Here is a 43,258-nt window from a genome sequence, read left to right as displayed (position 1 = left end):
GTCGAAAAAATAGAACAAAATGGACAAAAATAGGTCGGATCATAGAAATCCGACCTATTTTGTCAACGGTCTGAAAGCCCCCTCTTTGAAAAGGGGGCTTTTTTGCGTTCGCTCGCTTCTTTAAAAATACTGTTGCGAAAAAGTCCGGAATCCAGCGGTCCGTTTTGCTTATGCTTTCACTCCGGCAATCAATGCCGCTTTCAGACAAAAAGACACCGGATGCCCGTTTTCATCGTGGACGATGTTAAACATGTCGCGGCACGACTGGGACGGCTCTGACAAATGGGCATGGATGGCTGCCTTTCTTTGTTCAGGCACGGCGCCTCTTCGAAGCCAGCTCTCGTAATCGATCGGAAGATTCCATCTCTCCCGGACGGCAAAATCAAGTCCGTTCTCTTCAAACAGCTTCTGCCATTCGCTCTCTGAATACTCCCTTACGTGTGACGGGTCTCTCAATTGATTGAGCCGATTTATAAAGCGGTCTAAAGCTTCGTCTGCAGGAGCACAATGATCGATGAGGAGAAAGGAGCCGCCTTTTTTCAAGACGCGCGCGATTTCCTGCATGGACCGGCTGATCTCCGGGAAATGGTGGGCTGCATACCGGCATGTGACAATATCAAAAGACCCGTCTGCAAAATCCAATTGTGCTGCATCGCCTTGAAGAAAAACCACATTTTCAGCATTTTTCTGTTCGGCAAATTGAGCCGCAGTTTGAACCATTTTTTCTGTAATATCGATTCCTGTGCAATGTTTGACAAAAGGCGAAAAGGCAATGGCCGTATGTCCCGCTCCGGTTCCGATATCAAGCAGGGTTTCACCGCCGTTCAGATTCCGGCAGCTGACCATGGCATCAAGATCTTTTCCCGATGAGAACAGCGGTTCATCGCGATATTGCTCCGGATTTTTTGAAAATTGCCGTTGCGCGCTAGATTTCATTTGTATCATCCTCCTATCGGCTATGTATTTATATTAGGGGAGTCGACAGCCATCAGTCTAAGATATAAAATGTATGAAAATGATAGACGGAAACTATGGGGGTGCGGGTATTGGATATGAGGCTTTTTGAATACGCGGCAGAGATTTTCAAAAAAGGCAGTTTTTACAAAGGCGGCTGCCAGCCTGCATATCGCTCAGCCTTCACTGAGCCAGCAAATTAAAAAGCTGGAAAGCGAGCTCGGCTTTCCGCTGTTTTACAGAAATAGAGAGGGGGTCTCGCCGACTCCTCAAGGGATGCGCTTCATCCGAAAAGCGCAGGATATTTTGCGGTCAAGAGATGAACTGCTGTATGAAATGCGCGATCAGCTCGAGGAAATGGGGACGGAGTTATCGATCGGCGTTCCCGCTGTCACGGGAGGGTATCTTCTTCCGCCGCTCCTGAAAGCCTTTCTGAAAAAGCATCCGAACGTACAGGTTCAGCTGATAGAAGACTCGCCGGCGGCATTGGAAAAAATGACGGAAAACGGAACGGTGGACCTGTCGATTCTCCCTTTGCCGATTGAAAATGACAGGCTCGCGATCCGGCCGATACTGACCGAGCCGCTTTTTTTGGCGATTCCAAATGAAAGGGAGAGCTGGATGACCGGCCAATTGCGGAAGCTCATCGATTCGGTCCGGTCGAATGCCGAAAATCTCCCTCTTGCTTTGAAAACGGCCGAGGGTGTGCCGTTTATTTTACTAAAAGAAGGCTACGGTTTCCGTAGAATGGTACTCGATTTATGTGCGGAGGAAGGGTTTCAACCAAAAGTGACCTTCAAAACAAGCAGCATTGAAACCGCCCAATCTCTCGTTGAACACGGAATGGGGGTCACGGTCGTGCCCCGGATGGTCATGCGGAAAGGGTCTGACAGGATCGTCTATGTACCTTTGCAATCCGATCCGTCCCGGACGCTTGTGTTTGCTTATCCGGAAACATGCTATTTGAGCCGGGCGGCAAGGGCTTTTATGGAGATGACCAAAAAAAAATCAGACCTCTATGTTTGAAGAGGTCTGATTTTGTAGTTACTTTTTCGTTTCCAGTTTGAGCGGTGCGGGTATCGTTTTTTCAACTTTTTTGCCGTTCAAAATATCCCGGGCCGCTTGTACGGCGAGCTTGCCGATCAATTCAGGCTGCTGGGCGATCGTGGCCGACATGTCTCCGGCCTGAACCGCTTTAACCGCATCTTCATTGCCGTCGAAGCCGACGACAAGTATCTCTTTCCCTGAGCTTCTGATCGCTTCAATCGCGCCGAGCGCCATCTCGTCATTATGGGCGAAAACCGCTTGAATATCAGGATTTCCTTGAAGAAGGTTCTCCATAACGTTCAACCCTTTTGTCCGGTCAAAGTCGGCTGTTTGCTTAGCGATCACATTCAGCTTGTCATCAGCGGTCTTATGAAACCCTGAGCCCCGTTCCCTTGTTGCCGATGCGCCGGGGACGCCTTCAAGTTCAGCCACTTTTGCGCCTTTGCCGAGCTGCTGTACGATAAAGTCCGCTGCCATTTGCCCGCCTTTTACGTTATCTGAAGCTACGAGCGTTTTTACTTTTCCGTTTTCGGCGGAGCGGTCAAGGGTGACGACCGGAATGCCAAGCGAATTGGCCGATTGGACTGCCGTTGAGATGGCGGAGGAGTCGGCCGGATTGATCAATAAAGCGTCAACGCCTTGCTGCAGAAGATCTTCGACATCATTCGTCTGCTTTGCCGAGTCATCCTGTGCATCGACGACAATCACTTCAATGCCTTGTTTTTTGGCTTCTTTGACAACTCCGTTCTTTAATGAAACGAAAAATGGATTTTTCAAAGTCGAGACAGATAAACCGATTTTGATATCCGTTCCTTTTTCTTTATTTGGCTTTGCCCATTCCGGCGGCTCCAGCGAGCAGGCGGACAGAAACAGAAGCGCCAATGCGGTGAAAACCGTTAATGTTTTTTTCATCAGTATAGCCCTCCTTAAGCGGATTTCTTGCGGTCCAGCAGGACTGCGATTAAAATGACGACACCTTTGACGACCATTTGGAAAAAGGAAGAGACGCCAAGCAGGTTCAAGCCGTTATTCAACGTTCCGATGATGAGGACGCCGATGAGTGTGCCGGCAATTCGTCCTCTTCCTCCGGCAAGGCTTGTACCGCCTAATACGACCGCAGCAATGGCATCGAGTTCGTAGGAAGTGCCTGCTGTCGGCTGGGCTGAGTTTAGCCGTGACGTCAAGATGGCTCCAGCCAACGCGGATAATAGGCCGGCAAGAGAATAAATCATCATTTTGACGCGCGGAACTTTAATGCCTGAGATCAGGGCCGCTTTTTCATTTCCGCCGATTGCATACGTTCGGCGGCCGAAAGGCGTTTTGTGAAGGATCACCCAGAGGATGATAAAGGCGGCCGCCATTGTAATCGCAGGGACGGGGATGCCTAAAAAGTAGCCGCGTCCGAAAAGCTGGAAGCCGTAGTGATTACCGAGCCCTGTAATCGGATTGCCGTCTGTGTAAACCATCGTCAATCCGCGGAAAATCGTCATTGTCGCAAGTGTTGCGATGAACGGGGCCATTTTACCTTTCGTGATTAACAGCCCGTTGACCAAGCCGAGCAGGGCTCCGATCAGGCAGCCGATGATGACGGCAAAAACAGGATCGATGCCGCCGGCGATCATGCCGGCGATCAATGCGCTCGACAGCGCCAAAATCGCTCCGACGGAAAGGTCGATGCCGCCGGTCAAAATGACAAAGGTCATGCCGAACGCGATCAGCGCATTAATGGCGACTTGTCTTAACAAGTTTAAAATATTTAACGGTTCTAAAAAGCTCGGGTTTAATACTGAGACGATGACGACGAGAATTATCAGGCCGAGAAACGGACCGAGCTTTTGCATTACAGAATCGACATTAAGGCTTTTTTTCACAGCCGGTTGAGTTTTCATGTTACCGCCCTCCTGTAGCGAGTGTCATAATTCGTTCTTGCGTGGCATCATTTCTTGATAGCTCACCGCTTAGCGTTCCTTCATGGATCACAAGGACGCGGTCGCTCATCCCGAGAATCTCGGGCAGCTCTGAAGAGACCATGACGATCGCGACACCGCGGTCTGTCAGTTCGTTCATCAGCTGATAAATCTCCCTTTTCGCGCCGACATCGACGCCTCGCGTCGGCTCATCCAAAATCAGCACTTTAGGGCCGATCCCGATCCATTTGGCGATGACCACTTTTTGCTGGTTCCCTCCTGAAAGGTTTCGCGCGCGGGTTTCCGGCGATTCTGTTTTGATCGTCAGCCGCTTGATCAGAAGGTCGACAAATTCCTGCTCGCTTTTTTTGTCAATCCATCCTTTCGGTGAAAAGCTGGCGAGATTCGGAAGGGCGATATTTTCCCTGATGGACGTGTCGAGCACAAGTCCTTCATCCTTGCGGTTCTCGGTAATAAAGCCGATTCCTTTTTGAACGGCATCGCTCGGTTTTTTGAGCGTCGCTTTTTTGCCTTCGATGAAAATGTCTCCCGAATCAAGCGGATCGAGCCCGAAAACCGCCCTCATCAGCTCGGTGCGCCCGGCACCCATCAGTCCTGAAATCCCGACGATTTCACCGGAGCGGACGGTAAAGCTGATATTTTGGAAGACGTCTTTTTTGGATGCCTGCTTGACTTCGAGAACGACGCGTCCCGGATTTGGCTGTCTTTCAGGATAGCGTTCGGTCAGCTCCCGTCCGACCATCTTTTTCACCACTTCATGAAAGTCCGTGTCGGGAATCCGTTTCGTGTCGACCGTTTTTCCGTCGCGCATCACCGTGATCCGGTCGCAAATCGTGAAGATCTCTTCCATGCGATGGGATATATAGACGATGGAGACGCCGTTTTTCTTTAATGCTCTGATGACGCCGAACAGTTTTTCAATTTCTCTTTCTGTCAACGCTGCCGTCGGTTCATCCATGATGATCACTTTCGCGTCTGTCATAAGGGCTTTTGTGATTTCGATCATTTGCTGCTGGCCGACGGAACAGTCTCCGGCTTCTTTTTCAAGAGAAATCGAGACTCCGAGTCTTTCAAGCTGCTCTTTTGCTAGCGCTTTCATTTTCTTGTGATTTAAAAATCCAAGTTTGGAAGAAAGCTCTCTGCCGATAAACAGATTTTCCAAAACGGTCATTTCAGGCCAAATGTTCAGCTCCTGATGGATAAAGGCAATGCTGTTCTGTTCGGCTTTCTTTGGATCTGAAAAATACGTTTCTTTTCCATCGATCTCGATCGTTCCGCTGTCCAGCCTGTGAAGTCCAGTCAACAGATTCATGAGGGTCGACTTTCCGGCGCCGTTTTCTCCCATTAAAGCGTGGACTTCACCTTCCTGAAGTTCGAAAGAAACGCCGGACAGCACCTGGTTTTGGCCAAAAGCTTTATAAATGTCCTTCATTTTAATATGCATGGACTATCCCTTCTTTCCAGATGGAGAATGTAAACATCTAAAAGATCACTCCCGCGTGCAAGATGCAATTTGCATAAGGTGTGGCTTCCCCTGTGCGAATGACCGCTTTTGCGTGACTCGTCGCTTTTTTGAATGCTTCGTGCGGGATATAGTCAATTTTTCGGTTTGAAAATTCCGCTTTTAAAAATGCGGCTTGACCGGGATTGACGCTTTCTATTTCTTCGGCTGCCGTCACTTTTTCGACGGCCATTTCAGCGGCGATGAGCTTTGTGACCTCTTGAAATCCGGGCGTGCCCAATGTCAGTGCAAGATCGATTTTGGGGACGCCGGGAGGAACGGGCAGCCCGGCGTCCGCGATGACGACGGTGTCGGTATGCCCGAGATCGGCCAGTAATTTTGCGATATGGCTGTTTAATATTCCGTGTTTTTTCATGACAATTCACGCTCCACTTCATCCCGTTTCGGCATCCCGCCTTGCGCGCCGAATTTCAAAACTGAGAGGGAAGCCGCCCGGTTCGCAAAGCGCAAGGCAGATTCGATGCTTTGTCCTTCGGAAAGCGCGACGGCCAATCCCGCATTGAAGGTGTCTCCGGCTCCCGTCGTATCAATCGCATTGACAGGAAATGAAGGAACGATCCTTTCTTCCAGACCATTGTGATAGCGGACCCCGTTTTTTCCTTCTGTGATGAACAGCTTCTCCGGATAGCGCTTTAACGCTTCCTCCCGGGACATGCCCTGAAACAGTACCGAAGCTTCATGCTCGTTTGGCGTAATGTAGGCCGCATGTTCGACCGTTTCCGGGCGAAGCGGACGGGCTGGTGCCGGATTCAGCAGGAGAGGAATGCCGAGTGAGCTGCACAGTCCGCTGACATAATCGACGGTTTCTTCCGGAATCTCCTGCTGAATCAGAACGATGTCTGCCTGTTTAATCGCAGGCAGCGCTTTTTGAACGTATTCAGGTGTGACATGGTCATTTGCCCCTTTGACGACGATGATACTGTTGTCGCCGTCTGCGAGAACGATATGTGCGGTGCCGCTTTCCTGACCTGTAACCGGTTCCACATAATCTGTCAAAACACCATTCGCTTGAAAATTGTCAAGGATGGCATTTCCGTAATGATCATCGCCGACGCAGCCGATCATATAGACCTCTGCACCAAGCCGGGCCGCAGCCACTGCCTGGTTGGCGCCTTTTCCGCCCGGAACCGTTTTAAAAGATTCGCCAAGCACCGTTTCTCCGGCAGCCGGCCGCTTGGGCGATGTCACGACTAAATCCATCGAAGAGCTGCCAATCACACATATTTTACTCATTGTCATTCCGCCTTTCTTGTCGTTTGTCTTTCAATAAAGGCAACCGGCATCTGCACTGCCAATTGTTCAATAAATTCATTTTTCATTAATCTCAGCAGCAGTTTTGCCGCTTCTTTTCCCATTTCATAGGCGGGCTGCCTGATCGTTGATAAAGAGGGGAAAAGCAATTCGCTTTGCGGAATGTCATCAAAGCCGATAATCTGCAGTTCGTCGGGAACTTTGATCTTCCGTTTCAAGGCTTCATGCAAAACGGCTGTCGCCACAATGTCATTGCTTGCGATTACGCCGTCTGTTTCCGGATAGGTGGCAAACAGCTCTGCCGCCCGTTTTTGGGCTTCCGGAAATGAAAATGTCTCGGTTTTCATAACATGAAAATCGATATCGGCCCCGCTTAGCATCTCCAGCGCTCCGTTGAAACGGTCTCTTGCAGTCTGAAGGTGGGCCGGTCCTTTGATCAGCGTAATTCGTTTCGCGTTTCTCCTGACCATTTCAGCCGCTGCGATTCTGCCGCCTTCGCGGCTGTCCGCGAATACAGCCGGCGCATTCTCGCCCGTCCGGTCAAGGAAGACGATCGGCATGGACAAGTCTTGATAATTTGGCGCATCCGGATAATTGGTCGCTGAAATGACCCCGACCACATGATTTTGTTTAAACGTCTGCAAATAATCAAGCTCTTTCTCCAAATTTTCATCGCTGTTTCCGAAGATGAGCCGGAAGCCGAGGCGGTTGATCTCATCTTCAACGCCGCGCGCAAGCTGAGGAAAGAACGGGTTTGTGATATCCGGCAGCAGCAGTCCGATCAGTCTGGACTCCCTTTTATAGAGAGACCTGGCTACTTCATTCGGGTGGTAATTCAGTTCTTCCATCGCTTTTAACACGCGTGTCCTCGTGTCTTCATGGACGTATCCCGTCTCATTTAATACCCGGGAAACCGTAGCGACAGATACTTTTGCAGCAAGTGCGACGTCTTTAATCGTAGCCAAAAAAGACTTCTCCTCTCCATTTGTGTAACCGTTTACATAAAGATTATCATGATCCTTTAAAAATCTCAATAAAAAAAGGGCGGGCGCAGAAATTTTTAGCCGGGTTGGGATATAGAGACATATACAGGTGTGTTGAATAGAAAATAACCTTCATTCGGCATAAATTGGCGAATACAGTAACAATGAGAATAATAAGAAAAATTAAAAATGTTAAAGTTTGATGAATTATCGTTGAAAAAAATTAATGGCTTTTTAAATCTTAGGATTTTAACCTAAAATCTGAAGAAATAAGGTGAATCGAACGGCTCACAAAAAATTTGGATTTGTTAATGAATCCCGCTTTATGCTAAAAGAAATTTTCATTTTTTAATAGGTGATCTGATTGTCATAGGACGTATTTGTTTTGAAGAGGGAACATTGGTGACTTTTTAACCTGTTGGAAAAGAGCGAAAATACAAAAAGAAAGGAGATATCCCGGTTGACAGCCCATTTCTAGGGGATTTCAGCCGGGGGATAAAGAGATCCTGAATTCATCCTTCAATCTTTCATCAGAAATAGGGAGAAAAGTACAAAAATCATAATGTCGAATTTTGAAAGCGCATACTTAAAGTGCTGACAAAAAACTGATAGGAATTAAGGACTTCTGATTTCCAAAAATATCAATAAAAAGATAGGCATTAATGACTCGGGTGAGGTGATCTTTGTCACGGAAAATTTCGTCGTCTTCTGTTACATAATGCCGATTGTGATTTCATAGTGAACCTATATACTGATGAATGAATTTACATATCAGATTCCAAGAAGGAGATGTAGACAAACAATGTGGGTAATGCTATTAGCCTGTGTGATCGTTGTTGGGATCGGCATTTATGAAAAAAGGCGCCACCAGCAAAACATCGATGCGCTGCCTGTCCGAGTGAACATCAACGGGATACGCGGAAAGTCCACGGTGACAAGATTAACAACAGGGATATTAATCGAGGCAGGCTACAAAACAGTAGGGAAAACAACCGGGACAGACGCAAGGATGATTTATTGGGACACACCGGAAGAGAAACCGATCAAAAGAAAACCTCAAGGCCCGAATATCGGAGAACAAAAAGAGGTTATGAAAGAAACGGTGGAAAGAGGGGCCAATGCGATTGTCAGTGAGTGCATGGCCGTTAACCCTGATTACCAAATCATCTTTCAGGAAGAATTGCTTCAGGCTAATATCGGCGTGATCGTGAACGTGCTGGAAGATCACATGGATGTGATGGGACCGACTTTGGATGAAATTGCAGAAGCTTTTACAGCAACCATTCCTTATAATGGACATTTAGTTATCACTGATAGTGAGTATACCGATTTCTTTAAGCAGATTGCAAAAGAGAGGAACACAAAAGTTATCGTCGCAGACAATTCTAAAATAACAGATGAATACCTCAGACAGTTTGAGTACATGGTATTCCCTGATAATGCGTCTCTTGCGCTCGGTGTGGCTCAAGCGTTGGGCATTGACGAAGAAACCGCTTTTAAAGGCATGCTGAATGCGCCGCCTGATCCGGGAGCCATGAGAATTCTGCCGCTGATGAACGCCAAAAACCCCGGACATTTCGTCAACGGTTTTGCGGCCAATGACGCAGCTTCGACTTTAAACATATGGAAGCGTGTAAAAGAAATAGGCTATCCTACGGATCAGCCGATCGTCATTATGAACTGCCGCGCCGACAGGGTAGACAGAACACAGCAGTTTGCGGAAGATGTCCTTCCTTATATTGAAGCAAGTGAACTTGTGCTGATTGGAGAAACAACAGAGCCGATCGTCAAAGCATATGAAGCAGGCAAAATTCCTGCGGACAAGCTGTTTGATTTTGAGCACAAATCAACGGAAGAAATCATGTTCATGCTGAAAAACAAGCTTGAGGGCCGCGTCATTTACGGAGTCGGAAATATCCATGGAGCAGCGGAGCCTCTCATTGAAAAAATACAAGATTACAAGATTAAGCAGCTCGTTAGCTAGGAGGAAGAAAACACAATGTTTGGATCAGATTTATATATCGCCCTCATTTTAGGAGTCTTACTCAGTTTGATTTTTGCAGAGAAAACGGGAATTGTACCAGCCGGCCTCGTCGTACCGGGTTATTTGGGACTTGTGTTCAATCAGCCAATTTTCATGTTGCTCGTTCTTTTTGTCAGTTTGCTGACGTATGTCATCGTGAAATTCGGACTTTCCAAAATTATGATTCTATACGGACGCAGAAAATTCGCAGCGATGCTGATTACGGGAATTCTTTTGAAAATCGGTTTTGATTTTATATATCCGGTGATGCCGTTTGAAATTGCCGAATTCAGGGGAATCGGAATTATCGTGCCGGGGCTGATCGCGAATACCATTCAAAGACAGGGATTAACGATTACGCTTGGAAGTACGCTTTTATTGAGCGGAGCAACATTCGTCATTATGTATGCTTACTATCTAATCTAAAGTTAGGTGTGTCAAATCGATGAAAAAACAACTGAACGTTCAGGAAAAACTGCTGAAGCTGACGAAGCAGGAGAAAAAGAAAACAAACAAGCACGTCTTTATCGTATTGCCCGCTATTTTCTGTTTAATGTTTGTCTTCACTTGGGTCGGAAGCGCCAAAACTCCTTCGCAAATGGACAAAAAAGAAGATGCCAAGCTCACAGCTACCTTTATGGGCGATATCATGATGGGAAGAAACGTAGAAAAAGTGACAAACTTACACGGTTCGGAAAGTGTCTTCAAAAATGTGAAGCCGTACTTTAATGTGTCAGATTTTATCACAGGAAACTTTGAAAACCCTGTAACCAATACAAAGGACTATCAAGAGGCAGAAAAGAACATCCATCTGCAAACGAATCAAGAATCAGTCGAAACATTGAAAAAGCTGAACTTCAGCGTACTGAACTTTGCCAACAACCATGCGATGGACTACGGGGAAGACGGTTTGAAGGATACGCTGAATAAATTCTCAAATGAGGACTTGGAGCTTGTCGGAGCAGGCAATAATCTCGAAGACGCGAAACAGCACGTATCCTATCAGGATGTGAACGGTGTAAAAATCGCAACGCTCGGTTTTACAGACGTCTACACGAAGAACTTTACAGCCAAAAAGAACAGAGGCGGAGTGCTGCCGCTCAGCCCGAAAATCTTTATTCCAATGATCGCGGAAGCATCCAAAAAAGCGGATCTTGTCCTTGTCCACGTGCACTGGGGACAAGAATATGACAATGAACCGAACGACAGACAGAAGGATCTGGCCAAGGCGATTGCGGATGCCGGAGCAGATGTCATCATCGGCGCTCACCCCCATGTTCTCGAACCGATCGAAGTGTATAACGGCACTGTGATCTTCTACAGCCTCGGAAACTTTGTGTTTGATCAGGGCTGGTCAAGAACACGGGACAGCGCGCTTGTACAATACCATTTAATGAATGACGGCAAAGGGCGCTTTGAGGTAACACCTCTCAACATTCGTGAAGCAACGCCGACGCCTTTAGGCAAGAGCGATTTCTTGAAACGAAAAGCGATCTTCCGTCAATTGACAAAAGGAACAAACCTCGACTGGAAAGAAGAGAACGGAAAATTGACGTTTGAAGTCGATCATGCGGACAAACTGAAAAATAACAAAAACGGAGTGGTGAACAAATGAAATTTGTCAGAGCCATTTGGCCGTTCGTAGGTTTAGTGTTGATCATTGCATTCATGTCTGCTTTCAAGTATTCTGATGAATTGTCAAACGATGAAAAAGCTAAAATCTCAACGGAAATCCAAAAAGTGAATCAGCAGGATCAAACAACGGAAAACCAACGATAACAGTGCAGAAAAGAGAGTGCCGCCGGCACTCTCTTTTTGCGTGTGCTGATTCCGGTTATAAAAGACCTGTGAAAAGCGGCTGATTTGAAAAGGAAACACGACAATTTTCTTAACCGGTCAGTGTATAAAGTTTTATAGAAAATCAGGAGAAAATATACATGGTTTTGGGGTTCATGTTTATTGTATTCTTTTGAAGGGAATAAAAACTGACAAATTTCGACTAAGCTTCAAAAAGACATCACCTTACCAATTCGGGATGGGAACTGCACCTCATGTTCATGACCTCTTTAGAATATTTCCCTTCATCCATTTAATCCGCGCTTAGGTGAAAAAGCTGATCATGCTGTGCTGCGCGTTTCTTCTCGCTATGACGCTGCTGTACACGCAAAAAAAGTCCTTTAAATATCCCAATTGAATGACGATGAAAGAGGAAAGAAGAGGAGGAACAGAACAATTGATAAAAAAAGCGGCAAACAAAAAGTTGGTTTTGTTTTGTGGAATTGCGGTGTTTTGGATGTCTTTATTTTTAACGAATCACAATGACGTACACGCCGATACGATCGGCGAGAAAATAGCAGAAACCGCCAGACAGCTTGAGGGTGCGAAATACAGCTACGGCGGAGAGAAGCCGAAAACGGGGTTTGACTCGTCCGGCTTTGTACAATATGTGTTTCAATCGCTCGATATTACGCTTCCAAGAACGGTAAAGGAGCAATCGACCCTCGGAAACATTGTCAGCCGTCAGAAGCTCGAAAAGGGGGATCTTGTCTTTTTCAAAAATGCCGAACTGGAAACGGACGGACCGACCCATGTCGCCATCTACATGGGAAATGATCAAATCATCCACAGCACAAAATCAAATGGAGTTGTCGTGACAAAGCTTGAAGGCAGCTCTTACTGGAGCTCGGGGTATCTTAAAGCGAAAAGGATCACAAAAGAGCCTGAGATTTCTATGGACCCTGTCGTTCAAAAAGCAAAGAGTTATGTCGGTGTTCCATATGTATTTGGAGGAAACTCTCCCGATCTCGGGTTTGACTGTTCAGGGTTGACACAATACGTTTTCAGAGAGGTGCTCGGTGTTTATTTGCCTAGATCGGCGGAACAGCAATGGGCGGTCGGTCAAAAGGTGAAGCTTGAAGATATCCGGCCGGGTGATGTTTTGTTTTTCAGCAATACGTACAAACCGGGAATATCCCATAACGCCATCTATGCCGGGGGCGGCCGGTTTATCCATGCGAGCCGTTCAAATAAAGTGACGATCTCTTACTTGTCGGCTTCCTACTGGCAGAAGAAGTTCACAGGAGTCAGACGTTTTGACAACATGTCCCTCCCGAAAAATCCGATTGTATCCGAAGCGATCAGGCATATCGGCGAAGTCGGTTATCAAAAAGGCGGCACATCGCCTAAAGAAGGCTTTGATACGGCGGGGTTTATCCAATATGTCTATAAAACGGCGGCAGGAGTGGAACTTCCGCGGTACGCTGATAAACAATACAGTACAGGCAAGAAAATCACAAAACAGGAGCTGGAGCCTGGAGATATCGTGTTCTTTAAAGGAACCACTGTTCTCAATCCCGCCATCTATATCGGAAACGGCCAAGTCGTTCTTGTCACCTTGTCTGCCGGTGTGACGACAGCAGATATGGAGACGAGCGCCTATTGGAAAGATAAATACGCCGGAAGCGTCAGAATTGAGTAGCAGAAAACCGCTCGAGTCCATCTTCGAGCGGTTTTCTTAATTATTGATATTCATTTTCCAGCAGTTTGTTAATGAAATAAGCGACGCCGTTTTCATCATTGCTTTTCGTGATAAACGTGCTGATATGCTTCAGTTCATTGATTGCATTGCCCATCGCGATCCGATGGCCGGCTTCCTCAAACATTGACAGGTCGTTCGGGCTATCGCCGATCGCGTAGATGTCTTTTTTCTCGATTCCATAGTGGCGGGCCAGCTCTTTTAAAGCGCGGCCTTTGCCGGATTCATCAGGCAGAATCTCGATGATATGTCTTCCGGAAGATGTGAGTCCTAATTTTGGAAAGGCTGAAAGGTCTTCTTTTGCTTTTTTCAGCTTTTCCATATCAAATGAGAAGCACAACAGCTTATAAATATGTTCGTCTCCGTTAAAAACCTCGCGAATGTCGGGCACTGGTTTGATGCCGAATTGTTTAAACTGAGTCAGTGCGCCCTGCCAAAGCGTATCCCTGTCTTCATTAGGGTTGGCGCTTGTGACGATATCAAGCTCTGCTTCAAGCTTCTGCTCTCCGTCATAAGGAGAAAGCAGCGCGTCGTCCGTATAAACCTCAAAATAGATTTGATGATCTGTTAAGTATTGGGCCGCCTTTTTTCCGGCTTCCTTGTCCATTAACGTTCTGCTTAGGAGCTTATAGTTGAAATCGTGAACCGTTCCCCCGTAATCGGAATATCCAAATCGTTCAGCAGCGCTTTGACGTCAAATGTGGCCCGTCCCGTGCAAATGGTTACGATGCAGTCTGAGATGAGCGCCTTTTTGATAGCGGCCCGGTTTTCTGCGGATATTTGACTTTCGGTATTTAAAAGAGTCCCGTCTAAATCGATCGCAATTAACCTCATTATGTAAAGATAACCTCCTGTAAGAGAGTTTGCCGTTTTTCGGGAGGCGAAAAACAGCTCTCTTCGGCAGTATTCCCTAAAAGGACATGTTATGTAAAAGGCTAAACCTAAATTTAGATTTTTTCAATAGTAAATCTTGAGTTTCATGAAATAGAAAAAGGATGAATCATCTTCATCCTTTTTCTCATTATACATCTAGCTGCTGTTTTAATTCCTGCTTGATTTCATTGAGATTTTCCTGGTCAAGCTGGAAATAATAGACTTTGCCCGGTTGATAATCGCTCCCTTTCAATTGAAGGGTATCGATCGTTTGAATGGACGTCATAAACGGGATCAGCCCGATTGCATCATTCAGCGACAAGTTCATTGATACGTTCTTTCCGACTGTATCAAGGATATCGTCATAAGCAGGGATGGCAGTAAGCGATTTGGATTTGTTGATAATCGATTTGATGACTTCCATCTGGCGCTCGCCGCGCTTCAAGTCCGTATCGGCTTTTCTCGTTCTTACATAAGCAAGGGCTTCTTCTCCGGTGAGCGTCTGCTCGCCTGTTTGAAGGTTGACTTTGCCTTTCGTATCCTTTTTAATCTGCCGGACAATATAGTCTTCTTTGATTGTGATCGGTACACCGCCGAGCTCGTCAACTACTTCTTTGAAAGCTGAAAAATTGGCTTCCATGACGTAATCAACCGGAATGTCGAGCAGGTTTTCGACGGTTTCTGTACTGAGGTCGCGCCCGCCTAATGAGTGGGCATGCGTGATTTTATCAAAGCCGCGTCCAGGGATGTTAACATAGGAATCCCGCGGGATGCTCAATAGTTTCACTGATTTGTCTTTTCTGTTGAACGTGGCGAGAACCATCGCATCGCTTCGTTCTTTGTCCATGCTTTGTCCGGGACGGGCATCAATCCCCATCAACAGGATGGAGAAGTTATCTTTTTTAGGATTGAACTCTTTAATCCGCTTGACGGACTGTTCTCCTCTGGAAAGGGTGACTTGCGCATCTTTGGAGGCGTTCGCCACTTTGTAGTACGCATAGCCGCCTGCGGCTGCTGTCGCCGTCAGGATTAAAACAATGAAAAACAATGAGTATTTCACCCATTTTCTTAGTCTCTTTTTCTTCGTTCGTTGCGATCGTAGCATGTATAAGCTCCTCTTTTATTTATATTGAAACGTACAATTGTTGAATAAGTCTAAATTTTGATAAAAAAATGTTTCCCAATCTTGGATTTTACAAGATATTTGCTGTTTTGCATATGGGGATTCTCTGGAAATTCCGCGGGATCTGATCATTTTGCCGCCTTAAATAAGACGATGAAACAGATAAAATGTTTCATATTTTTAAATTCCTTTTAATGGTACTCCGAGTTTCTAGAGGTTTGAAGAAAGCGAGACAAGGTTAAAGATTATAAAAGACGAGCCTTGTTAGGAGGATATACTGATGAAGGGAAAAACATCGAATGCCTGGCTTTATTTTTTTGGAGCCTTGGGCGGTGTGCTCTACGGTTATGATACGGGCGTCATTTCCGGGGCGATTTTGTTTATGAAAGATGAGCTTGGGCTCAATGCCTTTACAGAAGGGCTGGTTGTCAGCGCAATTTTAATCGGGGCGATTTTCGGATCGGGCTTGTCCGGCAGGCTGACAGACCGCTTCGGGAGAAGAAGGGCGATTATGTCAGCGGCTGTGCTGTATTGCATTGGGGGGCTCGGAACGGCCCTTTCTCCAAGCACGGAATATATGGTGGTTTTCAGGATCGTGCTCGGCCTTGCGGTTGGCTGTTCAACGACCATTGTTCCGTTGTACCTTTCAGAGCTTGCGCCGAAGGAATCGAGGGGCGCGCTTTCTTCATTAAATCAGCTGATGATTACGATCGGGATTCTGGTCTCTTATTTGATCAATTATGCATTTAGTGATGCAGGCGCATGGCGCTGGATGCTGGGCTTGACTCTTATTCCGTCAATCGGCCTTTTAATCGGTATCTTTTTCATGCCGGAAAGCCCGCGCTGGCTCTTAACAAAAGGAAAAGAAAAGAAAGCGCGACGGGTTTTGTCCAAGATGAGGGGAGGAAAGCAGGTCGATCAGGAAGTCAAAGAAATTAAAGAAGCGGAAAAGCAGGATCAGGGGGGCTTGAAAGAGTTGCTGGAACCATGGGTGCGCCCGGCGTTAATCGCAGGAGTCGGACTGGCGTTTCTCCAGCAATTTATCGGAACCAACACGATTATTTACTATGCCCCAAAAACGTTTACGAATGTCGGATTTGAAGATTCGGCGGCCATTTTGGGGACAGTCGGCATCGGAACGGTCAATGTCCTGATGACGCTTGTGGCGATCCGCTTTATTGACAGGATTGGGCGGAAGCCGCTTTTATTATTTGGAAATGCCGGCATGGTCATCAGTTTGATCGTGCTTTCTTTCACCAATCTCTTTTTTGGCAATACCGCTGGTGCGGCATGGACGACGGTCATCTGTTTAGGTGTGTTTATCGTCGTATTTGCCGTCAGCTGGGGTCCGATCGTCTGGGTGATGCTGCCTGAGCTGTTCCCTCTTCATGTCAGAGGGGTGGGAACCGGAGTATCGACTTTAATGCTTCATGCAGGGAACTTAATTGTGACATTGAGTTTTCCGGTCCTCATGGAAGCGATGGGCATTAGTTACCTGTTCCTGTGCTATGCGGCCATCGGCATCGCGGCCTTCCTGTTCGTTTACTTTAAAGTAACAGAAACAAAAGGCAAAAGCCTTGAAGAGATCGAGCAGGATTTACGGGACAGGAACGGCGGAATCACGGGAACTGACACGCAGCCGATAGAACGATAGGCAAAAAAGGATGGGTATGGCCCCATCCTTTTTTTGTGTGAGGAGGCCAGCCGATCATGGCTGATCTCTGTTTTCTCCGTCTTCTGGCTGCGAATCGTCATGGCGCGGCAGATTACCCGTTCTGATCGCCCGAAACACGAGAAAGAAAATAACGAAAACAACCAGCCCTCCGACTAGTATTTGCAGCAGCATCCCAACACCTCCGTTTTCTTCTATGTATGAATCATGGCCGCTCTGCATGACGGTTAATGAAACGTTTGTTTAAAAAACTGAATAAGAACCCGGGTTTATCTCACACTAAGTTCAACTGAACGATAATGGGAGTGTGACGATTTGAAAGCTGTAACGTTTCAAGGGCCTCAGCATGTTGAAGTCAGCCAGGTGGAGGACGCCAAAATTGAAAAAAGCGATGATATCGTTGTCAGAATTACTTCTACGGCGATTTGCGGATCAGATCTCCATCTTTATCAAGGAAATTTTCCTCTTCCGAAAGGCTTTCAGCTCGGCCACGAACCGATGGGAATTGTAGAAGAAACAGGACCTGATGTAACAAAAGTGAAAAAAGGAGACCGGGTCGTCATCCCGTTTACCGTTGCATGCGGACATTGCTTTTATTGCGAAAACAAGCTGGAAAGCCAGTGCGATAATGCCAATCCCCATTATGATTCAGGCGGATATTTCGGCTACTCGGAAAAGTTCGGAAACCACCCTGGCGGACAGGCCGAATATTTAAAAGTGCCGTTTGGCAACTTCACGCCGTTTGTCATCCCTGAATCATGTGAGATGGAGGACGAGTCGCTCCTGTTTTTATCAGATGTCCTGCCAACCGCGTATTGGAGCGTGCTTCACGCAGGAGTCAAAAAGGGAGACACCGTCATTGTCCTCGGCTGCGGACCGGTCGGATTAATGGCGCAGAAGTTTGCCTGGATGGAAGGGGCGAAGCGGGTCATTGCAGTAGACTACTTGGACTACCGCCTAAGGCAGGCTGAAGCGTTAAACCGCGTTGAAGTATTTGACTTTACAAAATATCCTGACATGGGCGAGCATTTAAAGGAGATTACAAAAGGCGGGGCGGATGTCGTGATCGACTGCGTGGGGATGGACGGCAAAAAATCTCCGCTTGAGTATCTGGAGCAAAAACTGAAGCTTCAGGGCGGCACGCTCGGACCGATTCAAATTTCTACAAAGGCGGTCAGAAAGTGCGGGACCGTACAGATTACGGGGGTATATGGAAGCAATTATAATATGTTTCCGCTCGGCGCGTTCTTTTCCAGAAATGTTACGCTGAAAATGGGGCAGGCCCCGGTCATCCATTTGATGCCTGAGATTTACAAGAAGATCGAAGAGAATCAATTCGATCCAAAGGAAATCATTACGCATCAGCTTCCGCTTGAAAAAGCCGGCCGCGCTTACCAATTGTTCAACGGCCATGAAGATGATTGCATTAAAGTGATTTTGAAGCCATAGCGATAATAAAGGCTGCCGAGTTATCGGCAGCCTTTTTGGCGCATTATCTTGCCAGCCATCCGCCATCGACGGCCAGCACATGTCCATTCACATAATCGGATGCCGGCGACGAAAGGAATACGGCGGCGCCGGCAATGTCATCCGGATGACCCCAGCGCTCGGCCGGAATCCGTTTTAAGATTTCGGCATTGCGGTTTTGGTCTTCGCGGATCTGCTTCGTATTGTTCGTTGCGATATAGCCCGGCGCAATCGCATTGACCTGGACATTGTGCGCCGCCCATTCATTGGCAAAAGACTTCGTCAATCCGGCTACTGCATGCTTGCTTGCCGTATATGCAGGGACGAGAATGCCTCCTTGAAATGAAAGAAGCGAGGCAATATTGATGATTTTCCCCTGCTTTCGCCCAATCATCTGCCGGCCGACAGCCTGCGTCAGCAAAAATAAGCTGTTCAAATTGACATTGATCACCGCTTCCCAGTTCTCCCGGGAAAAATCAGCCGCTTTTTCTCTGCGGATCGTCCCGGCATTATTGACGAGAATATCAATCTGATGGCGGTCAAGCATCTCTTTTGCAAAAGCCTCTACCTCGTCAAGGTTCCCCATATCAAGCTGATAAGACGTAAACGTTCTGCCGGCTTCTTCGATCAGCCGCTTTGTTTCATCAAGTCCGCTCGTATGTGAAGTGCCGACGATATCCGCTCCCGCTTTTGCAAGCGCTTCGGCAATCCCTTTGCCGATTCCCGTTCCCGGGCCTGTCACAAGCGCCGTTTTGCCTTCAAGTGAAAAATGCAATTCAAGATATCCCATCTCACGTTCACGCCCTTACCGTATGACATTCATCGGGACAGCATCCATGTCCTTAAATGTGTAGTTTTCTCCGGCCATCGCCCATATAAAGCAGTAGTTGGATGTGCCGGAGCCCGAATGGACAGACCACGCGGGTGAAATGACTGCCTGTTCGTTGCCGACGACAAGATGCCGTGTTTCCGTCGGTTCGCCCATGAAATGAAACACCTTTGCATCTTCGGCAAGGTCAAGATACAGATAAGCCTCCATCCGCCGGTCATGAACATGCGCCGGCATCGTGTTCCATGTGTTATTGGGTTCAAGAAACGTAATGCCCATCATCAGCTGGCAGCTTTGAATGCCGTCTGCATGAATCACTTTGTATAGATTGCGGACATTTGAAGAGGCTTCTTCTCCTAAATGATCATATGGCAGCTCTGAAAGCGAAGCTTTTTGCACCGGATACTTTTGATGTGCCGTCGCCGAAATGAAATAAAACTTGGCTCCGTCTTCATTCAAGCTTGAGAAGGAAACGTCTTTATTTCCCAGGCCGATATACAGAAAATCTTTGTGCTCCAGTACGTATTCTTCATCACCGACTTTGACCGCACCGGGCTTGCCGACATTCACAATCCCGATTTCGCGCCGTTCCAGAAAATAGTCCGTTTTTAAAAAATCGCCAGCATCGAGCGCGATGGACTCCTTTACTGGAACAGCCCCGCCGATCACGACTCTGTCTTCATGCGAATACACCATGTTCAGTTTGTTTTCAACAAACAATGACTCTATTAAAAAATGCTCGCGAAGCTCTGCGGTTGTGAATCGTTTCGCTTGTTCCGGATGAACAGAATAACGATTTTCCATACCTTCTCCTCCTTGAATTGGACGTTTTTAGACTGACTTGAATGAAGGGGCCAAAGTTTTTGGTAACGGTTTCAAACATGAATTCTAAAGTAAATAATGGAAACCGTCAACAGTCTTTTCGTTTTTTTCTGAATATTGTCAAGGTCAATCTTGAAAAATTTAAATATACTCTTCCAAAATTTAAATGATGTGATATGCTGATGGTATAAAGTTTTTGAAATCGGTTTCAAATTAAAAGGTCATAGGAGTACTTGAATGAAGGATAAGCAAACAGCGAAAGTAACCATCAATGAAGTAGCCGCACATGCAGGTGTATCAAAATCAACGGTTTCCCGTTATATCAACGGGAAGATTGATGCCATCTCACCGAAAAAGGTGAAAAGCATCAAAAAAGCGATCGAGGAACTTCATTACCGCCCCAGTCAGATGGCGCAGGGGCTGAAGGTGAAAAAAAGCAAGGTTATCGGATTTTTGGTCGCCGATATTACAAACCCGTTTTCAGTTGCCACCTTGAGAGGGGTGGAAGAGGTTTGCGATCAGTACGGGTACAGCATCATGGTCTGCAACACGGACAACAGTCCTGAAAAAGAACGGGAAATGCTGCACAAGCTGAACGCGCATTACATTGAAGGGCTGATTATGAATACAACGGGAAGAAACAACGATGTGCTCATGGATTTAATCAGCCAGGATGTGTCGATTGTGCTCGTTGACCGGAAAGTGCCCGGGCTCAAGATCGATGCAGTTACAACGAACAACCGCGAAGTGACGAGTCAAATCGTCAATCTCATGTATGACAAAGGCTATGCCCAGGTCGGTCTGTTTACCGAGCCGATTAAAGGGATCAGTCCAAGGGAGGAAAGGGTTTCCGCCTATACAGAAATCGCGCTTAAACGTAATGCCGGCGGCAATCCCCTTGTATATGAGGCAGATGTCAAAGACAAAGAATCTCTTTTACAGTCCGTCAAAAGCTTTTTGGAAATGAAAGAAGGGAAAAAAGCCATTCTTGGAAACAACGGGCTTCTGATGCTGAAAATCATCAGCTGCCTTTATGAACTTGGCATTTCGATTCCGGAAGACGTCGGAATTGCCGGATTTGATGATACGGAATGGTATAAATTGATCGGTCCGGGCATTACGACCATCGCCCAGCCGTCGCATGAAATGGGCAGAGCCGCCATGGAGCGGATCATCAAACGGATTGAAGGAGATGAAAGTGCTCCGCAGACGATTCAGCTAGAGGCGGAGCTTGTTCTCAGACAGTCGCTGTAGAACTCGTCAAATGGAAACACTCATACACCCGAAAACTTAGGGGAGAGTGTTTTTCTGCAACTTTTTTTGAAACCGGTACCATTTCGAAAGGAGTGTGAAATCATGTCGCTTGATGTGATGACATTCGGAGAATCGATGGCTATGTTTTACGCAAATGAAACAGGCGGACTGGATGAGGCTTCTTCGTTTTCCAAGGCTCTTGCCGGAGCGGAAACAAACGTTGCCGTCGGACTGTCGCGCCTGGGCTTTCGAGTCGGCTGGATGAGCAAGGTCGGCGCCGATTCGCTTGGAACTTTTATTTTAAATGAATTGAAAAAAGAAGGCGTCGACATATCTGAAGTCAAACGCAGTGCAGACCGGCAGACAGGCATCCTGCTCAAGTCAAAGGTTGAAAGCGGGGACCCTGATGTCACGTATTACCGCAGCGGATCAGCCGCAAGCACAATGAGCATTGATGACTATCCGGCAGAGTATTTCAAAGGAGCCAAACATATGCATGTGACAGGCATACCTCCTGCCCTTTCAAGGGAAATGCGGGGCTTCGCCCGCCACGCCGTTCACCAGATGAAAAAAGACGGAAAGACGATTTCGCTTGACCCGAATCTCCGCTTCCAGCTTTGGCCGGACCAGCAGACAATGGTTCACACGATTAATGAGATCGCCGCGCAAGCAGACTGGTTTCTGCCTGGGATCGATGAAGGAAAACTCCTGACAGGCTGCAATTCTCCCGAGGATATCGCTAAATGCTATGTGATGCAGGGGGTCAAGGTAATTGTCATCAAGCTTGGAAAAGAGGGGGCTTATTACCGGACACATGATAAAGAGGGTTATGTACCGGGTTATCAGGTGGAGAAGGTTGTTGATACCGTTGGCGCTGGTGACGGTTTTGCCGTCGGCATGATCAGCGGTCTATTAGACGGATTGCCGCTGGAAGAAGCAGTTCAGAGGGCAAATGCGATCGGAGCGCTGGCCGTCATGGCTCCGGGTGATATGGACGGTCTGCCGTCAAGGGATCAATTGAAAGCTGGCAAACAACCAAAAAACAGGAGGTTGACCGTAATGGAAATGTCTAAGATCGGAAAAGTGCAAGAGCAGCTGGCCGAGGCCGGGCTGATCGCAGTTGTCCGCGCAGGCGATAAGGAAGCTGCTGAGGAAAGCATTCACAGATTGGTCGACAAAGGAATTACTGCGATTGAAATCACATATACGACGCCGGGAGCGTCTGAGCTGATTGAAAAATTTGCAGGAAAAGACGGCCTTCTTGTCGGAGCCGGAACGGTGCTTGAAAGCGAACAGGCGAGGGAAGCCGCGGCAGCGGGGGCAAAATTCATCGTCAGTCCGGGCTTTTCGGAAAAATTGGCTGAGGAAGCCGCCTCATTGCATACATTTTTTATTCCCGGCGTATTAACACCGAGCGAAATTATGGAAGCGGTCTCAAAGGGTTTTCGGGTTCTTAAGCTGTTTCCAGGGGGGACTTCCGGGATTCCTTACATGAAAAGCCTCGCCGGCCCCTTTCCGAAGGTTCGATTCATACCAACAGGCGGGATCCATCCGGGCGATGTGGAGAAATGGCTTGATGCCGGAGCATTGGCAGTTGGAGTGGGAAGCCAGCTGAACAAAGTGTCAGAAGCGGATCTCCAGCGTATCTTTCAGCGGCGGATTCGGCAGAATTAAAGCGTGCGCAGCGTGAAAAGACTTCAGATTTTGCAAGATCGACTTCTTTGCTTTTTCATTAATTTCTAGAATGGGAGAAAAAATGATGAAAATTAAAGCAACGATTGAACGTGTGCCGGGCGGCATGATGATCATTCCGCTCTTTCTGGGCGCAACGCTGAATACGTTTGCTCCGGGAACTGCGGAGTTTTTCGGCGGATTTACAGGCGCCCTGATTACCGGAACGCTGCCGATTTTAGGAGTATTTATCTTTTGTGTTGGCGCAACAATAGATTTTCGTTCTTCAGGATATATTGCGAGGAAGGGACTGACGCTTCTGATCGGCAAAGTCGGCATTGCCGCATTATTGGGTTTGATCGCAGCGCAGTTCATTCCAGACGAAGGCATTCAAAGCGGGTTTTTTGCCGGACTGTCAGTGCTTGCTATTGTAGCCGTTATGAATGAAACGAACGGCGGTCTGTATTTGGCGTTAATGAACCATATGGGAAGAAAGGAAGACGCCGGTGCTTTCGCCTTTATCAGCACGGAATCGGGCCCGTTTATGACGATGGTCACTTTCGGTGTGACAGGGCTCGCGGCATTTCCCTGGGAGACGCTGGCTGCAACCGTCATCCCATTTTTACTCGGCTGCATTCTCGGAAACCTTGACCCTGAATTGCGCGATTTGTTCGGAAAAGTCGTACCGGCGATCATTCCGTTCTTCGCATTTTCATTGGGAAACACGCTCGATTTTAAAATGTTGATCCAATCCGGCCTTTTAGGCATTGTTGTCGGCGTATCAGTCGTCGTTCTCTCGGGTGCTTCTCTATACCTGCTGGACCGCTTTGTCGCAAGAGGAGACGGCGTCGCGGGCGTCGCGGCATCATCAACGGCCGGGGCTGCGGTAGCCGTGCCGTATGCGCTTGCCGATGCAAACCCCGTGTTTGCGCCGGTGGCTGATTCAGCGACCGCGATCATCGCGACAAGTGTCATTGTCACCTCGCTTCTGACGCCGCTTGCAACCGTCTGGATCGAAAAACGGACAAGACAAAGAAAACCTCCGAAACAAATGACGGTCGATTACAAGTCATTTCGCCGCTGACGCACCGGGACATTTTGTCCGGGGCGTTTTTTTTATGACCGTTTTTAAATAACGTCACCAAATTGCTAAATTTAACGGGTATCATTTGTGCTAATATCAATATATAGTGTTTGATTAAAATATGAACACTATATATGCTACTTTTTAGGAGAGGTTAGGATGACAACAGGCTTTAAAGAACAGGGATTATTACAATTGACAGAAACATTTCATGATATCGTCGGGTATGGAGATCACGATATTATGCAGGAAAATGCCAACGTAGACGGCCGCTCCCCGATGGGGCAAATGAGCCGGTTTGCATCCGAAAGTTCCAGACATTATGCGCTCCATTACTTAATGTCGCCGGAAATCAAGAAAGCAGTCGATGACAACTTGATATACCCGCACGATTTAGATTATATGCCGAGCGGCACAACGACTTGCTGCCAGATACCTTTGAGCCGGCTGTTAAAAGACGGATTCCATACAGGCCACGGCTCCCTCAGGGAACCGAAGGACATTATGAGCGCATTGTCACTCGCATCCATCATTTTTCAATCGAATCAAAATATGCAGCACGGCGGCCAGTCATTTCCGATGTTCGATTACGACCTGGCGCCTTACGTCCGCAAAACGTACGAAAAGCATCTCGCGAAAATCAAACAATACCCGACAACTTTGACAGAAGAAGAGATAAGGGAAAGAGCGTGGGAAGAAACGGACAACACAACTTACCAAGCGTGCGAAGCCTTTATACATAATGCCAACAGCATGCATTCGCGGGGCGGCGGACAGGTTCCGTTTGTTTCAATTAATTACGGCACGGATACGTCAAGGGAAGGCCGCCTTTTGATCAAAAATATCCTGAAGGCGACAAAAGCAGGTCTCGGCAAAGGTGAGACGCCGATTTTTCCGATTCAGATCTTCAAAATGAAAGAAGGCGTCAACGTCGATCAAACAGACCCTAACTATGACTTGTACCGGCTTGCATTGGAAACAAGCGCTGAAAGGCTGTTTCCGAACTTCAGCTTTATCGATTCGCCCGTGAATAAACCTTTTTATGACGGAACACCGGAAAGCGAAATCGCTTATATGGGATGCAGAACGCGCGTTATGTCCAATATTCATGGGAAAGAAAACAGCATCGGCAGAGGGAATTTGTCATTCACCTCGATCAACATTGTCAAAATAGCGCTGCTCAGCGAAAACGTTGAACAGTTTTTTGCTTTGTTAAACCGCTATATGGAATTAACGATTCAACAGCTGCTTGAACGGTACGCCTTTCAATGCAAAAAAAGAGCAAAAGACTTTAAGTTCCTGTATTCGCAAGGCATCTGGCATGAAAGCGAGAAGCTTGATCCTGAGGACACGCTCGAGGATGTGCTAAAGCACGGAACATTGAGCATCGGATTTATCGGACTAGCTGAAGCTTTGACTGCATTGACCGGAAAACATCACGGAGAAAGCGAGGAGTCGTTTGAACTCGGCAAAAAAATCGTCCAGTCGATGAGAGATAAGGCTGATGAAGCCACAGAAAAACACAAGCTGAACTTTTCCTTGATCGCCACACCGGCAGAAGGACTTTCTGGGAAATTTGTAAAAAAAGATAAATTGGAGTTCGGTTCGATCCGCAATGTCACAGACCGGATCTACTATACGAACTCGTTTCACATCCCTGTTCACTATAAGCTGACTGCGGTTGAAAAGATCAGAAAAGAAGCGCCGTTCCATTTGATGTGCAATGGCGGGCATATCAGCTACATTGAGCTGGACGGAGACCCGAAAAAAAACATTAAAGCGATGGACATGCTTGTGACCGCCATGCGCCGGTCTGGCATGGGCTACGCTTCGATTAACCATCCTGTCGATCACTGCAAGGCGTGCGGATTTACCGGAATCATCGATAACGAGTGCCCGCAGTGCAAAAACCGGGATGAGACTTTGATTGAACGGATCAGACGGATTACAGGATATTTAGTCGGAGATATGTCAAAGTGGAATTCGGCGAAAAGACAAGAAGAAAAGGACAGAGTGAAGCATCTATGAAAGTGATGAATATTATCCATGACAGCATCGTAGACGGAGAAGGACTGAGAACAGTCGTGTTTTTGGCGGGCTGCCCGCATATGTGTGAAGGCTGCCATAATAAACAAAGCTGGAATATCAATAACGGATTTGATATGAGTGTAGACGAAGTATTTGAGGAAATTATGAAAAACCCGCTTACAAACGTCACCTATTCAGGAGGGGAGCCGCTTTTGCATGCAGGCGAACTGATCGAACTGTCTGAGAAAATTAAGCAGCATTCCGAAAAGGACATCTGGCTTTACAGCGGCTATACGTACGAACAGATCTTGAAGAATGAAAAACACAGCGCTTTGCTGGCCTATTGCGATGTCCTGGTAGACGGCCCGTTCGAAATCAAAAAAAGGGATTTGACGCTCCTTTACAGAGGAAGCTCAAACCAGCGCATTATTGAGCTTGCATAAACAGAAACAGAAGCCACCGGGGCTTCTGTTTTTCCTTTCCGGCATTGACTTCTATTGAGATAACGTCATAATGAATATGAAAAGGTTTATATTTCATCATACATGTCTATCAATAAAAGAAAGCGTTTTATTTATATAAGACAATCGTGAATTAAGGGAGGAGATGGCTTCATGCCGCAATCACCGATATTTCTGCAGCCTGAGTTTAAAGAGAGGATCTGGGGGGGAACGGCTTTGCGCGAGACATTCGGCTATGACATTCCCTCTGATTTAACAGGTGAATGCTGGGCCATTTCCGCCCATCCAAACGGGCCAAACATCGTTGCTTCGGGTCCTTACAAAGGAAAAACGCTTGCCGAGCTTTGGGACGAGCATCGCGAATTGTTCGGCGGTGCAGAGGGAGACCGTTTCCCGCTGTTAACGAAAATACTTGATGCCAATCAAGACCTTTCCGTTCAAGTCCACCCTGATGACTATTATGCGGGCGAACACGAAAACGGAGAACTCGGTAAGACGGAATGCTGGTATATCATCGATTGCAAAGAAGGAGCCGAGATCGTTTACGGCCATACGGCGAGAACGCGGACAGAGCTGGTCACCATGATCAACAGCGGTGATTGGGACAACCTGTTAAGGCGGATCAAAATCAAGCCGGGCGATTTTTATTATGTGCCAAGCGGCACGATTCACGCTCTTTGCGAAGGGACAGTCGTTTTGGAGACACAGCAGAGCTCTGATACGACGTACAGGGTATATGATTATGACCGGACCGATCAAAATGGAGAAAAGCGCGAGCTTCACCTGACACAGGCGATCAATGTCACAACAGTACCGCACGTTGACAGCTATGTTGACGAATCGACAGAAACCCAAAAAGAGATTACCATTAAGACTTTTGTAGAAGCCGAATACTTCTCCGTATACAAATGGGAGATCGACGGTGCCGCTGAGCTGACCCAGGATGCCCCTTTCCTGTTATGCAGTGTGATTGAAGGAGAAGGAAAGCTCACTCAGGGCGGAGAATTATTTCCGATCAGCAAAGGAACAAATTTTATCCTGCCGGCGGAAACGAATGACTTTACGATAGAAGGAACATGCGAACTAATCGTGTCTCACATATAAAAAGCTTGACGGTCTTCAAAAGAAGGCCGTTAAGCTTTTTTATTGTGAAAAAATAGTCCGGCTCGCCGATAAAAAGAGAAAGCAAGTTTATGAAATTAGGAGGCTTATAGGCGAGGGGAGTAAAGAATGTGAAAAACATTAGAAAACCGTTATTTTTGCTGCAATCGTTTTGCTCATACATACGGCAGTCCCGGCAATCCCTGCTTTAGCAGCATATACCGATACTTCCGTCTACAAAATTGAAACAACAAAAGAGTTTAATAGCGAAAGCGAAGCGCTCAAAGCAGCCGAACAACTGAAAAAGGACACGGGATGGAAAGCCGAGGTCAAACCTTCAGGGAAAAACGGCACAACTTACGTTTTGACAACAGAAGGTGTCGAAGGGGAGAGCAGGGCTAAAAACCTGCTTTTGCAGTTTGAAAAAGAAACCGGTTTGAAGGCGTCCTATGGTCCGATTGGACAGAAAGAACCGTTTTCCAAAGCGGTATCAAAGGAATTTGCCGGTGAAGCAAAGGCCAAGGAATGGGCGCTCCAATTTGAAAAAGAAACGGGGCTGAAAGCAACCTATACACTTGCAGGAAACAGGGAAGCATACGTGAAGGTTGCCACCGGAGGAATCGAAGGCGAAGACAACACGAAAGCCATCCTCGATCGTTTTCAAAAAGCGACCGGCCTCAAAGCGTCGTACGCACCATACGGAGCGGGACAAGCCCTCGTCAAGCTTTATTCAGGAGAAATCGCAGATGAGAGCAAAGCGAAAAGCCTGCTTGTCCAATTTGAAAAAGAAACCGCTCTTAAAGGAACGATAGAAACAGTAAAGAAACAACAGCCCAGATATAAAATTGTGACAGGTGCGATACAAGGCGAAACAAACGCAAAAAATCTGCTGAAGCAGTTTGAAAAAGAGCTCAAGATCAAAGGGGCATATGAAGCCGCCGGTCAGCCGGCACAGCTTTACAATGTGAAATCGGGATATTTTAATGACGAAAAGACCGCGAAAAATGCCGCCGGCCAAATTAAAAAGAATACCGGTCTCACCTCAAGCACGGAAAAGGTAAAAGGCACGCGCTTCTGGATCGTCAGCATGAAAAGTGTAGACAGTCAAAACCTTAAAAAAGTCGACACCTTTTTTAAAAAGAAAACGTGGCGTTACACTGCTGCAAAGGCAGGGAGAAAGCAGACATCTTTCAGAATCGTTTCCGTCCCGGTTTCAGATCAAAAGAAAGCAAACGACGGCATCCGGTTTTTTAAAAACAAAAACATTCAGGCTTCCGCCCAAAGCGCCGGCGGTACGACCGTCAGCCGCTTCCGGATCGCGTCCGGCGAAACAGCCGTCCAAGCGCGAATCAATAAAGGGCTGGAATTCTTTAAGAAAAACGGTGCGGCGGGAACGGCCGGACCGACAGGAAAAAAAGTGTACAGCCATTATCAGCTGACAACGGAGTCCGTATACGAACAGGACAAAGTGGCGAAGGCGCTCAATTTCTTCAAAGAAACAGGCATTCACGCAGAGGCCGTCAAGACCGGCCAGTATGACAGCCGCTACAAACTGAGTTCGGAAGCTCTGATCGGCTCGGAGAAATTACAGCAAGCGCTCGAATTTTTCAGCAATCGGAATATACCGGGCAAGATTGAACAAACGGGTGAGTACGGCTACAGGCAGTACCAGGTGACGACAGGTCAGATCACAAGCAAAGCAGATCTCGACAAGGGACTGAATGTCTTTAAAAAGAACAATTTCAGCGCAACTTACCAAACAAAGACGGTCAGCCTGTTTCACATCTCGATCAATGAACAATTTACAGGGAAAGACCGTGCGAATGCCGCCGCCAATCGGATTAAAACGAATTACGGCTGGCCGGTGAATGTCGTCAAAGTGAAAAACGGTCCGCAAATCACAACGACTGACTACGGAATCACGCTCAGCCAGATGGTCGACAAACAGATGAAAGTCAGCCCGCAAACGGATGCGCCGGCTTATGTTTCATTAAGCTACATCAATACGGCAAACCAAACCGTCACGGCTGATCTGCTGAATATCAGGTCAAGCCCCCTTGTGACAAGCGGCAACATCATCGGACAGCTGCAAAAAGGGGATAAAGTCAACATCATCTCCCAGGAAAACGGCTGGGCAAAAATCAGAATGAATTGGCGAAATGCCAGCAGAGAAGAAGTCGAGAAATATGTCAACCCGCAAAACTTTACACAAGACAGCTCAGCATACTTCCAATTTTTAAAGCTGTCGCAAACGGCCGGCTTGAATGCCGCCGAAGTCAATGCGAAAATCCTTTATAATAAAGGGATTTTGACAGGCAAAGGCCAAGCGTTCATCGACGCGGCAAGAGCATACAGCATCAATGAACTGTACCTCATTTCGCACTCGCTCCTTGAAACGGGCAACGGAACTTCCGAGTTGGCCAAAGGAACGATGTTCAACGGCAAAAAGGTTTACAACATGTACGGCGTCGGGGCTTACGACAGCAACCCGCTTTACTACGGTGCCAAATACGCCTATGAACAAGGGTGGTTCACACCTGAGGCCGCCATTATGGGCGGAGCCAAATTCATCGGTGAAAAATACATTCACCACCCGACTTACAAACAGGATACCCTCTATAAAATGAGATGGTCTCCGAACGCCCTTCACCAATATGCGACAGATGTCGGCTGGGCTTATAAGCAGGTGGGGAGAATGTACAGTCTTTATACATTGCTCGATGATTACACAGTGTATTATGATATACCAGTTTATCATTAGGAAGCAGGGACCTGCTTCCTATTTGTTTGGGGGGCATTATGCAACGAAATACCTAATAAAGGAAGGAGAATTGTGTCGAAATTCACGAACTGCTGTTGCAATTGGTGTTTTGTAAATATTATAATCGTAAATAGACTGACAGAATTATATGAATCTGTTTCATTTGGTGATTTGTTTTCATTTTTTACACTTTAAGGAAACTGATTCATACGTAGTGATTCTTTTTAAATATTTGTGGAAGTGCGGGGAGTTTATTTGAAAATTTTAATGATCACACAAAATTTTTATCCTGAAATCGGCAGTGCAGGTAACCGGATGAAAACCATTTTCCTCATGTTGAAGCAAAAAGGTTATCATGTAGACGTTTTGACCACGGAGCCGACGTATCCTTCCAGAGACATTTATTCTCAAGAAGATTTTTGGAACGAACAAGATATCGATGTAGACCGAAACCAAGTTACTCGATTGTCAATTCAGAATAAAAAATATTCCTCCAACTTTTTTAGCCGACTTTTCTATTATCTTGAGATAATGTTGAAAATGTTTTTTTACGTTCAGAAGGATAAAAATCAATATGATATTGTGTTTGTAACTTCTCCGCCTATTTTTGTAGCCTTTGTCGGCTTAGTCGCTAAATATCGTTACAATGCGAAGTTGCTGTTGGATGTCAGGGATTTATGGCCGGAATCACTAAAAGGCGTTGGTGTATTTAATCGTTCTTATATTATTTGGATGTTTGAAAAAATGGAATCTACATTATACAAAAAAGCCGACCATATCATCATCAACAGCGAGGGATTTATAGACCATTTTAAAAATAAATGTGATGGTTTAACAAAAAAGTTGATATTCCTGCCGAATGCTGCAAGAAAAAAAGAAACGATGCTGGAAAAACGAGAGGGGGGCTCAATGTTTAATGTTGTTTATGCAGGTAATATTGGACTGGCTCAAGATGTCACAATTTTAATGCAGCTCGCAAAAAAGCTGAATGAACATCATATTTCATTAAACGTGATTGGCTATGGAGTGCAGAAACAGACTTTTACAGATTTTGTCCGGCGTCATAACCTTAAAAATGTAAAGCTTATAAAGCCGATGGGAAGACAAGATTGTTTAAACCGGATGTCACGCTGTGATGTGGGAATAGCAACACTGAATAATTCTAGGGTTTTTGAAACAGTACTTCCCGGTAAAATTATTGACTATTTAACATGCAGACTTCCCGTTGTCGCTTCATTGTCTGGATATTCCAAACAGCTGATTGAAAGTGAAAAAATCGGCTTTGTGACAAGCCGGCAATCAGTTGATGAAATGGTAAGTTATATTTTAAAGCTTTACAATGATCCAGAACTATTAGAGGAGATGCAGTCAAATTGCAGAGAATTTATCGAAAAAAAATTCTTGTGGGAAAACAATATTAACAAATTAACGAATTTGTTAGATCAAATGGCTAAAGGTTGATTATGATGAGAACAAAAGTTTGTATGTTTGTTTGGAACCATTTTACAAATGACGCAAGGGTTATGAGGGAATGTACAGCACTGTCTGAAGATACCTATGATGTTGATTTAATTTGTATCCACGATCCAAAAGATCCTAATCTTAAAACTTTTGAAGAATACAATGAACATTTTAGGGTGCATCGTGTAAAGAGATATCCGGTAAGTCTTCAGTTTTTCCAAATGATCATGAAGAAGTTAAGGCAGAATAAATTTTTGTTGCTGCTGGCTGCTCTCTTATGGCTGTTTTTCGTATATATGATGCCAATTCCTGTCATCATCTGTACTCTTTTTGCTTTAATTGTTCTCAAAACGAAACTGAAGACAGCGATTGTTAGAGGAAGCATCATTTTAAGAATGATTTTAAAAGGGGCGAAGCGGAAGTATGACATCTATCATTCAAATGATTTAAACACCCTTCCGCAAGGTTATATATGTTCAAAGTTCCGCTTGAAGAAAAAAAAGCTAATCTATGATTCTCATGAAGTACAAACAAGCAGAACGGGCTACGACAGCAGCTTTTACGGAAAAATGGAAGCTTTTTTGATTGGAAAAATTGATGCAATGATTGTCGAAAACCATACGAGAGCGAAGTATAATGAGGATCTTTACGGTTTTTATCCGCATGTAGTACACAACTATCCATTTAAGCAAATAGAAGAAAACAGTGAAAAAATCGATCTCCACAGCCTGTTGAACCTTCCGGAAAAGGAAAAAATCCTTTTGTATCAAGGGGGTATACAAACGGGAAGGGGACTTGAAAATCTCGTTAAAGCGGCTCCGAAATTTATCGAAGGAACAATAGTGTTTATTGGAGATGGCCGTATAAAACCCGATTTGGAAAAAATGGTTGATGAAATGGGAATCGAAGACAAGGTTAGATTTTTGCCGAAGGTTCCGTTAGCTGAACTCCCTAAATATACAAGAAATGCATATTTAGGTTTTCAAGTATTAAATAATGTGTGCTTCAATCACTATTCAGCTTCTTCAAACAAATTGTTCGAATATATGATGGCCGGGGTTCCGGTGGTTGCTTGTGATTTTCCCGAGATCAAAAAGGTAGTGCAAAAAGAAAAAACGGGAATTATAGTAGACTCTCATGATCCTAGTTCCATAGCCGAGGGTGTGAATCATCTCCTTGCAAATCCAATGCTTAGAAGTGAATTGAGTAGGAACTGTGAAAAAGCAAGTGAAATATATAATTGGATGAAGGAAAAAGAGAGGTTTATAGTGATTTATGAAACAATGAGAGGGAGAAAAGCATGAAAAAAACATCCCAAGGTACGGAAGAAACCTCAAATGAATTTGTAATAGAAGATCTTAGAGCTAAATTGGATTTTGTGTTAAATGAATTGGAAAAGCAATTTAAACTAAGAGAAAATGAATTGCTTGAATTAAAAAAACTAGAAGAAAAGTACTCAAAACTAGAAAAAAGATATTATTCCTTGAGGAATTCTTTTTTAGGGAGATTAACAATAAAGTACTGGACGTTCAGAAGAAAGTTAACTAAAAAAAAGTAAGATGTTAGTGAGGAGTATTTTATGATTAATAAAACCCAGGAGAAACTCAATTCCTTATATCAAGAGAGAGCATTTATTGAGAGTTTCATTTCTGCTTCTTCAGCTGAAGAGAGTGTAGGAAGCTGGTATATACCAAGCAATCGAAATGTACTAGTTGATGAAAGTTATAAGATACAAAAAAGTGATTTAGGGGTAAGTTACATTTCTTTTGATGAAAAAAATAGAGATTTCTCGCTAGGACCGGAGATAAATTCTTTAAATTTGGCTGATAGTACATCTTATAATATTTCTTTTGAAGGGAATAAAAGTGAAGGAATCAAGGCAGCTTTTTATGTTTTAGTCTATAATAACCAAAAAGAAAAAGTTAGAACAGAGTCTTTGTTACTAAATGAGTCGAAAACTATTAAGTTTAATAATGAAGAAAAATTTATGAGGTTTGCTATCCGACTCAAAGGAAGAGGATTTTTAGATATAACAAAATTGGCTATCAATGATATTCTCCTTTGGAACAATGTAAAGCAAACAAAGCTTAAATATATTGATAATACTCAGTGGTGTATACCTAATTTACCGAATATCAAATATGACAAGCTTAGTAAAGAACTAAATTTCCAATTGAAAAATAACCACCATATTTATCTTTCCTATAAAGAGCTCAACGAAAATTTTGATATTAAGCCCAAATTTCCAGTTGCATTTGATAAGGAATCTTTTTTCGTTTCATTTAGAGGTGAAAAAGATAGAACATTAGATGTTCAACTTTCTATTATTTTCTATGACAATCAATCGAAAATAAATGTGAAGAAAGTTGCTTTTAACCAAAATAAAAAAATAAATGTTCCAAAGGGATCTGTCTGGGCCAGGCTGGCCATTAGAGTCGCTGGTTCTGGAAAATTGAGTTTTGAAAAAATCGCAATAGACGGTAAAGAATTCTGGAATCCCTATTTGTTTGAACAAAAACCAGTTAACAATGAATTTTTTGATTATAATGCAAAAATCAATATGAATATGTTTAGAAGCAAAGTAGATAATTTGGTCACGTATAATCAAGAAAAAGATGTAATCACCTCTTTCCTAATTGGAGAACAGTATAAGCATTTTTATCTTAAAGAAATACCGTTTGTAGAAAATGGAAACAGTTTTCAGGTAAAGCAGAATCATGTTTACGAATTCTTTTTAGGTGCTTCAATGAAAGGCGAATTAAGGTTGGACCTTTTTGTTGAAGGATATGATGATTATGACAGAATTGAAATCCACCAAATAAAAGTAAACCAAGCAACTAAGATTGAGTTTAATGATAATACTAAAATAATCAGGTTGTTTTTCCGGCTGAGGGGCAAAGGATACTTAAACAATCTCACCCTCGGTATAAATGAGAGAGAAGTAGAGTATACCAAACGCCTCAAAGTAGATCTTGATCCGAAAGATTGGTTTTATAGTAAAAAAAGTTTAAATCTAATAAAAGAAGATAACAAACTAATTGGGGAGATCACGAAACAAACTAATCAAAAACAATATTTATCTTATAGAGAAAAGAATAATAAGTTTAGTATTCCTCCTAAAAATAATTTAATTGAAATAAAAAGTGAATATAAATATGAATTCGATTTCCGTGCTTCAATGGGTGAAGGAATCGAACTGATTCCAATGATTGTAGGATATGCAAATGACGAAAAAATGCAGGTTTATCAGCTCAAAGTTAACGATGTTACAATCTATAAACCGCAAAAAAATGTAAATAAAATAAGAATTACAATGCGAGTTGGAGGGTCTGGAGAATTTTGTATTGAAGAGTTCGAGATTAGGGAATGTTCGTCTGTAAGTGATCATACAACTCCAGAATGGAATACTAAAAGAGAAGTTGAACAAATGGGTTTATTGCCTTCGAAAAAGATAAACGAGTTGAAAATGGCTGTTATTTTTGATGAATTTACAAGAGCCTCTTTTTCGGAAGAATGTGAATTAATTCAATTTACACCTGACAATTGGCTTGAAGTTTTAACAAGAGATATTCCCGATATGCTTATGGTTGAATCAGCATGGAATGGCAATAATGGATCTTGGTTTAAACGTGTCGGTGATTATGGTGAAGAACAAAATAAGGCTCTTTTTGATCTTATTAAGTGGTGTAATGCAAAAAATATACCGACTGTCTTTTGGAATAAAGAAGATCCTGTTCACTATAATCGGTTTATTAATACCGCCAAAAAATTCGATTATATATTTACCACAGATGAAGATATGGTGCCTTTTTATAAAAAAGAGGTAGGACATGAAAATGTTTATTCGCTTCCGTTTGCTGCTCAGCCGAAGATTCACAACCCTATTAAAATCCAAAATGAGCGAATAAACAAAGCCTGTTTTGCTGGGTCATATTATCGACTGCATAAAGAAAGATCTGAAGATATGGATCGAATACTAGATATTGCAAAGAAATATGGTTTAGATATTTATGATAGAAACTATGAAAAAACATCAGCCGGTTTAATGCCTAATCATTGTTTCCCTGAAAAATATAATGAAAATATCAAAGGTACTCTAAAATATTATGAAATTGATAAGGCATATAAAGGCTATAAGGTAATGATTAATGTCAACACTGTGAAAAATTCTCCTACGATGTTCTCTCGAAGAGTTTTCGAAGGTTTAGCTTGCGGGACGCCTGTTATCAGTACCTATGCAAAGGGAGTTAAAAACCTATTAGGGGATCTCGTGTACATTTCTGAAGATGAGAAGGATATCAATAATGCGTTTCAATTCCTTTTGAATTCCGAGGAAAATTACCGTAAGAAGGCAATGAGGGGAATTCGTGAGGTATTAAAGTACCACACTTACACACACAGATTAAATAAAATTATTGATAAAATAGGCTTGAACTTTAGAAGTGAATTACCGAGAGTAACAGTTTTAGGATTTGCAAGTTCAAAGGAAGAATTTTTGAAGTTGCTAAAAAAGTTTGAGAAGCAGACTTACCAGAACAAAGAATTATGTATCTTGGTAGATTTATTTCCAGGATACCTTGAGCTGTTTAATAAATATAACAACAAAAATGTTAAAACTTTTATAAAAAGCTACTTTCATAACTATCAAAATATAAAAGAATGGCTTGATACCTCATACTGTGCATACTTCTCATCAAATGATTATTATGGAGAGAATTATCTTTTGGATTTAATGTTATGCACAACCTTTACTGATAGTGAAGTTATAGGTAAAAGAAGTCAATTTGCTTTTGTTGATCATAAGCTTGTTGAACATAACCCTAATTCTGAATATGAATACGTCTATAATTTAAAAATTGCAAGTTCGGTGTTTAAATTGGATGTATTCGCAAAACAAAACTTAAATGATTTATTGTCAGATATTGAAAAAGGAATGGATTTTTCAATTTACTATAAGCAAGGCAGCAGATTATTTAGTAATGATAAATTTAATTATGTTGAAAACGGCGATTCAATTACGGCTGTGGAGCAACTTAAACAAATTGAGATTTGAGGTTTGTCTTAAATGAGAGTGAATAAAAAGAAATTAGTAATTGCAGGCCACGACTTAAAATTTGCTGAAGATATTATCTCGATTTTAGAAAAGAGTGATAACTTCTCCATTAAAATTGATAAATGGAAAGGTCACAATGTTCATGATGAAGAATACAGCCGGGAATGTCTTAAATGGGCAGATATCATTTTTTGCGAATGGGGTCTTGGGAATGCAGTATGGTATTCAAATCATAAGTTGCCACAACAAAAATTGATCGTGCGGATGCATGCCCAAGAACTAAAAACAGTTTATCCTAGGCAGTTCAGAATCGAGAATATAAATAAGATAATTGCTATCTCTCCCTATATATATGAAGAATTTTATAGAGTGTTTAAATTCCCTAGAGAAAAAATGTTGATGATTTACAATTCGATAGATACAAAAGTTTTGAATAAGACAAAAAAAGATTCTGACTTTAATCTTGGGTTTATCGGGATGTGTCCAAAGTTAAAACGGCTTGACCTTGCCATTGATATATTTGAAAAGTTATGGACATTAGATAATAGATACAAATTGTATATCAAAGGAAAACATCCTCAAGAATATCCTTGGCTTTGGAATAATGAAACCGAAAGGGATTTTTATGAGACCGTATTTCAGAGGATTAGGGAAGCTGAGTGGAGAGATTCGGTAATCTTTGATGGCTTTGGAAACGATGTCCCCGAATGGTTGCAAAAAATAAATTTTGTTTTATCAACGAGTGATTCGGAAAGCTTTCATTTAGCTCCTGGCGAGGGAATGGCTTCAGGCGCGTTTCCTGTTATTTTAAATTGGGATGGAAGTAATACGATTTATTCATCAGAATATATTCATCAAAATGTTGATGAGTGTGTAAAAAAGATTATTGAGATTAATTCAATAAGTGACAAAAATGCCATGAGAGAAAAATTAGTAAAATATACAGAGGAATATTTTGATGTTAACAAAATTGCAGCACAGTGGATTAATGTGATAGAAAATCTTTATTCCGAAGGAGAGGGTTGAATGTGGTCTTTTTATATAGGCCGGACCGGATGACAGAAACACAGCTTCAAGCATTAGTAAAAGCATTACCTGGAAGCAGGAATAAAGATCCTATAGACGCAGCAAATTTAATATTGAGAAGGAACGCTTTTAAGATACCTCCTTTTGGAATAACAACCTATAAAGAAAAGATTGACTGGAAAGGCGATCAATCAAGAAGTTATCTCAGGCTCATACATGCCAACAGCTTTTTAGGTTGTCTATTGGAAGCTTATATTTTTAAAAATGATGATATTTATTTATATAAAGCATTCGATTTGATTGAAGACTGGATAGAAAATAATGATTATATTGATACAGCCAATACAATGGGATGGCATGATGAAACGACAGCGCTAAGATTGCAGTATTGGTTGAAGTTTTATATTTATGCTAAAAATAAAATGAATCAAGACAGGGTAGAACGATTAAAAAATAAAATGTGGGAAACCGCAGAACTGTTAAGTGACGATTCTTTTCATTCAACCAATACAAACCATGGGATGTTTCAAGATATTTCACTATTACAATTTGCTTCATTTTTTATGTTTGAAGACGATGAAAAATGTAGAGAGTTTATTGAGGTATCAATTGAAAGGCTGAAAAATTATTTCGAATATATTTTTACAGTAGAAGGGGTTCATAAAGAACATTCGCCAGCGTACCATCTATTGGTTGTTTCTCAAATAAAAAAATTAATTGACTGGATGAAAGAGTTTAATCGCAATGCTTTCGAAAGTTTTTATGCTTTATATCTTAAAGCAGAGAAGTATGCTACACACGTCATTCGGCCGGACGGATTTCTACCTCCTATTTGTGATACTGAACCAAAAAAAGTTTTAGAAACAAGTTATAATCATCTTTTTGATACCGATGAATTTCTTTATTCTGTTACTAAAGGAGAAAAAGGAACACCGCCGGCAGATAATGATATTGTGTTTAAAGAGGCAGGTTACGCAATATTCAGAGATGATTGGAACAAAAAAGAAAAGGCAACATATTGCTTTTTTTCAGCAGCATACCACGTCGATTATCACAAACATAGTGATGACTTAAATCTTTATATTTATTCAAATGGAGAGATCATAACCGAAGCCGGTCCAAATGGTTATAACTATAAAGATCCATACACTAGATATGCTTTTTCTTCATACGCTCATAACACTTTATTGGTTAATGGGAAGGGCTTGCCTCGAACTGATGGAAAATATGATGATGTTTATATTGAGAATTATCATATTGGACAAGATGAAAGTGAAGCTACCGGTGTTAATAAACGTTTTGACGGAGTAGTTCATAAAAGAAACGTAAAGTTTAATAAGCAAAATCAAAATATAATTGTTCAGGACACGATTTCTTCCGATACTAAAAATGAATACCAACTTTTATGGCATGTGGCCAGAGATATTGAAGTGAAAAAAAGAGATCATATTGTAGAGTTTTTTAGGGACAATCAAAAAGTAATGGAACTCGAATTATCTACAAAAGCTTCTCCAATCATCAATATTAGAAAGGGTCAAACTGCACCAACATATAGCGGATGGATTTTTCCCGAGATGGAGAACAAGCTACCTTCTACTACTCTGGAAGTCAATTTAACTGGAAGCAGTGTTGATTGCCGGACTGAATTTCGTTTTTCCTCTTTTAAAATACCAGTATTAAATGAATCTTTACGGCTTGAAAAAGACTACTCAAGTACAAGAGATTTAAAGTATTTATTTGAGGAAGCAACTGAAGAGAGTTATAAAAATCATTTGACTATCGTCTTCTCAGCTATGGGGAAAGATTATAACTATATGTTTAATTACAAAAAGACTTTAAGCAATCTAAAAACAAACAAGTTATTTATATTGGATGATTTTGGCATACAAGGTTCATATTATATTGGGAAAGATAGAGACTTTTCTATAGAAACATCTGTTATGTCTCTGATAAATTATTTCACCTCCAAATATGAAATTTTACAAAAGAACATAACAGCTGTCGGATCATCTAAAGGCGGTTTCTCTGCACTTTATTTTGGAATAAAATATCACTTTGGTAACGTAATAGCCGGCGGACCACAATCAAAGCTTGGACAATTCCTTATCCATCAAGCGCCGCATAAACAAGTCGCTGAGTACATTGCCGGCGGATTTACCGAGGGTGATTGTTATTACCTTGACCAAATACTTTACAACATTTTAAATCAACCTGTAGATAATAGCCCAAATATAAAATTATTAGTTGGGAAAAAAGATCATCATTTATCCGATCATGTCATGCCGCTGTATAACACTTTGAAAAATAAAGGATATAAAACTCAGCTGGATATTAAAGAAAATATGGATCATACGGGGTTAAAGAGATATTTTCCTCGTTATCTACAGCATCATTTAAAATTAATATTGGGGATTCAATCTGATTACAATATTCATTTAGATATAGATGACTTTTATATTAAATCCGTTCATACTGAGAGAAAGGATGATAGTATTATAGTCTCTACAAAGGCTTATGGAGAAGATCTATACTATGCTTTTTACCTTTATAAAGAAGGAATTTTGGAAGAAAAGATACCTTACAGTCGAAGTAATCAAGCTATTTTTAATATAAAAGAAAAAGCATCATATCAAGTCAGAGCCTATGTGAAAAACAAAACGGATAAACGTGTTGCTCTTAACAGCGATCCAATTAAAATTAATTAGAGAGGGTTTTAAATATGAAAATTTGCACTATTGGTTTAGGTTATATAGGTCTCCCTACTTCAATAATGTTTGCTAAACACAACAATGAGGTCATTGGAGTAGATGTAAAACCAGAAGTTATTGATTCACTTAACGCTGGTTTGATCCATATAGAAGAACCAGGCCTTCAGGAGGCTCTAAATGAGGTAGTGGAGAAAAAGTTATTTAGGGCCGCTTTAAAACCCGAGAAAGCTGATGCTTTTATTATTTCAGTACCTACCCCAAATAGTGATGATGAGCATAAATCGTGTGATTTAACTTATGTTTTGAGTGCAGTACAAAACGTTCTTCCTTATTTAGAAAAAGGCAATGTTTTAATTGTTGAATCTACAATCGCTCCTCGAAGCATGGATGACTATGTAAAACCAATTGTTGAAAATGCAGGCTTTGAAGTAGGAAAAGATATATTTCTAGCTCACTGTCCGGAACGAGTTTTGCCGGGGAAAATTCTTCATGAACTTATTTTTAACAACCGTATTATTGGTGGTATTACGAATGCTTGTGCAGAAGCGGGCGCTAACGTATATAAGACTTTCGTAAAGGGAGAAATCATAAAAACAGATGCTAAAACGGCCGAAATGTCAAAACTAATGGAAAATACATTTCGAGATGTCAACATAGCTTTAGCAAATGAACTTGCGAAGGTTTGTAATGAGCTTGATATTAATGCTCTCGAGGTAATCAACATGGCAAATAAACACCCTCGTGTAAATTTACACACACCTGGTCCTGGAGTAGGCGGGCATTGTTTAGCTGTCGATCCATATTTTATTATAGCTAAAGCTCCTCAGACTGCAAAGTTAATTGATATTTCTCGTTCTATTAATACCTCAATGCCATATTACATTGTTGAAAATGTAAATAAATTAATGGAGAAAAATAATGGTAAAGTCATTTCTATTTTTGGTTTGACATATAAAGGGAATGTTGATGATATAAGAGAAAGTCCTGCTATGGAAATTTTGAATATATTAACACAGCAGAAAAAGTATGAGATTAGGGCATATGATCCTCATGTCAATCAGGATTTCGTATATAAAAACATTCAAGATGTTGCAGAAAACTCCGATTTAATTTTAATTTTGTCTGATCATAACGAATTTAAGGAATTAGACTGGAGTAGTTTATCTGGAATGTCAACTAAACAGGTTCTGGATACTAAAAATATTGTAAAAAACCGTTCAAGTGAGTTTGATTATATTAATCTTGGAAATTTATACAATGCTATTAAAAAAGAGAATGTATTTGTATAAGGAAACCCCTGTGATTATCATGATAAATAATGAAGAACAACAATGATTGATTACAGACCTTTTTTGTTAAAATAATTCTGTTTTTCCGATGAAAAGCTGGCGTTTCGGACTTTTCTACGTCCAATTCACCAGCTTTTTTAAAGCGAACACAAGCATAGCCTGCATGGACAAGTTTTACTTCCCCCGCAGGCCATGCTTATGTTTTAAATCCGCAAAGCGTGCTCGATCGTTTCTTTACGTTTGCCCATAGGCTTGTTTATTTTTCTCCGTGTGCCGTACATAACCAGCCTCATCCAAATGATCTTGCCAGAGGTGCGAATAGATTTTTTGATGATTTGGCTTTCCATACATTGATTCAGCAATGGGAGGTGTTCACATCGTTTTGCAATTTGAAGCATAAACCCGATAGCCATCCCGGTTGGTTGTGCGATATGTCAGAACGTAATCTTTTGCGTGTTTGGACAAGCTGGTAACCCCTAATCTAGATTCCACTCACATTTTAACAGAGAAGCTTGTCGATCAAAGCCACTTTTTATGACTTTGTCGAATAATTTTTCAAACAACTAGGTTTAGTTTTAAAAAAATTCAGCTTTACAATCCTACTAATTGTCCGATATATTTAAAGAGTTCTTTTTAAAGGGTGAATGGAAGGAGGTATAAATTGAAACGGATAGCATCCATATTAACTTTGGCTTCTCTTTTTATACTCTCAGTTGCATATCCTAATTTCGCACGGGCTTATACCGACTATTCAACTTATAATTTAGAAATACAAAATCATTTTTTAGGAAGTAAAGAGGCACAATCCGCTGTTGAAAAAATAAAAAATGATTTTGGATGGAATGCCACTGCGAAAAAAGGCGCATCGTATGAAAATTACCAAATTTTATCTGGCGGCTTTTCTAGTGAAGAAAGAGTAAAATCTGCTCTACAGGATTTTAAGAAGAATACAGGAGTTGCAGCTTCTTATCAACCAATGGGCAGTGCTGTAGATTATCAGCGTATTGTAACAAGCGCATTTACTGGAGAAGACAGAATTAAAAATGTTTTAGAGATGTATCAACAAGAAACCGGCCAAAAAGCGAGTTATAAACCGGAGGGAACAGCAAAAAGCTACCAGCGTATTGTAACGAGTGCATTTACCGGAGAAGACAGAGTAAAAAGCGTTTTAGAGATGTATCAACAAGAAACCGGCCAGAAAGCGAGTTATAAACCGGAGGGAACAGCGAAAAGCTACCAGCGTATTGTAACGAGCGCATTTACCGGAGAAGACAGAGTAAAAAGCGTTTTAGAGATGTATCAACAAGAAACCGGCCAGAAAGCGAGTTATAA

Annotated in this window: 32 protein-coding genes and 5 pseudogenes; 24 read left to right on the top strand and 13 right to left on the bottom strand. The window is 43.1% G+C overall.

Features of this window, described 5'->3' with window-relative positions:
* Positions 1–168 precede the first annotated feature (168 nt).
* The gene (locus QMZ64_RS20770) at positions 169–936 is read right to left on the bottom strand and encodes a class I SAM-dependent methyltransferase (protein ID WP_265625469.1); all 768 of its coding nucleotides are present in this window, start codon (positions 934–936) and stop codon (positions 169–171) included.
* Positions 937–1,046: 110 nt separating this feature from the next.
* Between QMZ64_RS20770 and QMZ64_RS20765 the strand changes: the two are divergent.
* Positions 1,047–1,980 (top strand): annotated as a pseudogene (locus tag QMZ64_RS20765) (LysR family transcriptional regulator).
* Between the two features lie 18 nt (positions 1,981–1,998).
* Here the strand turns inward: QMZ64_RS20765 and rbsB are convergent.
* Genes rbsB through QMZ64_RS20735 form a run of 6 tightly spaced genes read right to left on the bottom strand, consistent with a single transcriptional unit; the run spans position 1,999 to position 7,667 of the window.
* Complete coding sequence (gene rbsB, locus QMZ64_RS20760; RefSeq protein WP_265625470.1) at positions 1,999–2,913, bottom strand: ribose ABC transporter substrate-binding protein RbsB; 915 nt, start codon at positions 2,911–2,913, stop codon at positions 1,999–2,001.
* A 14-nt stretch (positions 2,914–2,927) separates the two neighbouring features.
* On the bottom strand, positions 2,928–3,890 hold the full coding sequence (gene rbsC / locus QMZ64_RS20755) for a ribose ABC transporter permease RbsC (RefSeq protein ID WP_020453175.1): 963 nt from the start codon (positions 3,888–3,890) through the stop codon (positions 2,928–2,930).
* Position 3,891: 1 nt separating this feature from the next.
* Complete coding sequence (locus QMZ64_RS20750) at positions 3,892–5,373, bottom strand: sugar ABC transporter ATP-binding protein (RefSeq protein ID WP_265625471.1); 1,482 nt, start codon at positions 5,371–5,373, stop codon at positions 3,892–3,894.
* A 37-nt stretch (positions 5,374–5,410) separates the two neighbouring features.
* Positions 5,411–5,806, bottom strand: coding sequence for a D-ribose pyranase (gene rbsD / locus QMZ64_RS20745; protein WP_243941862.1), 396 nt, complete (start codon positions 5,804–5,806; stop codon positions 5,411–5,413).
* Positions 5,803–6,684 (bottom strand): ribokinase, encoded by an 882-nt coding sequence (rbsK, locus tag QMZ64_RS20740; RefSeq protein ID WP_265625472.1) that lies wholly within the window; start codon positions 6,682–6,684, stop codon positions 5,803–5,805. Before rbsK ends, rbsD begins: the two co-directional genes overlap by 4 nt.
* Positions 6,685–6,686: 2 nt before the next feature.
* Positions 6,687–7,667, bottom strand: coding sequence for a LacI family DNA-binding transcriptional regulator (locus tag QMZ64_RS20735; protein ID WP_301441535.1), 981 nt, complete (start codon positions 7,665–7,667; stop codon positions 6,687–6,689).
* A gap of 820 nt (positions 7,668–8,487) precedes the next feature.
* Here QMZ64_RS20735 and pgsB point away from each other — a divergent pair.
* The 5 genes from pgsB to QMZ64_RS20710 all read left to right on the top strand — a co-directional run bounded on the left by pgsB (position 8,488) and on the right by QMZ64_RS20710 (position 13,186).
* Positions 8,488–9,669, top strand: coding sequence for a poly-gamma-glutamate synthase PgsB (gene pgsB, locus QMZ64_RS20730; protein ID WP_003185833.1), 1,182 nt, complete (start codon positions 8,488–8,490; stop codon positions 9,667–9,669).
* Between the two features lie 15 nt (positions 9,670–9,684).
* A complete protein-coding gene (gene pgsC / locus QMZ64_RS20725; protein WP_003185831.1) occupies positions 9,685–10,134 on the top strand; it encodes a poly-gamma-glutamate biosynthesis protein PgsC in 450 nt (149 codons plus the stop codon).
* A 19-nt stretch (positions 10,135–10,153) separates the two neighbouring features.
* The gene (locus QMZ64_RS20720; RefSeq protein WP_265625474.1) at positions 10,154–11,323 is read left to right on the top strand and encodes a CapA family protein; all 1,170 of its coding nucleotides are present in this window, start codon (positions 10,154–10,156) and stop codon (positions 11,321–11,323) included.
* Positions 11,320–11,487, top strand: a complete 168-nt coding sequence (locus QMZ64_RS20715) for a hypothetical protein (protein WP_243941869.1) — start codon at positions 11,320–11,322, stop codon at positions 11,485–11,487. The genes QMZ64_RS20720 and QMZ64_RS20715 overlap by 4 nt, the downstream gene beginning before the upstream one ends.
* A gap of 454 nt (positions 11,488–11,941) precedes the next feature.
* Complete coding sequence (locus tag QMZ64_RS20710) at positions 11,942–13,186, top strand: C40 family peptidase (RefSeq protein WP_243941870.1); 1,245 nt, start codon at positions 11,942–11,944, stop codon at positions 13,184–13,186.
* A gap of 40 nt (positions 13,187–13,226) precedes the next feature.
* Here the strand turns inward: QMZ64_RS20710 and QMZ64_RS20705 are convergent.
* Both QMZ64_RS20705 and QMZ64_RS20700 read right to left on the bottom strand, forming a co-directional pair.
* Positions 13,227–14,077: pseudogene (locus QMZ64_RS20705) on the bottom strand (Cof-type HAD-IIB family hydrolase).
* A 187-nt stretch (positions 14,078–14,264) separates the two neighbouring features.
* Complete coding sequence (locus QMZ64_RS20700; protein ID WP_243941872.1) at positions 14,265–15,221, bottom strand: LCP family protein; 957 nt, start codon at positions 15,219–15,221, stop codon at positions 14,265–14,267.
* A 298-nt stretch (positions 15,222–15,519) separates the two neighbouring features.
* Between QMZ64_RS20700 and QMZ64_RS20695 the strand changes: the two genes are divergently transcribed.
* Entirely contained in the window at positions 15,520–16,893 is a 1,374-nt protein-coding gene (locus QMZ64_RS20695; RefSeq protein WP_265625475.1) for a sugar porter family MFS transporter, read from the top strand.
* Between the two features lie 54 nt (positions 16,894–16,947).
* Here QMZ64_RS20695 and QMZ64_RS20690 read toward each other — a convergent pair whose 3' ends face one another.
* Positions 16,948–17,085: a hypothetical protein gene (locus tag QMZ64_RS20690; protein WP_023857161.1), complete on the bottom strand. Its 138-nt coding sequence runs from the start codon at positions 17,083–17,085 to the stop codon at positions 16,948–16,950.
* Between the two features lie 141 nt (positions 17,086–17,226).
* Here QMZ64_RS20690 and QMZ64_RS20685 point away from each other — a divergent pair, with 141 nt between their 5' ends.
* On the top strand, positions 17,227–18,360 hold the full coding sequence (locus QMZ64_RS20685) for a zinc-dependent alcohol dehydrogenase (RefSeq protein WP_265625476.1): 1,134 nt from the start codon (positions 17,227–17,229) through the stop codon (positions 18,358–18,360).
* Between the two features lie 43 nt (positions 18,361–18,403).
* Here QMZ64_RS20685 and kduD read toward each other — a convergent pair whose 3' ends face one another.
* Positions 18,404–19,168 (bottom strand): 2-dehydro-3-deoxy-D-gluconate 5-dehydrogenase KduD, encoded by a 765-nt coding sequence (kduD, locus tag QMZ64_RS20680; protein WP_265625477.1) that lies wholly within the window; start codon positions 19,166–19,168, stop codon positions 18,404–18,406.
* A gap of 15 nt (positions 19,169–19,183) precedes the next feature.
* Positions 19,184–20,011 (bottom strand): 5-dehydro-4-deoxy-D-glucuronate isomerase, encoded by an 828-nt coding sequence (kduI, locus tag QMZ64_RS20675; protein WP_265625478.1) that lies wholly within the window; start codon positions 20,009–20,011, stop codon positions 19,184–19,186.
* Between the two features lie 255 nt (positions 20,012–20,266).
* Here kduI and QMZ64_RS20670 point away from each other — a divergent pair, with 255 nt between their 5' ends.
* From QMZ64_RS20670 to QMZ64_RS20600, 15 genes and pseudogenes are all read left to right on the top strand, one after another.
* Positions 20,267–21,283 (top strand): LacI family DNA-binding transcriptional regulator, encoded by a 1,017-nt coding sequence (locus tag QMZ64_RS20670; protein ID WP_243941876.1) that lies wholly within the window; start codon positions 20,267–20,269, stop codon positions 21,281–21,283.
* A gap of 102 nt (positions 21,284–21,385) precedes the next feature.
* Positions 21,386–22,309, top strand: a pseudogene (locus tag QMZ64_RS20665) (sugar kinase); the annotation flags it as partial.
* A gap of 33 nt (positions 22,310–22,342) precedes the next feature.
* On the top strand, positions 22,343–22,957 hold the full coding sequence (locus QMZ64_RS20660; protein ID WP_367618645.1) for a bifunctional 4-hydroxy-2-oxoglutarate aldolase/2-dehydro-3-deoxy-phosphogluconate aldolase: 615 nt from the start codon (positions 22,343–22,345) through the stop codon (positions 22,955–22,957).
* 85 nt (positions 22,958–23,042) lie between these two features.
* The gene (gene kdgT, locus QMZ64_RS20655; RefSeq protein ID WP_265625481.1) at positions 23,043–24,038 is read left to right on the top strand and encodes a 2-keto-3-deoxygluconate transporter; all 996 of its coding nucleotides are present in this window, start codon (positions 23,043–23,045) and stop codon (positions 24,036–24,038) included.
* Positions 24,039–24,197: 159 nt separating this feature from the next.
* Complete coding sequence (locus QMZ64_RS20650) at positions 24,198–26,066, top strand: anaerobic ribonucleoside triphosphate reductase (protein ID WP_265625482.1); 1,869 nt, start codon at positions 24,198–24,200, stop codon at positions 26,064–26,066.
* Positions 26,063–26,509 carry an anaerobic ribonucleoside-triphosphate reductase activating protein gene (gene nrdG, locus QMZ64_RS20645; RefSeq protein ID WP_076793671.1) on the top strand — a complete coding sequence of 149 codons (447 nt, stop codon included), beginning with the start codon at positions 26,063–26,065 and terminating at the stop codon, positions 26,507–26,509. Before QMZ64_RS20650 ends, nrdG begins: the two co-directional genes overlap by 4 nt.
* A 171-nt stretch (positions 26,510–26,680) precedes the next feature.
* Positions 26,681–27,631 (top strand): mannose-6-phosphate isomerase, class I, encoded by a 951-nt coding sequence (manA, locus tag QMZ64_RS20640; protein WP_265625483.1) that lies wholly within the window; start codon positions 26,681–26,683, stop codon positions 27,629–27,631.
* Positions 27,632–27,800: 169 nt separating this feature from the next.
* Positions 27,801–30,389, top strand: coding sequence for an N-acetylglucosaminidase (locus tag QMZ64_RS20635; protein ID WP_265625484.1), 2,589 nt, complete (start codon positions 27,801–27,803; stop codon positions 30,387–30,389).
* A 255-nt stretch (positions 30,390–30,644) separates the two neighbouring features.
* Complete coding sequence (locus QMZ64_RS20630) at positions 30,645–31,850, top strand: glycosyltransferase family 4 protein (protein ID WP_025810688.1); 1,206 nt, start codon at positions 30,645–30,647, stop codon at positions 31,848–31,850.
* Positions 31,851–31,852: 2 nt separating this feature from the next.
* Positions 31,853–33,154 carry a glycosyltransferase gene (locus QMZ64_RS20625; RefSeq protein WP_265625485.1) on the top strand — a complete coding sequence of 434 codons (1,302 nt, stop codon included), beginning with the start codon at positions 31,853–31,855 and terminating at the stop codon, positions 33,152–33,154.
* The gene (locus tag QMZ64_RS20620; protein ID WP_265625486.1) at positions 33,151–33,408 is read left to right on the top strand and encodes a hypothetical protein; all 258 of its coding nucleotides are present in this window, start codon (positions 33,151–33,153) and stop codon (positions 33,406–33,408) included. The genes QMZ64_RS20625 and QMZ64_RS20620 overlap by 4 nt, the downstream gene beginning before the upstream one ends.
* A gap of 21 nt (positions 33,409–33,429) precedes the next feature.
* Positions 33,430–36,903, top strand: a complete 3,474-nt coding sequence (locus QMZ64_RS20615; protein ID WP_265625487.1) for a CgeB family protein — start codon at positions 33,430–33,432, stop codon at positions 36,901–36,903.
* Positions 36,904–36,915: 12 nt separating this feature from the next.
* Positions 36,916–37,929, top strand: a complete 1,014-nt coding sequence (locus QMZ64_RS20610) for a glycosyltransferase family 4 protein (protein WP_265625488.1) — start codon at positions 36,916–36,918, stop codon at positions 37,927–37,929.
* A gap of 29 nt (positions 37,930–37,958) precedes the next feature.
* The gene (locus tag QMZ64_RS20605) at positions 37,959–40,634 is read left to right on the top strand and encodes a heparinase II/III domain-containing protein (RefSeq protein WP_265625489.1); all 2,676 of its coding nucleotides are present in this window, start codon (positions 37,959–37,961) and stop codon (positions 40,632–40,634) included.
* A gap of 14 nt (positions 40,635–40,648) precedes the next feature.
* On the top strand, positions 40,649–41,926 hold the full coding sequence (locus QMZ64_RS20600; RefSeq protein ID WP_265625490.1) for a nucleotide sugar dehydrogenase: 1,278 nt from the start codon (positions 40,649–40,651) through the stop codon (positions 41,924–41,926).
* A gap of 177 nt (positions 41,927–42,103) precedes the next feature.
* On the opposite strand, the pseudogene QMZ64_RS23405 reads toward QMZ64_RS20600, so the two are convergent.
* Positions 42,104–42,376 (bottom strand): annotated as a pseudogene (locus tag QMZ64_RS23405) (transposase); the annotation flags it as partial.
* Between the two features lie 211 nt (positions 42,377–42,587).
* Here QMZ64_RS23405 and QMZ64_RS20595 point away from each other — a divergent pair.
* Positions 42,588–43,258: pseudogene (locus QMZ64_RS20595) on the top strand (hypothetical protein); the annotation flags it as partial.

The sequence above is a fragment of the Bacillus sp. LB7 genome (assembly GCF_030449715.1).
GTDB classification, from domain to species: Bacteria; Bacillota; Bacilli; order Bacillales; family Bacillaceae; genus Bacillus; species Bacillus paralicheniformis.
This window is presented reverse-complemented; position numbering and strand designations above follow the sequence as displayed.

Excerpts from the sequence above, each read along its gene's own strand:
- QMZ64_RS20625 (WP_265625485.1), top strand. The coding sequence starts at position 31,853 with ATGATGAGAACAAAAGTTTGTATGTTTGTTTGGAACCATTTTACAAAT.
- kduD (WP_265625477.1), bottom strand. The coding sequence starts at position 19,168 with ATGGGATATCTTGAATTGCATTTTTCACTTGAAGGCAAAACGGCGCTT.
- rbsB (WP_265625470.1), bottom strand. The coding sequence starts at position 2,913 with ATGAAAAAAACATTAACGGTTTTCACCGCATTGGCGCTTCTGTTTCTG.
- QMZ64_RS20750 (WP_265625471.1), bottom strand. The coding sequence starts at position 5,373 with ATGCATATTAAAATGAAGGACATTTATAAAGCTTTTGGCCAAAACCAG.
- kdgT (WP_265625481.1), top strand. The coding sequence starts at position 23,043 with ATGAAAATTAAAGCAACGATTGAACGTGTGCCGGGCGGCATGATGATC.
- nrdG (WP_076793671.1), top strand. The coding sequence starts at position 26,063 with ATGAAAGTGATGAATATTATCCATGACAGCATCGTAGACGGAGAAGGA.
- pgsC (WP_003185831.1), top strand. The coding sequence starts at position 9,685 with ATGTTTGGATCAGATTTATATATCGCCCTCATTTTAGGAGTCTTACTC.
- QMZ64_RS20615 (WP_265625487.1), top strand. The coding sequence starts at position 33,430 with ATGATTAATAAAACCCAGGAGAAACTCAATTCCTTATATCAAGAGAGA.
- QMZ64_RS20700 (WP_243941872.1), bottom strand. The coding sequence starts at position 15,221 with ATGCTACGATCGCAACGAACGAAGAAAAAGAGACTAAGAAAATGGGTG.
- QMZ64_RS20610 (WP_265625488.1), top strand. The coding sequence starts at position 36,916 with ATGAGAGTGAATAAAAAGAAATTAGTAATTGCAGGCCACGACTTAAAA.
- QMZ64_RS20695 (WP_265625475.1), top strand. The coding sequence starts at position 15,520 with ATGAAGGGAAAAACATCGAATGCCTGGCTTTATTTTTTTGGAGCCTTG.
- rbsD (WP_243941862.1), bottom strand. The coding sequence starts at position 5,806 with ATGAAAAAACACGGAATATTAAACAGCCATATCGCAAAATTACTGGCC.
- pgsB (WP_003185833.1), top strand. The coding sequence starts at position 8,488 with ATGTGGGTAATGCTATTAGCCTGTGTGATCGTTGTTGGGATCGGCATT.
- manA (WP_265625483.1), top strand. The coding sequence starts at position 26,681 with ATGCCGCAATCACCGATATTTCTGCAGCCTGAGTTTAAAGAGAGGATC.
- QMZ64_RS20660 (WP_367618645.1), top strand. The coding sequence starts at position 22,343 with ATGGAAATGTCTAAGATCGGAAAAGTGCAAGAGCAGCTGGCCGAGGCC.
- rbsC (WP_020453175.1), bottom strand. The coding sequence starts at position 3,890 with ATGAAAACTCAACCGGCTGTGAAAAAAAGCCTTAATGTCGATTCTGTA.
- QMZ64_RS20650 (WP_265625482.1), top strand. The coding sequence starts at position 24,198 with ATGACAACAGGCTTTAAAGAACAGGGATTATTACAATTGACAGAAACA.
- QMZ64_RS20715 (WP_243941869.1), top strand. The coding sequence starts at position 11,320 with ATGAAATTTGTCAGAGCCATTTGGCCGTTCGTAGGTTTAGTGTTGATC.
- rbsK (WP_265625472.1), bottom strand. The coding sequence starts at position 6,684 with ATGAGTAAAATATGTGTGATTGGCAGCTCTTCGATGGATTTAGTCGTG.
- QMZ64_RS20620 (WP_265625486.1), top strand. The coding sequence starts at position 33,151 with ATGAAAAAAACATCCCAAGGTACGGAAGAAACCTCAAATGAATTTGTA.
- kduI (WP_265625478.1), bottom strand. The coding sequence starts at position 20,011 with ATGGAAAATCGTTATTCTGTTCATCCGGAACAAGCGAAACGATTCACA.
- QMZ64_RS20720 (WP_265625474.1), top strand. The coding sequence starts at position 10,154 with ATGAAAAAACAACTGAACGTTCAGGAAAAACTGCTGAAGCTGACGAAG.
- QMZ64_RS20670 (WP_243941876.1), top strand. The coding sequence starts at position 20,267 with ATGAAGGATAAGCAAACAGCGAAAGTAACCATCAATGAAGTAGCCGCA.
- QMZ64_RS20770 (WP_265625469.1), bottom strand. The coding sequence starts at position 936 with ATGAAATCTAGCGCGCAACGGCAATTTTCAAAAAATCCGGAGCAATAT.
- QMZ64_RS20605 (WP_265625489.1), top strand. The coding sequence starts at position 37,959 with ATGACAGAAACACAGCTTCAAGCATTAGTAAAAGCATTACCTGGAAGC.
- QMZ64_RS20690 (WP_023857161.1), bottom strand. The coding sequence starts at position 17,085 with ATGCTGCTGCAAATACTAGTCGGAGGGCTGGTTGTTTTCGTTATTTTC.
- QMZ64_RS20600 (WP_265625490.1), top strand. The coding sequence starts at position 40,649 with ATGAAAATTTGCACTATTGGTTTAGGTTATATAGGTCTCCCTACTTCA.